Genomic DNA, 57,671 nt, shown 5'->3' with positions numbered 1-57,671 from the left:
TGTAATCAGCACCTTGAAAACGATTTATGCCGAAACCGATCACGCGGTTGCCGAAAAACCGCGACAAGCTTTTGATTTGGGCGGTGCTGTTAAAAGAGCGTTTATGGCCATTCCGACGGGCTTTAATAAGATGCTCGGTCTCGGCGCCGGCAAGCCTATGGCCGGTCAGGACAGCTTCGTTAATGCGCTACATACACATTTTCACGGTCAAATCGGTGCCTTCGCCTATTTGTTGTTCATTCTGTTGTTTCCATGCATCGCCACCTCGGCCGCCGCGTACCGCGAATCCACGCCGGCCTGGTCGGCCTTCATGATCTTATGGTCCACCGGCTTGGCCCATCTAAGCGCGGTACTGTTTTATCAGCTGGCGACCTTTAGCGAACATCCGGCCTCGTCCACGTTTTGGCTGTTTTCGATGATCGCGATTGCCGTTGCCACAGTGCTTGCGTTTCGCCACCATGACTTTCACAGTAAAGGACAAAACCATGTCTTATAAAGCTTATTTCGACAAATTCGATGCGGAACTATTAAAACTCAGCCCGCACGGCGACATCATGCTATTGCGCGTCATCGCCTCGGTGATTCCGGTGATACTGTTCGGCCTGGATGCGCTGTACGGCCTGCCGGTTTTGTACTGGTTGGGCCTGCCGTTTTATCTTTTCTGTCTGGCGATTTATCTGGAAGCCTTGTTAAAGACCATATTATTCATGCGCAAGGTGTCGGCAGAGCTAATAATAGTCCTGGTCATGACCGTGACGCTGATCGACGGCGCGCCATTGAGCGGAGCGATGGTCGCCTGGTTCATCGGTCTCGGTTTGTATATTTCGTTCACGATCATCCGCAAGAACCGGGAAAAAATTCAAAACCTGATCCAAGAAGGCAAAAAAACCGGGCAAGTGCTGCAAAATGGGAATATCGTCGAGCTGCCGATCAACCAAATCGGCAAAGACGCCGTGGTCTTAATTCCCAAAGGCGCGATGGTGCCGGTAGACGGTGTCATCATCGAGGGCAATTCCAGCATAGACGAGTCCAGCATCACCGGCGAGCCCTTTCCGGTTTACAAGAAAACCGGCGCAAACGTCACCTCAGGCACCTTGAATCTGACCGGGCCGCTACAGGTCAAGGCCGATAAAAACGGCGACGATTCCTTCCTGGCCGTGATTACCCAGCAAATAGAAGCCAGTTTGGAGAATAAGTCCGAATTGCAGCAGCGCGCCGATAGCACCGTGCAGATACTGCTGCTGTCGGTCACGGCCTATGCTTTTTTTCTGTGGTTCATGACCGGCAGCCTGCATGTCATGGCAACCGCGCTGGCGGTGGTTTGTCCTTGCGCCTGGGCGCTGGCGACGCCGACCGCCTTCGCCGCCAATATCGGCCGCCTGGCGCGTTCGAATATCCTGGCGCGCGGCGGCGAACCCTTGGAAAATCTGCAAGACATCAAGACGCTGATTCTGGATAAAACCGGCACGGTGACCATGGCCGAACCCGAGGTCAACCAAGTCATCGAACTCGGCCTACCTCAAGCCGAACTGCTGGCGCTGGCGGCATCGATAGAATCCCGTTTCGACCATCCGATCGCAAGTGCCATCGTTAATTTTGCCAAACAACAAGGCGTAGACGCACTTTTGCCGGTCGAGCAGGCCGAAGACCTGCCGGGGCGCGGCATCAAGGCCAAGATCAAAGGCCGAGACATATTGATGGGCAGTGCCGAAACCCTGAGCCTGCAAGACATAGCACTGCCCGCCATCGAATATACCGGCCGGGCCATCTGGCTGGCGGTCGACCGCCAAGTCAAGGGCGTCATCGTCATTCGCGACATCATGCAGGCGGAGATGAACGGCTTGGCCGACACGATAAGGGCCTGCGGCCTAGCAAGAGTCGTGCTGGCCACGGGAGACAACGAAGAACAGGAGGCCAAACGGGTCGCCGACTATATCCATGCCGACGAATATTATTTTCATTGCACGCCGGAGGACAAGACCGCGCTGGTCAAAAAGTTTCAGGCTGACGGCAAGGTGGCGATGGTCGGTGACGGCGTCAACGATGCGCCGGCGATGGCGGCCGCCAATGTCGGCATCGCCATCGGCGGGCATAAAAACGTCAATCTGGCCATTGTGTCATCGGATATCGTCATCCTCGGCCAGGATGCTCAGGATCTGGTCACTATCTTGCGCCTAGGGCATAAAATGACCGGCATCATTAGGCAGAATTATTTGTGGGCGGTGGGCTTCAACAGTACCGGTTTGGCCTTGGCTAGCTTTGGCTTGCTGAATCCGATTATTGCGGCATTCTTGCATCATTTCAGTTCGGTATTTGTGGTGGTCAATGCCGGACGCTTGTATTTCAGCGGCGTTGAACAATCCGTCATCGGGCCTCTGTTCAAAAAGCTGGATGAGCTGAGCGGTCGCGAACAGTGCTGCGGGTCTGAACCTATCGTAATAGGCGCCGAAACGGTAGCCGAACAAGAAAGTTGATCAGTAATCATGTACAACTGTTTTGAATATATTCATGCCACGTTGGCTATGACATTGATAGTAAGGACACGCTTGAATTTATGATTAGTGATTAAGATTAATAACAACGCTCTTCCCGGACGACACTGGATTTAGATGTGCGAATATATTTTTTTTTATCGGAAATTTTGTTACAGATAGCGGCTAGAATAATCCTATAGAAATCATAAAAAGCTCATCTTATGAATATCACTACTGAAAATAAATTGGCCAAAATCGCGGTACTTCTGCCTTGCTATAACGAAGGGCTCTCCATACGAAAAGTTGTAACCACTTTTCGTTCAATTCTTACAGAAGCCGATATATATGTTTATGACAATCGGTCTACGGATAATACAAAAGAGGAAGCATTTGCCGCAGGCGCCATAGTCCGGTCGGAGCAATGGCCGGGAAAGGGAAATGTAGTACGACGGATGTTTTCTGATATCGACGCGGATATTTATATTATGGCTGATGGAGATGGAACCTATGACGCTCACTCTGCTCCAGCAATGATTCAACGCCTTGTCGATGAGCATCTCGATATGGTTGTCGGCACCCGGCAGGATGTATATCAAAATGCGCATCGCTTGGGACATGGTATTGGTAATCGTATTTTTAATACCATGTATCGAAGTCTGTTTGGCCCTTTATTTACAGATATTTTCTCGGGATATCGCGTATTTTCCGTCCGCTTCGTAAAAAGTTTCCCGGCAATATCAAGTGGATTTGAAATTGAGACCGAAATGTCCGTTCATGCTAGCCAGCTTCGTATGCCGGTCGCTGAAATACCAACTAAATACGGCGTTAGACAGGAAGGCTCAACAAGCAAACTTCGTACCTTTCGCGACGCGTTTAGGATAATGTTTACCTTTTTAATTTTATTTAAAGAAATTCGTCCTGCACGTTTTTTTGGTGTTCTTGCAATTAGCTTGCTGTTATTAGCCATTATTTTGTTTTTTCCTTTGTTGCTGACCTATTTGGAAACTGGGTTAGTCCCCAGATTTCCAACTGCAATTCTAGTTACGGGTCTTGTTTTGATGGCCAGTATATTTACCGTTAGCGGATTGATTTTGGATAGCGTCGCGCGAGGCCGCCTCGAACAAAAACGCATGTGGTATATGAACCAAAGTAAATTGCGAGAATAAAAATAGATGGTTATGTTTGCTAGGTTTCTATTGGTCGGCGGGTTGGGTTTTATTATCGATGCCGGTATTACGCAACTGTTGGTTTACTCGAATATAGCACCTTGGTTAGCGCGATTTCCCGCAATCGGGCTTGCAATGATATTTACTTGGCTTGCCAATCGCTATTTCACTTACAAAGTAGATAAGCCACGCTCCGCGAACGAAGCTATGCGGTATGGCATAGTTGCAACGGCAATGGCCTTGCTTAACTATTTATTTTATCTTTTCTTAGTGCAGAAAGAAGTGGTGCCAATACTTGCAGTAACAATTGCGACCGCATGTCAGACTTCCCTAAGTTATTACGCCTATCAATATTTAGTATTTATGAAACCTTACTCTAATCAAAGTGTAATAATATTAATCATCAACTGGTTCCGTAGCGATATTGTTAATCATTTTTTACTTATAAGCGGAATAGCTGTTGGATGTGTTCTTCTTGTTCGGGGCATTGCAGATCCATGGGTGGGGCTAGGCGATGGTGATGGTGCATTATTTTCAGCAATCGCTCGAAACTATCTTAAGTTTGGAATATTCGAATTAAAATTTGGCCAGCTTATTAATTTTGAAGATATTGAGCCGATGCAAGGAGTATATTATCTTCATCATCCGCCGCTTGTCCCAATACTGACATCGGTTATGTTCTACTTATTTGGTGAAACTGAGGCGATAGCCCGTCTTGTATCCGTATTAGCGACCTTGGCGACCGGTTATATACTGTTTTTTTTAGTCAAAAAAAGTACTAACACCCAACTTGGAATGTTGTCTGTATTTTTTTTTATAACCTATCCGTCGACTATATTTTTTGGACGAAAACCTGGATATGAAGCTGTTACGCTGTTTTTCCTGGTGCTAATAACTTTTATTTATAAAGAATATAAAGATAACAATAAAATGTCCACGCTTATATGCTTGGGTATTTCAATAATATTTGGAACCGCTAGCGATTGGGCCGCTTATTTTTTACCGTGTGCTCTGTTAATCGATCACGTAGTAGCACAAAAACATGACAAAATCGACTGGCAACTGGTTTTCGTTATATTGGTGTCGCCATTAGTTACTTTATTTTCATTTTTATTCAGTATATATCTTGTTGATAAAGAGTCGGTAAATGACCTGCTAAACCAAGGTCTCGCGTACATGGGGGCGTTTACTCATAATGGAGAAATTGCAAAAACGATTAAAGAGGCAAAAGTTAGTTTTTCACTTGTTGAATATTTTTATAGGTTAATTAACAATGTAGATATATGTTTTGGCATTATTTCCATATTGCTTTCCTTGTTGGGGTGGTCATTTCTTAAAAAAGAACAAACTGTCACGGGAACTATATTAATTATATTTTTTTCCGCATTTTGCCCTTTGCTGATATTTTGGCGCAGTCTTTACATGCACATTTGGTGGCTACATTTAGTATCGGTTCCTCTAGCAATTTTCAGCGCTATCGCTATAGATAGTATAATTAAATTGGCAGAGGACAATATTGAATACGATGGGGTAAAAATAAAAAGATCTATAATAATTTCCATATGTTTAGTGGTATCGGTTACGACGATTCATAATTATATTTCGCTTAGTAGGTTGCAAGAGCGTTTGTTACCAGAGGGAAATCATGAGAAGCCATCTTTCATAAAGGAAACAGGGAGTTTTATATACAAAAATACCGTTGTCGGAAGTCAAATACTGACTAACCTTAATCAAAACGATAGACTGCTTCAATATTATTCTAGGCGCAAAATAAATTTCGATATTAAATTCAAAAATGAAATTGAAACATTCGTATCATTGAATAATCAAGAGCTCATTAACAGCATATATTTTATGTTTTACAGCGCGCATAATCAAAGTCCGGACGAAGCGGCATTGAACTATTACCTTGGCAATCATGAGCTGGTAAAATCATTAAGTATAGATAAAAACCTATTTTATTTGTTTAAAATTAGATAATATTTATTTTTAATAAATCGATATTTGTTTGGAAAATATAAAGTAAATGCTAAATCGTCGTCCCCGAAAAAATCGAAAAACAGACGTAACACATTGATTAAAAATAGGTGGTCTACACAAAAGAGGGGTAATAATTGCAAGAAACGGGTAAGATAGTGTTTAATTTCTTGCAATTTTTTATTCAAAATGAAACCAAAATTCCAAGAAACGAGCGGCCAAATCGATTTGTTCAATACGCCGCTGTCCGACCTGTTAAATCCGAAGCACGAACTTTATCAACTGGCCAATCTGATTGACTGGAAGGTACTGGACGACGCCTTCGGTGAGTTTTTTACCGAGAATCAAGGTGCCCCGCCTTGCCGACACGATTGATTGCCGGGTTTCATTACCTCAAACATGCGTTTGCACGTTCCGACGAAGCGGTTGTGGCGCAATGGCTGGAAAATCCCTATTGGCAATATTTTGGGACGAAGAGTGTTTCCAACACCAATGGTTAATGCATTGTCGCCATCTTCGCGGATCTCCGGAATTGCCTTTCTGACAGTTCCCCTTGTTCTTCGGTTATATTAGGTGCTTCCGCAAACCTTCCTGTAAACGCTGGATCTGAACATATGCCTCCTGTTCATGGTATGGCACAGGCTCGAACTTTCCCCAGATCGGTCCGGGCCAGGCCTTGTCGTGTTGATAGCGGGCGACGTGGTGAACATGCAGTTGCGGGACTAGGTTACCGATTGCGGCGATATTGAGTTTATCGGGTCGATATATGTCTGCTAGGCTTTCGGATAGCAGGCAGGATTCGTTCATCAATTGTTGGCGATCGTTTCGATCGAGTTGATAGATTTCGGATAGGTCGGTTCGTTGCGGGACCAGGATAAACCAGGGATATTGACTGTCGTTCATCATCAGCAGTTGCGATAACGGAAACCGTCCGACGTTGAAACAATCCTGTTGCAGGCGTGGGTGTAATTCGAATGTGTTCATGCTGGGAGCGGCGGATTAAATGGCTGAAATTGTACAGAATCTATGGTCTTTACGAATACGTTTCAGCAAGCGCTTGAATCCTAAGGTCAAATGGGCATAATAACGTCCGATAACTATAATTATAAAGGTAGCAATATGTCGGTCCCGGATATTTCTGTGCCGTATCGGGCTAGTCCTCTTAAGCTGTCGGTATCGTTTCGTTTTTTGTTGAGTTTGTACGCCATCGTGCCGTTTTGCGTGTTGATTTCGTGGCTGGACCGGTTCGGTTTCGATCATGCTTTGCGCGATATGTTACCCAGTAGCCCCAGCCATTTTTTGTTGTTCAACATTTTATTCGGTACGCCGCACATCATCGCCAGCAATCTGTTGCTGTTCGGCCATGCCGATTATGTCAGTGCCTTTAGAAATAAGCTGATCGGCATGACGCTGTTCATTATCGTTTTCTTCGGCATCGGCAGCTTGTTCATTCCGTACCGGTTTTTATACGTCATCAGTGCCAGCTGGACGGTTTATCACGTGTTGAAGCAGCAGCACGGCATCGCCAAAGCCGTTTGCCGTTTGCCGGCTTGGGCGTTTTATGCCCAGTTATGGCTCAGCGTCGGTGCCGGCATTTTCATTTACATGGGGATTTTTCTGAAAAACAGCCTGGAACCCGCACAGGCACAGTTTGTATTGCAGATCGCTTCGGTGCTAACCGCGGGACTGGTATTCAGCACGCTGTTTTGTCAAAAATATGTACCCAGCCGTTTCGGCGTGTATTTTTTGTGGGCCAATACATGCTTGGTGCTGGCCAGCTGGTACGTCTATATCGAGCAATACTATTTCCTGGCGATTTTGATGCCGCGTTTGGTACACGACATAACGGCTTATAGTTTCTATATCTGCCACGACGTCAACCGCCACGGTAAGGCGCCCGAAACCGGCTTATTTCGGCTGGCCGGGCGCTGCCATGTGCCGATTGCGGTAGTTCTGCCGCTATTGTCGTTCTTATTGACCTATCTGTTCCAAGTTTACGGCGACGATTTGGTCAATCTAATCCTGCAAACCTTATTTTCGACACAAGTCTATAAGGCCGTAACCCTGGGTTTGATCGGCTATTTGGCCTTGATGCATTACTATACCGAGGCCTTTATCTGGGCGGGAGGTTCGCCGCTGAGGCGTTATATACGCTTCAGCGGGATTTAGCTTTCCGGATCGCGAGTCTATGTAGACTAACTAGGGCAATGATTTGTCGATATCCGGGGCCTTGCTCAAGAATGCCGGATACCGCCATAAATACCAGTTGCTTACATGCAGATAATTCCGGATAGGGGTTTTTATCAACAGCAGCAGCAAGCCGATCGAATACAAGCACCAAACCGCCGCCCATTCGTTCATGTTGTTGGTGGTCATATAAGAAAGCCACGGCCCCGTGATCACATGATAAAGCACCAACTTCCATGAGCCATATAGTAGCGGTAACAAAAATGCGGCATACATATAACTGTTCGCCATTTGCATGCTACCGTTAGCCGGAATGGCCCAAGCGATATGCCATTGGCCTGAAGTCGAGCAAATTTCTTTACCGCAAAACGGCATGCTGAACTTGATGCCGGTACCCGGCAAGAACTGATAATGTTTGTCGAAGCAAAAGCCGCTCCATTGGAAAGGATAGATACGCATCATGAATATCGTGGCGGCGGCGAAGCATAAGCCATAAACGAACGGTGCGATTCGTTTACGCATAGACTGCGGAATGAAATGCATCATCACCGCATTGATGAAAAACGGTTGAAAGGCGATGTGCATATAACCCAGAAAAGTCGCGACCTGGTTTTTGGGATTCAAACACTGATCGATCACGGAATAAGTATAAGCCTGCAATAACTCCATCAAGGAAAAATAGGCCAAGGCGGCGCATAGAACTTTGGACTCGCCGCGATAATAAAAGAAAGCCGTACTAGCAAAGCCGGTTGCGGCAAGGACAGCGGAAGCTTCTCCACTCCAACACATAATCCCTCCTTGGGATCGAAAAAAAGGATAAACGCCGAGCCTTTTGGTTCGGGAATAAGGGGTTTTGCGCACAACACGGCTGAGCGCTAGGTAGCAGTAGGTGTGACGAGGGGCGTCAAACGTAAAGCGGATTTGCCTTGTTAAGACGCCTTAGGAAGATAAGAAAAAGGAATCTACGGACGAAGCCGCCAAAATTACAAAGCAAGATTTTGGCGACAGTATGTTGTTACTGAGACGAGGCGATTAAAGTCTACAAGGTATAACCGATTTTGATCGTGACTTGCCAGTGCGCGACCTTGCCGTTTTCGATGTGACCGCGGGTCTCTATGACTTCAAACCAACGCATGGTTTTAACGGTTTCGCCGGCTTTAGCGACGGCATTTTCGATGGCTTGTTGCAGGCCGTCACATGAGGAACCCGTCAATTCGATTTTTTGATAAACATGGTCTGACATCAGTAATCCAGTTGTTGCTATATAAAAAGGGCTTTATAAGCGGTTGCTGCGGTTTGCGGTTCGTAATCGAATATACCGCCTATTACCGCCAATAAGTCTGCACCGGCTGCGAGCAATTGTCTACCATTATTTGGCAGGATGCCGCCGATCGCCACCACGGGCACGGCGATTCGCCGTTTGGCTTGCGTCAGGATCTCGATATCCGCTGGCGAAGCCAGGGGTTTTGAGCCGGACGGAAAAAAGCGGCCAAAGGCAACGTAATCGGCACCGTGTTGCGCCGCAGATTGAGCTTTGGATAAGTCGTTATAGCAAGAAACGCCTATGATAGCTTCTGGTCCTAGGCGTGTTCTGGCTTCGGCGATATCGCCGTCGTCTTTGCCCAAATGTACGCCATCGGCACCGACTTCGAGCGCGAGCTCGACGCTATCGTTTATTAAAAGTGGGGCCTGATAAACATGGCACAGCGCCAAAAGCCGCCGGGCTAATAAGACGGCATCGATAGGGTTTTTGTCGCGGTATTGGACGACTACGGCGCCGCCTTTCAAAGCCGCTTCGACTTCTTGTGTGACTTGTTCCAGGGATTTGTTTTCGGCTTGAGTGACGGCATAGAGGCCGCGTTTAGGGAATTTCATGCATCCATCCAGAATAAGCGGTTTGGGTTATGCTGGCCATTGCCCGGTTTATAAGCGGCCGCCAGAGATTGCCAAGTAAATTCTTGCGCTTCGTTAACCGCGGTAAACATATCCAAGCCTTGGGCGAGTAGGGCGGCGATCGCGCTGGCTAGCGTGCAGCCCGAGCCATGGTAATGGTGTGGCAGACGCTCCCAGTTGAAGGTTTCGCTCGAGTTGTTCGGCATGAACAAGCGGTTATGAACCTGGTCGGATTGTTCGTGGGTACCGGTGATCAGCACATATTCGGCGCCCTTGTTGCGTAACCAGTCGGCGCAATTGCTTAAATCTTGTTGTTCGCTTAGGCGGCGGGCTTCTTCGCTGTTCGGCGTCAAAATCGTCGTCAGCGGCAGCAAGCGCTCGACCAAAACGTCTATCAGCGTTTGGCCGGCTAATTCGGCGCCGCCGCCGGCGGCTAATATCGGGTCCAACACCACGGGGATATCCGGATACTGCGACAGGATTTGGACGATCGCCCGTGCCACGGCAACGTCGCCGATCAGGCCGATTTTGATTGCGGAGACATTGAAATCGCTGAGTAGGGTTTCGGCTTGGCTGATAATGTTTTCCGGCTGCTGTGGAATCAGTTTTTTGACATTGCAGCTGTCCTGTTCGGTTAAACAGGTAATGACGCTGGCCGGGTGGCAGCAATGACTGAATATGGTTTCGATATCGGCTTGGATACCGGCGCCGCCGCTGGGGTCATGGCCGGAAAAACATAAGACGATGGGATGCTTCGGTTTCATGCGGCATCCCCTTTTAGCAAGTCTAAAAACGCTTGCTCGCTAATGATCTCGACGCCTTTGTCGCGCGCCGCATTGAGTTTGTTGGCGCCGACGTTTTCGCCAGCGACCAAATAATCGGTTTTGGCGGACACCGAGCTACCGACCTTGGCGCCTTTGGCCTTGGCTTGTTTGCTGAGCTCGTCGCGGGTGCCGCTATGCAAGGTGCCGGTGAAGACCAAGGATTTACCGGCCAAGGGGTGGCTAGCGTCGGTCGCTTGCCGCTGAGTGCTTTGAATGTTGAAACCCAGCGCCGTTAATTTATCGAATAGCGGTTTGATATTGGCGAAGCCTTCGGTAATGACGGCAGCCGTTTTCTCGGCAAAGCCTTCGATCGCGATGATATCGGCTTCGGTCAACTTAAAAATGTCAGGTAAGGCATGGTGAGTTAGCAATCTTTCACAGTTCCCAAGGCCCATGCGGAATACGCCGAAGGCCGCCAAGAAACGCCAGTCTTCCACCGCTTCGCTGCGGCTGCGCAGCAATTGGTCGATCAAGTTTTGCGATTGTTTCGGTCCGAAGCCCATACTTTCGAATTGTTCGGCGTTTAAAGCGTAGATTTCGTCCACGTGGCGTATGCCGTATTCGTAGAGCTTTTTGATGGTGGCCGAACCGAAGCCGTCGTTGTTTTTGAGTACTCGGAAGAAATGCTCCATGCTGTTGCTGATTTGCGCCGGGCAATTCAGATTGTTGGGGCAGATCAGATAATCGTTGTCCCAGATCAAGGCGTGATGACAGCTCGGGCAACGGTCCGGCACCAGCGGAGCGGCCGGTTGGATCACGTGCTCGATCTTGGGGATCACTTCGCCGGAGCGGGCCAGTTGGATGATCGCTCCGGGGCCTATGCCTTTTTCGACGACCATTCCGTAATGGTGGGCCGTGGCGCGGGACAGCAGGGCGCCGCTGAGCCGTACCGGCTCGAGTTCGGCGACCGGCGTGATGCGCCCGGAACGCGAGGTCTGCGGTATCACATCCAATATTCTAACTTCGGCGGTTTGCAGGTTTTCCTTGTAAGCCAATTGCCAGCGGTGATGATGGCGGGTAGCGCCTAAGTAGGTTTTTAATTCGTCGTCGCTGATTTCCAATATCACGCCGTCGACGTCGTAATCGACTTTGTGCCAAATCTCTTTGACGATAGGCTCGAAGTCGGCGATCAGCGTCGCCCAAACGCCTTCCCAACACGGCAGCAATGCGAAAGGGTAAAACACCGCCGCTTTGTCTTGGATAGCCTGCTCCGCATGTTCATCCAGTTCTTTTTCTTTGATCACGCTGGCCTGAAAGTTACGGGGGTTGTCGAAAAAATCGGCTAAATTTTCATCGAAATAGCTGCGCGATACGACGATTTCCCCGGCACCCAGTCCTCGCCGCCCCCGGTTTGCAACTTGCAATCCTCGCTCGAATACCCGGGTAATGTCTTGGCCTTTGCGGCCGTCGCCGCGTGTATATAGGTTGATACCGTCGTCGTAGGCCGCGTAGCCATCCAATTTGGGCGTGACTTTAAAGGTCAGCGAGGCGAAGTCTTTACCGACTTCCTGCGCGGCTTTTTCGATGCGGGCGGCCCAGCGTTCGACGTCTTCTAAATTATAGGCTTTATCCGTAGACAACATGATGACCGGGAGGTCTACAGTCTTGCCGGCGAAGCTAGGTTCCGGTTCCACGGCATGTAGCAGCGGATGCTCGGGATTACGGTTTTTTAATTCCGCTAAAAAAACAAAGTCGTAATCGGCATCGCTGATAATCGGTTCCCCGCCGCGATAGAGGGCATTCGCTATTTGCACAAAGGCAATCAGTTCGTCGTCGTTGCACGATTTTACGCGATCCGGATGCCGGCTAAGCAGGTAAAAGCGTTCTTCGCTCAACGTATCGAAATTCAGCTTGGCTTGCGAGATGAGTTTTTTTTGCGTGACGGTCAGCATGACGGGCCTGACAAAATTAAGTAGGTTATGAATTATAAATGAGCGGCGCAAAAAAAGGGCGGGGGAGTAAACTCGCCCGCCCGGAGGGACCTATCTTTCAAGAGGATCATGTCAACGGTAGGAAAGCGTTCGACATGGGCTTATTCTAGGAACTTTACCGCTCTTGATATTGATCTATGTCAATGATTATAAGAATTTCGTTATGGGCTGTTCTGGAGCTGACAGTTTTTACATAAGCCATGTATTTCAATGGTTTTGCGCTGCGGCGTGAAAGTCGCACTTTCGAGTTCGTTGGCTAGGGCGCTGAATACTTCCGGTGCATGGCGTTCTTCGACATTGTGACAGGCGGTGCAAATCAAAAGCAGCTGGTCGTGGCGGATGCCGGAATTACGACAGCCGACAAAAGCATTAAGACTTTCGACTCTATGAATGAAGCCTTGCTCTAGTAAAAAGTCCAAAGCCCGATACACTGTAGAAGGTTTGGCGGCATCGTTGATAGGGCGGATTTGATCGAGCAAGTCATAGGCTTTGATCGCTTTATGGCTATTCCAGATCAGTTCCAGAATTTTGTGGCGGATTGGTGTTAAATGGACGCCGCGTTTGCTGCATATACGCTCGGCAGTAGAGATCGCTTTTTCAACACATAGATTATGGTCGTGTTCATTTGCCGTCGGCGCATGAGGTGAATTGTTATTCATTTTGTCTGAGCGATGAGATTCGTTGATTATCTAAAGATATCGGGTCGTTGCGATTAAAAAAACGATTATGTTGTGCACATCTAATCAGGCGTTAATGAATCTTTGGAGATTATCTCACTAAATTCATTCTAATTATTTGATATTGATTATAATCGAATTAAATGTCACTACTCTTTAATCTGTTGTTGTCGAAGGAGCATTTTAACCATGCCGGTATTAAAACAGGCCGAAGCCAGGCAAGTAGCTCGTTTTGGATTTTAAATCAAATGAAAAGTAAGGGGTTCTTTATTTTTGTAAGCTTGTGGCTTTTGATGATCGCGGTATCGTTTTATCAGCAGGTCGAGGATGATAAGCGGTACGGGTCTAAAATTGCCTACAAACAAGCGGAAATGTTTTTTCAGCACATCGTGTTGATGCGCCAGTGGAATGCTCAGCACGGAGGCGTTTATGTGCCCATTACCGAACAAAATCCGCCTAACCCTTATCTGGAAATACCGGACCGAGATGTTACGACGCTAGACGGTAGGCGGTTAACTTTAGTCAATCCCGCTTATATGACGCGACAACTGGCTGACATGGAGCGTAAAGAAACCGGTATTTTGTATCACATTACCAGCTTGGCTCCAATCCGTCCGGAAAACAAAGCGGATGAATGGGAAGTTCAAGCGCTTACGGCTTTTGAGCAAGGCCGGACATCTTATAGCGAACTAACTGAAATTAACGGTCAGCCGTATTACCGTTATATGGGCCCTTTGAAGCTGGAACCGGAATGCATGAAATGTCATGGTGATTTGGGCAAAAAAGTTGGCGACGTGCGCGGCGGCATCAGCGTCAACATTCCGGCCGCGAGTATCGACGATTTTCTCGCGGAGCGGTTAGAACGTCTGCAGAAGTCGCATATTTTTATTGCGGCCATCGGTGTGATTGCCCTGATGGTTGCCTATTGGGCGCAATCAAAATTAAGCCGGCGCTTGAAAAGAGCGAAAAATCACTTGCAGCTGGCTTATTTGGATTCGTTGACCTTATTGCCCAATCGCCGCTATTACGATGCGTTCTTGCGCAGAGAATGGAAGCGCGCATCGCGACACCACTACCCCTTGTCGATGATTATGATCGATATCGATTATTTCAAGGCTTATAACGATAGCTTGGGGCATATGGAGGGTGACCAGTGTTTAAGGCAGGTTGCGCGTACCTTGCGGCGATATTTTAGGCGTTCGGGTGATCTGATTGCGCGTTACGGCGGTGAAGAGTTTTGTGTGGTTGCGGCTTGTGATTCGGCGCAAATCGTGCAATTGGCCGATATTTTAAGAATGGCTGTGGAAATGATGCACATGCCGCATCCGAATTCTCAAATTTCTAAATACGTGACTGTCAGCATGGGGGTCGCGACCATGATAGCCAGCGAAAAGTCGGAGTGCGGCGAATTATTGCATAGAGCCGACCAAGCACTCTATTCGGCAAAACAAGCCGGCAGAAATCGCGTAATGAAATATCAAGGATAAAGGCAGAAAACCGCCGGCCAGTTGTTTGTCTGACCGGACGGTTTCCAGACGGTTTAGCGTTTGTCTAACAGTTGTGCATGTGCCGCGGCCAGCCGCGCAACCGGGATTCTCGGTGCCGAGCAAGATACGTAGTTCAAGCCCAAGCTGTGCACGAATTGGATGGATTTCGGATGGCCGCCGTGTTCGCCGCAAATGCCCACCTTCAAATCCGGACGGGTTTTACGTCCCCATTCGACGGCCATTTTCATCAGTTTGCCCAAGCCTTGAATATCCAAGGTTTCAAATGGATTGTCCTGTAGCAAGCCGGATTCTTCGTAGAGAGGCAAAAATTTATTTTCGGCGTCTTCACGCGAGAACGAAAAGGTCGCTTGAGTGAGGTCATTCGTGCCGAATGAGAAGAAATTGGCTATTTCCGCCAGATGTTCAGCCCGGGTGCAGGCGCGCACGGTTTCGATCATGGTACCGAATTTGAAGTTAAGCTTGATTTTATATTGCGCTTCGACCTCGGTTTGGATTTCGTCGACGTATTGCTTGACTTTTTTTAGCTCCTGCAGCGTGATGACTTGAGGCACCATAATCTCCGGTTCTACCGGGATGCGTTGTTTCACGCAACGGGCGGCGGCTTCCAAAATCGAGCGGATTTGCATTTTGTAAATTTCGGGATAGCTCATGCCCAAGCGCACCCCGCGATGGCCCAGCATGGGGTTGACTTCGAACAGCTCCAATACCTTGTCGAGCATCATTTCCTTCTTGGCGATGGCTTCCAGGATAATCTCTTCATTCAGTTGGTCGAACGGAGGCGGTAGTTCGGCATGGCCGTGGATGGTTTCCAGAGTGACCCTTTGTCCTTTGACGATAGTCAGATAGTGTTTGAGCGCATCGATTTCCTCCAGCAACTGGTGTTCGTTAGGCAGGAATTCGTGCATCGGCGGGTCGAGCAGGCGGACGGTCACCGGGTGCGGCGACATGGCTTCGAACAGCTGCTCGAAATCGTCCCGTTGAATTGGGAATAGTTTGGCCAATGCCAATTCGCGCTCTTCGGTGTTATGCGCCAAAATCATGTCGATGACCAGCGGCAAACGCTCTACCGCATTGAACATACGCTCGGTGCGGCATAAACCTATGCCTTTCGCGCCGTACTCAGCCGCCAACCGGGCCATTTCGGGGGTGTCGGCATTGGCGTGTACGCGCAGGCGGGCATTATCGTCGGCCCATTTCAACAAGGTTTTTAATTCCGGCGAGAACGACGGCTTGATCGTGGGGATGCGGCCTAGATAAATGTCGCCGGTGCCGCCGTCGATGGTGATCGTATCGCCTTCTTTGATGTGAATATCGCCGACGATAGCCATATGCGCCCGCACATCGATCTTGATGTCTTCCGCGCCGGCGACGCAGGCTTTGCCCATGCCGCGCGCAACGACGGCGGCATGCGAAGTTTTACCGCCGCGGCTGGTCAAAATGCCTTGGGCGGCGAAAAAGCCGTGTATGTCTTCCGGCTTGGTTTCTTCGCGCAACAGGATGATTTCTTCCCCAAGCCGTCCCATGCGTTCCGCGGTATCCGCATCGAACACGCATTTTCCGCAGGCGGCACCCGGCGATGCGGGTAAGCCTTGCGCCAAGCGTTTTTGGCCGTGATCGGGCGCCAATTGCGGATGCAGCAATTGCTCCAATAATTCCGGATCGATGCGCAACAGTGCCCGTTCTATGTTGATTAAACCTTCGTTGAACAGATCGACCGAGGTTTTGACCATGGCCGTCGCGTTCATTTTTCCGTTGCGAGTTTGCAAACAGTACAATATGCCGCGTTCTATCGTGTATTCGTAATCTTGCACTTCCTGATAATGCGCTTCCAATTTGTTGCGCAATTCGACTAGCTGGCGGTACTGATCGGGCATTTCCTTTGCCATCTCGTGCACCGGTTTCGGCGTGCGAATCCCGGCGACCACATCTTCGCCTTGGGCATTGACCAAATATTCGCCGTACATTTCGTTCTCGCCCGTCCCCGGATTGCGGGTGAAGCCTACGCCGGTGGCGCAATCGTCCCCCATGTTGCCGAATACCATGGTGACGATATTGACCGCGGTACCGTTGGCAATTTCGGGAGTGATATGGAATTCCCGGCGGTAATCGACCGCACGTTTACCCAGCCACGAATTGAATACGGCTTTAATGGCGATTTCCAGTTGCTCGTAAACGTCTTCAGGGAAAGGGCGGCCGGTCTCGTCCAGGACGACTTGCAGGAAAAGGTCGCTGATTTCTTGCAATTGATCGGCGCTTAGCGCGACATCATGCTTGATGCCGGCGTTGCGCTTGACTGACTCGAAATGCACGTCGAATTTTTCGTCGTCTATACCTAACGCGACTTTTCCGAAAAGTTGAATGAAACGCCGATACGCGTCGTAAACGAAACGGGGATCGCCGGTCATTTCGATCATTGCGGTTAAGGTTTGCTTGTTGAGTCCTAAGTTTAGAATGGTGTCCATCATGCCCGGCATCGAAATCGCGGAACCTGAACGCACCGATACCAACAGCGGTTCGTTGGCGCCGCCGAAATGTTTGCCTGTGGCTTGCTCGATCTGAGCAATCTGCCAGCGCACCTCGTCCATTAAATCGGCCGGTAGTTGTTTATGTTCCAGATATTGCAGGCAGGTGCTGGTGGTAATTACAAATCCGGGCGGTACGTTAAGCCCCATTTGTGTCATCTCGCACAGATTAGCTCCCTTGCCTCCTAATAAAGCTTTGTTTTTGCCGTCGCCCTTGTCGAATGAGAAGCTGTATTTCGGATTCATCGTTTACCTTCCGGAGTGGTGAGAATAGTTAATGATTATAGACTCGCAGGGATGCGTTTTTGGAATTAGTTTTTGAGTTAGCGCCAAAACAAAAGGGACGGCCGGTTTTTTAGCGGAATCGACTTTGCTGTTAACGGTTCGTTGCGGATTTATTTCGGATTGCGCAGATTACCTTTGACTATAAACCATATCGAACGTACGTTCGATTCCGGTTTGTTTAATAACAAAGTAATGACGATTTCTTCCATGCCGGCTATCAGACAGAGCAGCGCCGCTAGTCGAAACGGCCAAACCGGGCCGCCGAAAAACAGGATGTATAAAGACAGGCCCATGGACGCGGCTGCCAATTTGACTGTCCATGTATGGTAACTTGTAAACGTTCCGAACTTGGCAAACCCGGCAATCGCGGACAACAACAGGCTGCCGACGATGATCAAAACATAAATCAGCTCCCGCCGCACCACATTCGGCCATAACCACCAGCAGCAAACGGTGACGGTTAGATACGTAATGACGTCGGCATAGCTGTCCAGCGTGGCGCCGAACTGCGACACTTGACCTGTCCAGCGCGCGGCCATGCCGTCCAACAGATCGCTTAAAAATACCAATGCCAATAAGACCATGAATCCTAATGCATAACCATGCCAGGCTAGCCACAAGAGTCCCGGCGCGGCGGCGAAACGGAAGCCCGTCAGCAGATTGGGGAGGGTAAGTCTGGGTTCGGGCCGGCTTGCGTTCATAGTGCAAACGATGCCGCCAGCGGGGCGTGGTCGGATAAAACATGCCAAGGCGCGTGAGTTAGACGTTCGCAAGACAACGGTGTGAGGCCGCGATAATAAATTCTGTCCATGGCTAAGAACGGCATCCACGCCGGAAAGGTGCGGGCATGCGAGCCGTGGGTCGATCGAAACACCTCTCGCAAGCGCAAATGATCGTGGAAATCGTGCTCGGCTTTCTCTTGCCAGTCGTTGAAATCGCCGGCCACGACCAGAGGAGCCTGGTCTGGGATAGTGTTGTCGATACGCTGGCAAAGACAGGAAATTTGGCGGCGGCGTTCTGAGCCTGTCAAACCGAGATGGACGCAGACGATATGTACGTCGCGATCATGCTGCGGCAGGCGGATGACACCATGCAACAAGCTGCGGCTGGCCCAGCTGAACGGCGAAACATTGATGTTATCCCAGGTCACGAACGGGTATTTACTCAAAATGGCATTGCCGTGATGGCCCGCATCGTATATCGCGTTCTTGCCGTAGGCATAATAAGGCCATACGCCTTCGGCTATAAATTCGGTTTGAGAGGTTGCCGGCCAGTTCCTGACTTTTTTCTGCCTATGGGCGTGTTCGCCTTGCGTCTCTTGCAAAAACAGCAAATCGGCGTCCGTTTCTATTAGAGCTTCTCTCATTTGATGAAGCACGAAGCGCCGGTTACCCATGTCGAAGCCTTTATGAATGTTGTAGGTGAGTACCCGAAATACTTTTCGATTCATCTGATTTTCGTTGGTTTAAGGCCGTTGGATTTCTTAATACGGGCGCTTGCGTATATGCCATTTATACAACAAAGGCGAGCCAATTTCTTCCAATAAGAAAAACAGGGCGACGCTTAAAAAGATGTCAAGCATACTCAAATGTAACGCGTCCCTCAGTAGCCATAACGGTATCAGAGATTCCGGCAGCCTATCGAATATTCTAGCCCGGCTACTCTCGGTTTTGCCCATGCGCCGCTTGCAAAAACTGGCCGACAAATCTCCGGCCATCGACCAAATGGAAAATTTAATTCCGAGTATCGGCGGCCAATCCAACAAACAGGCAAGGGCTGTCGTTGCCGTAAGCGAAGCAAATAACCCGCGCCAAGTTTTTGCTTTTCCGAACAAGGGTTGCCGGTCGGCTAGCCTCAGTCCGCCGTCGATTGGCCAGGCGAAACGATTACGTAATAATTTGCGGGCCAATATCGGCGCGCCGTTTGCGCAAATTAACAAAATTAGTGCAAGTGAAATGCAGGAAAAGCATTTCTCCATTGGAACCTCGTATGGATAAAGGCGGGATATTTTCATCCCTATGTCGTTATTTGTCAGTCTAAATGTTTTTAAAAAGGCCATTACACCGCTTCGCTAAAAAGCACCGTTCGTCGTCTTGAATCCGGCGGCGTTGTCATGCAATTTTAAAAAAGCCTTCACATTATTGTCATATGGCACTCGTAAGCTGGCCGCTATAAAGAACGAAAAAAGGGTTTTCCGAGATGGTTACATTCGGTGCGGTAAGAGGAGGGGAGTATGACAAAGTTAATGTATTCAATTCATCAATTCGACGTCCGAATTTTCCTTGGTCTCAATAGCCGCGAAATACATGCCGGCTTGATCAATTTTTGTCGATTACTTTCTCGAAGCGGCGACGGTGTCTTATATGTCATATTGGCCGCATGGCTATATAAAAATCATGGCATCGCAGCTCCGTTATTACAAGCAATGCTATTGGCTTTTGCGATGGAAAGACCCATCTATTTCCTGTTGAAAAACGGTTTCAAACGAAACCGGCCTCAGCAAGCCATTAAAGACTTCCGCAGTGTTATCACGCCTTCCGACCAATTTAGTTTTCCATCGGGCCACACTTCGGCGGCTTTCATGATGGCGACGCTGACTAGTTATTTTTACCCCGTGTTATCGGTTGTCCTTTATTTTTGGGCGGTGGCAGTCGGCTTCTCCCGTGTCCTACTCGGCGTACATTTTCCTAGCGATACTCTAATGGGTATGGTTTTGGGAATCGCTATTGCATTTTTTAGTCTCAACTGTATTTTATGATGAAAATTTTTTACGGTGTACAAGGCACCGGTAACGGCCATATCACGCGTGCCCGGGTGATGGCGCGCGAACTCTACGCGGCGGGTTTCGATGTGACTTTTCAATTTACCGGAAGACCGTTCGACAAATATTTCGATATGGAAATATTCAACGGGTACCAAACCCGGGAAGGATTGACGTTCAACACCAATAACGGCCAAGTCTCATATTTAAAAACCGTATTGCAAGCCAAACCGATTCGGTTCGTCCAGGATGTCAAAGCATTGGATTTGGCCGCATACGATCTGGTCATCAGCGATTTTGAACCGGTGACTGCTTGGGCAGCCAAAAAGCAGAAGAAAAAGGTCCTCGGCATCGGCCATCAATATGCATTCGGACATGCGATTCCGCGTAAAGGATCCGATCCCTTGGCGAATCAAGTGATGAAATATTTCGCGCCGGCCGATATAGGAGTGGGTCTGCATTGGCATCATTTCGGCCAACCGATTTTGCCGCCGATTATCGATACGCCGGATTTTCCACAGCAGGTGCGATCCGACAAAATAGTCGTTTATTTGCCGTTCGAAGATCCTAACGAAGTGATGCGGCATTTATGTCCATTTGAAAATTTCAATTTTTACCTCTATTCGCCGAATGTGGCGGTATCGAAATATCCCCATATCAAGTTCAAGGCATTATCCAGAGACGGGTTTCAGCAGGATTTGTACGATTGTGCGGGCATCATCAGTAATGCCGGCTTCGAATTGGCGAGCGAGTCCTTGCAATTAGGTAAAAAAATATTGGCCAAACCGCTGCATTCGCAGATGGAGCAAATCTCAAATGCGGCGGCTTTGGAACAGTTGGGTTACGGTCATACCATGTACGATCTGGATAGTGCCGTGATAGAAGATTGGTTGCACAACCCGCATTCCGTTCATGTAACCTATCCCAATGTCGCGAAGGTATTGGTTCAATGGCTGCAGGCCGGCATGCCGGAAATGGACAACGATTTTATCGAAAACGTCTGGGAAAAGGTTGAAGTGTTGCAGGTTAAGCATTAAGCGAAATGCCTAGCGTTGCACGCTGCTGTTGTCTGAAGGCGATATGAGCCTTTCCTGAGCCGGAAAGGCACATAATCTGCATTGGTGCGACGGTACTCTAGAAAAACTGCTAATGCTCGGCAGCCAAAGCGAGTTGGCTCGACGGATCGGCCGATATCCGCAACAGCGGCGAATCCGCCCCAAAACCTTGTAATTCGACTTCGATCCGGCGTTCGGGTGCGGCGACTAGAAAATCGGCAATGGTTTCCAGAATGTCCGGGTCGATGAACAAGGCCCGGCTGCCGTCAATGAGCAGGACACTATCGTCCTCGATAACCGCCAGATGCTTGCGTAACAAAGCTTTGTTTAAAAAAGACACATCCTTGTGCAACCTCAGCAGATAATGCGAACCGTGTTTGGTCAGCGTCATGGCCGAATGGAAATCGGACCACAACACGAAGAAAATTCCGCAAGCCATGCCGATTGCAATGCCTTCCAATAAGTCGGTAAACAAAATGGCGAATACGGTGATGGCGAACGGCGCGAACTGGCTGATGCCCTTGCGATAAAACTCGAAAAACATTATCGGCCGCGCCAATTTGTAGCCGGTTTGCAGCAGAATGGCCGCCAGACAAGCTAATGGAATCATGTTCAGGGCATGGGCAAAGAACACCACACTGACCACCAGCAAGACCCCATGAAAAAAACTCGATAGATGAGTTTGACCGCCGGCGTTGACGTTGGCCGCGCTCCGGACGATGACCGCGGTGATCGGTAATCCTCCCAACATGCCGCAGATGAAATTGCCTAGGCCTTGCGCCCTCAGTTCATGGTTGGTCGGCGTCACGCGTTTGTGGGGGTCGAGTTTATCGACGGCTTCCACGCTCAACAGGGTTTCCAGACTGGCAACGATAGCCAAGGTTATGGCGATGCTGTAGATTTTGGGGTTGCCGAGGGCGGTAAAGTCCGGCACCTGCAGTTGATGGGTAAAATTGCGGATGCTGCCTAGTTCGGGTAAGGAGACTAAATGCCTGATGCTCAAACTCCACTCGGGCGCGTATGCCAGCGCCCAGTGATTAAATGCGACTCCCCAGGCGACGGCCAATAGCGGTCCGGGGATAGTGCGCAACCAAGCATTTCGTTTGATCCAGTGGCTGTCCCAAATGACCAAAATCATCAGCGAAACCATGCTGATCAACGTGGCGCCCGGCGACACGCCGCGCAGCGATTGGGACATCTCGAAAAAACTGGAGCGGGCGGTTTCCTGCATGTAACTCTCGTCGCCGACGAAGCTGGCGTCGTAACCCGTCGCATGCGGAATTTGCTTGATGATCAAAATCATGCCGATCGCGGCCAGCATGCCTTTGATGACGGAAGCCGGGAAAAAAGCCGCAATCGAGCCGGCGCGAAAAACCCCTAGTAAAAACTGAAAAACGCCGGCAACCGTCAAACTCAATAAGAAGATATTGAAATCGCCCAGGGTTTCGATCGCGGCGAATACGATCACCGTTAAACCGGCGGCGGGGCCCGATACGCTGAGTTGCGAGCGGCTAAGCCAGGAGACGATCACGCCTCCGACGATACCGGAGATGATACCGGAAAAAAGCGGCGCGCCCGATGCCAAGGCAATCCCGAGACAAAGCGGCAATGCCACCAAAAAGACGACGATACTGGCAGAAAGATCCTGCCGTAAATGGCCAAGGTAATAACGAAGCTGTGTTTGCATGATGCCGCCCTCCGCAAGTCAGTGGAAACAAGCAACATTCCATCCGAGCCGACGGATTGCTGCTTTGGGCAAATAGTAGCGGATCGAAACTAAGTCGGCAAGCGCTAAATTCCGTTTTTCTTGATCATGGGTATCGTGAACTTGGGGGCCGGCTCTTTTGGCGCTGCAACATTTCTGTTGCCGCGACAGATCGCATTTCAACTATCGCGGCGTTTATTGGCAAAAAACCAGTCGGGCGGGCGGGTGAATGTTTTCCAATTCTGATGCCAAAACATCCTCATCCGGGCATGCGATTTTATTTCTTGCCGCCCTATAGTCCCGAACTGAATCGGATTGAATTGCTCTGGCATAAGATGAAATATGAATGGCTACCTTTCAAAACATTTACGCCGGACGAACTTGAGCAAGCCATTGACGAAATTGGTCATGGGTTTGGCTCACAATACACGTTAACTTTTTGCTAGGCGCTTATGTAAATGCGATGACGCTTGATCGGGACTGACAAACATGGTTTTTAATTGATACAACCGTTTTATCCAATTTCATTGAAGGTAGGGTTAAGTGATTTCACTAACAGAGGAGAGCAAAAACTCAGATAGCGTATGTTAAGGACGACGGGAGATTATCGCGCAAGGTTCTGCGGGTATCTGACGGGCGCAATTCGCTTTGGTTGACTCGACTCGCTTATCGTTAAATCCGGTCGTCGTGCTGAATTTCGGCTTGGTTTTTATGATACCAATAGTTCATCATCGGCAAAAACCAGAACGAACAGGCAAAGCGGTCTTCTTTGTACAAGCTTTTTAACGATGCGGATATCTGTTCGATGGATTCCTCGTCGGCGACCGCCATGATCAAGTAATTGACTTTGTGTTGAGGTTTGAACAATCCGGCGACCGAGGCAAGCATATTGGGCTCCATATCTTCGCCGGGGTGGTAGCTGGGTACGCAATCAACCTGTCGAACGGTACAGTCGAGCACCTGTGATAGGGCCAAGGCCTCCAACACCTTGTTCAAAAATTCTATTTCGTGCAGATTGACCACAAGCATTACTTTGTTCATTGCTTACCCCTCATTTTATCCATGCCACCGACTTCTCCGGCTCGCGTCAAGGCATGACGAGCCAGTATCGGGCCAAGTATTTCCGTCACCAGTGTGGTGCCGAGCAACACGTTGACAACTGTTAGGGCAAGTGCTTCGCCGGACGGCCCTAACGGGGTAAACTCCGCGGCAACCACCAATGATAGACCGATTGCTATACCGACTTGTGATAATAGCCCATACCCTACGTTACCGCGCACTTCGGCCGTAGCTCTGCCGATCCAAGCACCTAGCCACGCTCCGCCGAGCTTGCCGATGAAACGTGCCAGCAAATACACCACGCCTAACCAGCCCAGGGTGGGTAGTAAATCCGCGCGCAAATGCGCACCGGCAAGGACGAAGAACCCGATCAGAATGGGGGCGGCAAGCGAAGGAATCAGCTCTCCCACGATGTTGCTGGCGAAAGGAGCGATATTGGCCATCAGTGCGCCGAAAGTCATGGCCGCCAATAGGGAGGACAAATGAAACTGATCGCAGATTCCTTCAATTAAGATTAACGCACCCACGGTTATCGACAGGACTCTCTCCCTCGACCTGCCCCGGCGAAGAAGGATGCCGAGTGTGGCGCCCACCAGAGCACCGACGGCGAACGAACCGCCTATCTCGTTTCCCGCCGAAGTTAAAACGTGAGCCAGATTCGGTGTGCTGGCGCCTGCCAGCATTGCTTTGGCAGCGGCTGAGGCGGCGGCATACACGATTAAGGCAATGGCGTCGTCAATGCCAACCACAGCCAATAAAGTACTCGTCAACGGACCCGCCGCACGCGCCTCGCGGATAACCATCACTGTTGCGGCCGGAGCGGTTGCGGCTGCGATGGCGCCCAGAATCAGGGCCAATGCCGGGTCGTCGAACAATAGCCATACGCCAGCGGTCACGAGCGTCATGGCGCCGAGGGCCTCCAGCAAGACGATCGGAAACACCGCACGCCCGATTTGGCGTAGAGTGCGCCATTCCAACTCGATTCCTATGGTGAATGCAATGGCTCCCAAGGCGAGTTCGCCGATAACGTTTAGTTTGTTTAAGGCGGTATGCGAAATAAGGCCGGAGAACGACTCGCCGAGCAAAATGCCGATTACGACATAACCGGCTACGGATGGCACGCGTATCAAACCGAACAAACGGCCGGCGGCGACACCCAGAAGAATGACACCGCCTACAATTTCCAGGCCGTTGAATTCCACTATTATGTCCCCTCTTTCATCGATTGAATTCGGGACTACATATTACACGCTTTTAATTGCAGCTTCCCGTTGGATTGAGTCGTCGCCGATTCTTGAATTCGACCGGTAGATCGAATGCGCGATAATGGAGTCTTGCTCGCGGTTTAACCGATTGTCGGCCAATCGGTGTAACCGTTTTCGTCGCCTGAGTACCAGGTTTCCTTTGGCGCTTCCGTTAACTCGGCACCTGTTTTCAAGCGTTCTACCAAGTCCGGATTTGACAGGAAAGGGCGGCCGAAGCAAATCAAATCGGCATCGCCCCGGCCGCGTACTTCGGCGGCTAATTTCCGCGTGTAAAGATTATTCGCCATGTATGGGCCTTTGAACAGCGCGCGAAGCTGTTTTAAGTCGACATCGCTGGGAACAAAGCGGGACACCCGAGTCGATCCTTCGATGAAATGCAGGTAGGCTAGCTTAAATTGATTGAGCTGTTCGATCAGGTAGCCGTAGGTTGCCATCACCGTGCTGTCCAAAGGTGTATTGCCGGCGGCCGGCGTAACCGGGGAAAGACGTATGCCGACTCGGCTGCCGTCACCCCAGACCTCAGCGACGCTGCGGACGACTTCCAATACCAGTCGGGTGCGATTCTCGATGCTGCCGCCGTATTGGTCCGTACGATGATTGGTGCTATCGCGGATGAATTGTTCCAACAAATAGCAATTGGCCGAATGGATTTCCACGCCGTCGAATCCCGCTAGTTTGGCGCAGTGCGCGGCATGGCGGTATTGATCGATGATGCCGGGAATTTCCTCGGTTTCGAGCGCGCGTGGCGTTAACACCATCTGCATACCCAGTTCGGTGATCGTCTCACCTTCTGCGGCGATCGCCGAAGGGGCAGCCGGAATTTCCCCATCGGGTTGCAGCGACGGATGCGAATAACGGCCGGTATGCCATAGCTGGCAGATGATCTTGCCGTGTTTGGCGTGCACCGCCTTGGTCACCATTTGCCATCCATCGACTTGCGCGTCGGTGTAGATGCCCGGAGTAAAGGCATAACCGCGCGCTTGCGGCGAAATATTGGTTGCCTCGCTAATGATCAATCCGGCGCTAGCCCGCTGACCGTAATATTCCGCTTGCAACGGACCCGGAATGCCGTCGTGTTTGACGCGGCAGCGTGTCAATGGCGCCATGACAATACGGTTGGCCAGTTGCCAAGCGCCTATCGTTACCGGTTGGAACAAGTCTGTGTCGGTGATCGAGGTCATGGGTGTCGTTCCCTTATCGGAAATGTATATTTAGATCGGCAAATAGTTTAGTCCGCCAAATCCACTTTGATGAGAATTTTCAGTTGACTTTTTTGCGTCGAATAATTGAAGCCATGGTTTTCGGTTTGCGTTTGCCCGCCGACGCCTCCTATTTCGACCCACTGACCCAAATGAGTCCGCACCGTGGTCTGCATGCTTTGGGTCGAGATCCAATTATTGCTTAAAAAGCGGTCGGACCAAGGTGCGATATCGATCGTGACCTGATCGGACCCTTGCAAATGCGGGACGACGGCGAAGCCGGTGCCGGCTTCTTGAAATTGAGTGTTATACCCGACGCCGGGATACAGATAACCGTAATGGTAGTTTTGTACCGGTCTGACCTGGCCGACTTGTATATGCGCGGGTTGTCCTTCCAATGTGCGCAGTTGTTGCGCGGTGCGTTGGCTGGCGAACTCTCTAGTATCTGCGGCCATGCCATGCATTCGAATCGTGGAAGGCGAGGCGGCAATAGCCGCTTCGGCATTAAGTTGGTCGGCGGTTTGATTGCTGGTTTGCAGTACCGAAATCAATAAATTATGTGGACGAGTGTCTAGCCGGTCGATCAATTTTCGAATTTCTTCCAAACGTTCGGGACTGGCTTTGACGATTAAGTTGAAGCCGTCGCCGGTGGCGACTTCGTTCGCATCCAATAATGGAGCCAACAAAGGCTGAATTTCCGCGACGGGCCTGTTTTGCAGAGCGATTATTTCCGTGACCATGCTGTCGGCAACCGCTAGGTTCTGAAACAACATCAGACCGCAACCGGCAGTTAATCCGGCAAGCAAGCGACTAATCGCCCTGTATGTGATACGGCTAGGCCTTTTTTGCCGATGCGGTAGAGCCGACCCTTTTTCAAGCCGGCGTGTCGGATCACCCCGGCCGGATCGAGTCGAGGCATGATTTGAGGCGCGATCAGATTTCACGGTATAACGCCATATATTGTTTGGCGCTGTTTTCCCAGGAAAAGTCCTTGCTCATCGCATTGCGTTGCAGCTGCTCCCATAGCGGACGATTGGCGTGCAGCACCAGGCCGCGTTTGATCGTTTCCATTAGTGCGCCGGGACTGGCGTCCTTGAATGCAAAGCCTGTAGCCGTTCCGTTCTTGATGGTTTCCGGCAAGGCGTCCACGACCGTATCCGCCAAGCCGCCGGTTTTTCTGGCGATAGGCAAGGTTCCGTAACGTTGACTATACATTTGATTCAAGCCGCAAGGCTCAAAACGTGAAGGCATTAAGAACATGTCCGAGCCTGCTTCGATTTGATGGGCTAACTTTTCATCGTAGCCGATGTTGATCGATACTTTTTCCGGGTATAGACGGGCAAAATCCTGTAAACGGACTTGTATGCTTTTATCGCCGCTGCCCAATAAAGCGAATTGCAAGGGTAACGCAGTCATATCTTTTAAACAATTCAACACTAGGTCTATGCCTTTCTGATCAACCAGACGGCCGATCAAACCGAAAAGGGGAAGATCGGGGTCTACCGGTAAACCTAACCGCCTTTGCAAGGCTGTTTTATTTTTGGGCTTTTTGATAAGACTGTTCGCATCGTAATTTTGTGCGATTTGCTGATCCGTTTCCGGATTCCATACATTGGTATCGATCCCGTTGATGATGCCCGACAATATGCTTTGGCGGTGCGCCAACAAACCTTCAAGTCCGTAACCAAACTCAGGCGTTTGGATTTCCTGAGCATAAGTCGGACTGACCGTCGTGATCCGGTCGGAATAGCTTAAGCCGCCCTTGATGAAGGAAAGCATGCCGTGGTATTCCAGGCCATCCGGATGCCAGAGCTGGCCGGGAAGATTTAACAAGGTAAAGGCGTTGGCCGGAAAAACGCCTTGATAGGCCATATTATGAATGGTGAACACGGTCGCCGGTCTTTGCTCTTCCAAAGAGAGCAAAGCGGGCACCAGGCCTGTTTGCCAATCATTGCAATGCACCACGTCGGGTTTCCAGTCCAAATAAGCCCTGTCCATCGCAACTTCGGCAACGATGCGGCAAAACAGCGCAAACCGGTCACCGATATCAGGCCAGGGGTTGCCGTTGTCATCGGTATAAGGGTTGCCCGGATGGTCGAAGAACGGCGGATAATCGACCAGCCAAACGACGACATCGCTGTTGGGCAAATGGGTTTCCAACAGATTGACATCGCAGTTGTTGACACGCACCGTACATAGATAACGGCCGGTCTCGCAATTTTTGATGGCCTGATAATTGGGCATGATGATTCTTACGTCTTGACGCAATTTCGTCAGAGCCAGCGGTAAGCTGCCGGCGACGTCCGCTAAACCGCCGGTTTTGATCAAGGGGTGGGTCTCGCTACTGGCGAATAATATTTTTTTCATGATTCATTCTTTACATTTTTTAAGATTATCCCGGCCAATGGCGGCAGGGTTAAGGTAATGGAATGATTCAAATTCATCCAAGGCTGAGGCTCGGAATGGATCGAACTGTTGCCTACGTTGCTACCGTCGTAATAGGCTGAATCGGAATTCAAGATTTCTTGGTATTCCCCTTCCCGAGGTACGCCGATACGGTAGTTTTCGCGCACTACCGGGGTAAAATTCAATATGACTATCAGCTCTTCGTTCGCGGATTTGCGGCGATAGCTGATGATGGACTGCTGATAGTCGTGGCAGTCTATCCATTCGAAGCCGTGGTGATCGAAATCGAATTTATACAGTGCTGAATGCGTTTGGTAGAGTTTGTTCAGATCTTTCACCAGAGTTTGTACGCCGCGGTGGTGAGCGTAATCCAACACATACCAATCCAAGTCGCGGTTTACACTCCATTCGGTACCTTGACCGAATTCGCAGCCCATGAACAACAATTTTTTGCCGGGGTAGGTAAACATCATGGTGTAGAGCAGCCTTAGATTGGCGAAACGTTGCCATTCGTCGCCCGGCATCTTGTTCAGCATCGATTGCTTGCCGTGCACGACCTCGTCATGCGAGAACGGCAAAACAAAATTTTCGGTAAAAGCGTACAGCAAGCCGAACGTGAGTGAATCATGATGATAGGAACGGTGTATCGGTTGTTCCTGCATGTAATGGAGTATGTCGTGCATCCACCCCATATTCCACTTCATCGAGAAACCCAAGCCGCCGGTCCAAGTCGGACGGGTAACCTGCGGCCAGGAGGTAGACTCTTCCGCCATGATGATAGTGCCGGGATGCTGTTCGTGCGTGACGGCGTTCATGTGGCGCAGGAAGTCGATGGCTTCCAGGTTTTCGTTGCCGCCGTACATGTTCGGGATCCACTCGTTCGCGTCGCGCGAATAATCCAAGTACAGCATCGATGCGACCGCATCGACTCTGAGACCATCGAGATGGAATTCTTCCAGCCAGAAGAACGCGCTGGACAGCAGAAAGTTTTTCACTTCGTTACGGCTGTAGTTATAGATCAAAGTGCCCCAGTCCCGATGTTCGCCTTTCCGCGGGTCTTCGTGTTCGTACAGAGGGGTGCCGTCGAAGCGGCCCAGCGCGAAATTATCCTTCGGAAAGTGGGCGGGTACCCAGTCGAGTATGATGCCGATATTGTTCTGATGGCAAAGATCGACGAAGAATCGGAAATCGTCCGGCGTGCCGAATCGGCTGGTGGGGGCGAAGTAGCCTGTCGTCTGATAACCCCAAGACAAATCCAGTGGATGTTCGGTAATCGGTAAAAGCTCGATATGGGTAAAGCCCATCTCTTTCACATAATCGACTAACTGAACCGCCAGTTCGCGGTAATTCAAAAAATTGCCGCGGCTATCGCGATGCCAGGACCCAAGATGAACTTCGTATATCGACATCGGTTGATGCAACCAATCATGACGGGGGCGGCGTTCCATCCATTCCGTGTCGTTCCAGACGTAATTGTTTTCTTGGGTCACGATCGCAGCAGTTTGAGGGCGAACTTCAAATTGCTGTCCGTAAGGGTCGGTTTTTACGAAAATCTGTCCGGAGTGGGTGTTCCTTATTTCGAATTTGTATAGACAACCCTCTTTCAAGCCGGGAATAAAGATTTCCCAAATGCCGCAGCCACCCAAGTTGCGCATCGGATGGCAGCGTCCGTCCCAACGATTGAAGTCGCCGATCACGCTAACGCGCTCAGCATTCGGCGCCCAAACGGCAAAGTAAACGCCATCGATGCTGTCTATGGTTTTTAAATGAGAGCCCAGTTTTTGGTAAATATGCCAATGTCTGCCTTCGCCGAACAAATGTTGATCGAATTCGGGTAACACCGGCAAGAAAGTGTATGGGTCGCAGTCAAGATGCTCGTGCCCGTCCTTGTCGGTCCAGGCTAAGGAATAATGCTCCGTTGCGTCATCGTCTGTCGGATAAAATTCGAAAAAGTCCGTACCCGGAATACGTTGCATTAGCGGGCCTTTTTTACCGATGCGTACGGTTTCTGCGTAAGGCAAGAATGCTCTAATGACGGTTTTGCCGTCAACCGTATGGCGGCCTAATACGGAAAACGGGTCGTGATGTTTGGCTTCGATAATTCTTATCAGGTTAGAATCAAGCGTGTTTTGTTTGCTTGGCTTGTTCATTTTGCAACGCCTCAGTTATAGTTGGATTGTTTTTATTCGCTAGTAATTTTCAAGGACGATAGTTTTCCGGCATCAAAGTCATTTGAATTTTTACTTTTGCGTGAAGAGTAACGATAATGGCCTCACCCGGCAAGTAGAAGTCAAAACAAATCTGCCGACCCAGTTTGTCCTATTCAGTCTTCGGCAGTGAAAAAAGTTTAATTTGGAGATAAAAAACAATGACAGTCGCCAATTTTCAGCAGTCGCAAAGACGAATCAGCGAACTAACAAAAAACACCATTGCCTTAATATTGGCCGGCGGGCGAGGTTCCAGGCTTAAGCAGATGACCGACTGGCGCGCGAAGCCGGCGGTACCTTTTGGCGGCAAATTTCGTATTATCGATTTTCCATTGTCGAACTGCATCAACTCCGACATTCGTAAGATCGGGATTTTGACTCAATACAAAGCCGACTCCCTGATTCGGCATATTCAGCAAGGTTGGGGGTTTTTAAGAGGTGAGTTCGGAGAGTATGTGGATTTGATGCCGGCTCAGCAGCGTCATGCCGAACATGACTGGTACCAAGGGACGGCCGATGCCGTTTTTCAGAACATCGATATTTTGCGCGCGCGCAATCCGGAATTCGTGTTGGTGCTGGCGGGCGATCATATCTATAAAATGGATTATTCGGCGATGTTGGCGGATCATGTCGCCAACAAAGCCGATTTGACGATCGGTTGCATAGAAGTGCCGTTGGAAGACGCTAAAGCGTTTGGGGTGATGGATGTCGATGAAGAAAGGCGGGTTAGGGCTTTCGTCGAAAAACCGGAAAATCCGCCGCTGATGCCGGGCAGGGATAATACTGCGCTGGCTTCCATGGGTATATATGTATTCAACGCCGGATTCTTGTGGGAGCAACTGATCAAAGATGCGGATACCAAAGGCTCTCATCGCGATTTTGGTAAGGACATCATCCCCGCGGTCATCGATAAATATCGTGTTAATGCATACCCGTTCTTGGATTTGCAAAGCGGACAACAAAGTTACTGGCGCGATGTTGGGACTATCGACGCTTATTGGGCGGCCAATATGGAATTGATCGGCGTCAAGCCCGATCTGAATTTATACGATAACACCTGGCCGATCTGGACCTATCAGAGTCAAACACCGCCGGCCAAGTTTGTGTTCGACGACGACGATAGGCGCGGTCAGGCAATCGATTCCATGGTTTCGGGCGGTTGCGTAATCTCCGGATCGACTGTGCGTCACTCGTTATTATTTTCGCAGGTTAGGGTCAACTCCTATACGGAAGTGAACGACTCAGTCATTTTGCCTGAAGTGAACATTGCTCGTCATTGTCGTATTACTAAAGCCATCATCGAGAAGGCCTGCCAAATTCCCGAAGGAACCGTGATCGGGGAGGATAGAGCGGAGGACGAAAAACGCTTTTATGTCAGTGAAGGCGGGGTTGTTCTTGTGACTCCGGAAATGTTGGGTCAAAGACGGCACTATGTCAGATGAGACCTCGAAGCAGGCGTTGATGCACCAGACCGTATATAGCGCTAAGCAAGATAACTGTTTTTTAAGTATCCATGGGCTTATCTGCATGCGCTTAAAACTGCGTTAATATGGTATTGGAAGCCTTACCGAGATCGAGAGTCGTGCTGAGTTTTGCGCCGATACTTCTCTCGAATGGGTCGAAAATTATGCGAATCAAATCAAGGGAGGTGTTGAAACTTATCGCGATCTACGTTCCTTTTGGCGGCCTTAGCGGGGGCGGACATATCGGATGAACATGAGTATCGACTATCCTCGGAAGGGAGTATTAGTCAAGCTAACCACCTAACGCTGCTATCCGGCTCTGGATAAAAATGCGCCGTTGTTCGGCTTTTCGTTTACTCGAGGAGCGCCCATCGGCAATGAGCGGAGCGATGCGGCGAGCTAATTAATTTAATTTGATACAGAAATAATATGAGTGATCTCTTAAATAGTCGTCGTGCCGGGGTATTACTACACATCAGTTCGTTGCCCGGTAAGTATGAAATTGGCGATATGGGACAAGAGGCATTCAATTTTGTCAATTTTCTCAATGATGTTGGTGCAACCGTTTGGCAAACATTGCCTTTGGGCATGCCTCACGGGGATGGCTCTCCTTATCAATGCCTTTCGGCCCATGCGGGAAATCCTGCATTTATCAATATCGACTGGCTTTATCAAAAAGGTTGGGTGACGGAAGACGAGCAGTGCATCGACTGTAATCGTGGGCATGTGTTTTGGAAAAGTTGCGTCGTCAACAAGGCCTTTTATGGCTTTCAAGAGAAAGCGGATAAAGCCGACCAACAAGATTTCAAGAAATTTTGCCAGATTCACACGGCTTGGCTGGAGGATTTTGCATTATTTATTGCCTTACGTAACGTATTCGGACAAAAATGTTGGAATCAGTGGCCGGATGCGCTGAAACAACGGCAGCCGGTAGCGTTAAGAGAATCCAGGGAGCTATTGAAGGAAGTCATAACCGGAATTAAATTTGAACAATATGTCTTCTTTAAACAATGGCATGAATTAAAGGCTTACGCAGCACAGAAGGGTGTATTGTTATTCGGTGATATTCCCATCTTTGTGTCATACGACAGTGTGGACGTATGGGCTAATCGGGACGTATTCAAACTGGATAAAGCCGGGGAGATGGAAGTGGTAGCAGGCGTGCCTCCGGATTATTTTTCCGAATTCGGTCAACGGTGGGGAAATCCGCATTACGATTGGGAATACTTGCGTAAAACAAATTATCGCTGGTGGCTTGATCGCATCAAAAGCCAGTATGAAATGTTCGATATTTTACGTATCGACCATTTCCGCGGATTGGAGGCCGCCTGGGAAATTCCGGCAAATGAAGAAACGGCAATTAATGGTAGATGGGCAAAAGCGCCGGGCAATGAGTTGTTAAAAGCGATCGAAACTGAATTTCCCGGTTTAGCATTAGTCGCCGAAGACTTAGGGATTATTACTGAGGAAGTCGAAGCGTTGCGCGACGATTTCGGTTTGCCCGGAATGAAAATTCTTCAGTTTGCCTTTGACGGGAACCCCGACAATCCGTATTTGCCAATGAATTTTGACCATAATTGCATTGCCTATACGGGAACTCATGATAATGATACAACGCTAGGCTGGTTTGAAAGTTTAAGCGATCCCGAGAAGCAACGTGTTTATGATTATTTAGGATGGTCGAGTTTGCCTATGCCCGATGCGTTGGTGCATGCTGTATTGGGATCGGCGGCCAATCTGGCGGTGATTCCGATGCAAGACATCTTGCGGTTGGGGTCCGAACATAGGATGAATACCCCAGGCACGACTCAAGGGAATTGGCGCTGGCGTTTTGATTGGTCTCAGCTGACCGAAGAACATGCCGGACGGTTTGCGCATTTTGTCGGCATGTTCGGCCGGTATCTTTAATGTCGAGTGTTAATTAATCATCGTCATCCTTTTCTGCCGGCTGAGGCGGAATCGGTAATAAAGGGATACGATAGCTGCCAATGATGCTTTGAATTTCTTGCATGTTTTTATCAATCAGCTCGTTCAATTGTTTTTTGCGAGCGTCATCGCCGTGGCGAACGCCCATAGCAATGGAGAAGTCGAATTTCATGCCGGGCGAAGACTGCATCGGTATGGCGATGAAGCTGCCTGGCGGGTTTTGCGATTGCACATATGCGGCCATCGGACCCCACAAAATCACCATATCGATTACGCCGTTGCGTAAGTCTTTGTCTATTTGCATGGCGACGTTATGCTCGCTATCTCCGCTCATGCTTTGGTACGGGATGCCTTGATCCAGTAATCCGTTCTTCTGTAGCCAAGCCGTGCCGGGGCCGCGGTCGAACATAGCGATTTTTAGCGATTCTTGTCTTGTCAGCGGTAGCATGGCTAACTGAGAAGCCTCCGTAATGTCGTCCCAACCCCGGCCTTTGGCGATCAATAATACATAAGTCGAATGATAATAAGGCTTGGTTGTTTCAACCAGATCGTAACCTGCCGGAACGCCTATGACGACGTCGCATTTGTATCCTTCACCGTCGTCGTTTTCCGCTTTTAGCGTGTTGCGGATAAAGCCGATCCGAGCCGGCAACCAAGTGTACTCGACCTCTAGGCCTAATTGTTTGGCAAATAAAGCGGCAATTTTATTTTCATATCCGCTCAAGTCTTTGCTGGAATATGGCGGATTTAGAGGGTCGGCGCAGACTCTGAATTTGTCTTCGGCCTTTGTCGTAAAGCTTGAAATAGCTAGTCCGGCAATTAACAAGGCTTTGGTGGTGGTCAACAGCGTGTTCATCGCAAATTCCTCGGGCTTTGTTACATAAAAAAGCCTTGGCCGATTGCTCGACCAAGGCCTCGCGACATAAATCCAGCTATAAAACTGGATATTAGTCCGGCAGAGCGAACACGGTCAGTGTACCACCCAGTTTGGTGTAGGAGTTCAAGCTTCGGTAAGCACCTACAGCGCCCAAGCCTTCGGTGTTGGATGAGTCTTCGCCCGTATCCAGACCGGCAGCGATACCGATACCGGCCCAGCCGCCGATACCTGATAGAACGCCAACGTATTGTTTGCCGTTAAATTCCCAGGTGTTGACGTTGCCGATGATGCCGGATGGGGTTTTGAATTTGTACAATTCTTTACCGGTTTTAGCATCAACCGCTTTCAGATAGCCTTCCAATGTACCGTAGAATACGACGCCGCCGGCGGTGGCAACCGAGCCGGACCATACGGAGAATTGCTCTTTATTAGACCAGACGATTTTACCGGTTTTGGCGTCCCAAGCGGTGAATTGGCCCAGGTTGTTGGTACCGTCTTTTTTACCGGTCATGACGTCGGCGCCGGCCGGCATCATGTTCAGAGTCGCGCCCACGTAGGGTTGGCCTGCGGTGTAGCTAACTTCGAACGGTTCGTACTCCATGCACAAGTGGTTGCCTGAGATGTAGAACAGGCCGGTTTGTGGAGAGTATGAAACCGGCTGTTGGTTTTTTGCACCCAAAGCAGCGGGACAGGTACCGATGGTGTTGACGTCTTCACCATTGTGCTCGGTTGAGTACTCGGGTACGACTTGCGGACGGCCGGTTTTCATGTCGACGTGGGTCAGCCAGTTGACGGACTTGTCGAAAGTTTCTGCGACCAGTAATTCGCCGGTTTCGCGGTCCAGAGTGTAGCCTACGCCGTTACGGTCGAAATGCACGATGGTTTTGTGCATTTTGCCTTTGACTTCTTGGTCGACCAGAACGGTCTCGTTGATGCCGTCGTAGTCCCACTCGTCGTGCGGCGTCATTTGGTAAACCCATTTAACTTCGCCGGTGTCGGCATCGCGAGCCCACAAAGACATGGACCATTTGTTGTCGCCAGGACGTTGTACCGGGTTCCAGGTAGATGGGTTGCCTGAACCGTAATAGACCAGGTTCAGTTTAGGATCGTAAGAATACCAGCCCCAGGTGGTGCCGCCGCCGATTTTCCATTGGTCGCCTTGCCATGAAGCCAAGCTGGATTCCGCTTCCAAAGGTGTCACCTTACCGTCTTTCCATGTGGTGGTTTTACCCGGTTTGATTAGCGTGTCTTTGTCCGGACCCATGCTATAACCTTTCCACTCCAGATGACCGGTGCGGATGTTGTAAGCCGCCAGGAAACCGCGTACGCCGAACTCGCCGCCGGAAATACCGGTGATGACTTTGTCCTTAACAACCAGTGGCGCGTTGGTGTTAGTCATGCCCAATTTAGGGTCGCCGTTTTGCACGCTCCATACGCGTTTACCGGTTTTGGCGTCCAAAGCGGTCAATACGGTATCGGATTGTTGCAAGAAGATTTTGCCATCGCCGTAAGCCAGACCGCGGTTAACGGTGTCGCAGCACATGACGGGGATGGTGACGTCGGCGTCCATGGTTGGGGTGAATTCCCAGATCACTGATTGAGTTTTTTGATCAATCGCGTAAACGGTGTTCGGGAAAGGAGTATGGACATACAACACACCGTTGACAACCAGAGGTCCACCTTCGTGACCACGCAGAACGCCGGTCGAGAAAGTCCATGCCGGTTGCAGGTTTTTAACGTTTTGAGTGTTGATTTGAGACAGTTTGCTGTAGCGAGTACCGGCATAGTCACCACCCCAAGATGCCCAGTTTGCAGGGTCTTGAGTCAGTTTTTCCAGGTCGCTGTTCGCAGTTGATACAGTTGGTGCAGCAAGAATAGTCGCTATAGTCGAAGCAAGTAGCCAGTTTTTTACAGGCTTCATATGTTTCCTCCCGGTAATCTGCTGATAAGACAGAATACGTTTTTGTATGTTAAGACTAATATTAGTTTTAAAGCTTAATTTGGATGACTGTCTTGTGGGCTACCGGCAGGCGCCGAGCACAGTTGGATAGCCAAACCAGTTGCGTAAATTGAAGGATTTTTTCCTAAAAGTCAACCTGTAAAAGCTTTGAAAAGGTTTCTACAGTTAATAAGTTCAAGCTTGATAGGTGCTTATCAAAATTCGATGCGTCAAACCCATGAGCGTAAAAACACCTTTAGCGAACGGCGGTTTTATTTCTACAGCGATATTAGGCGTATTAATCCGTCTCTAATCGACTTGTTTTGCGGTGTATGGTGATAAATGAATTTTATGTGGCGCATAAACTGTAGTTTTACTAATAGGTTTGTTTTTTTAATCAATGCTACACTTTTGCTTGGAATTTGGGAGCAAATTTTATGCAGCTTGCGATTACAGTTTTGGGAGGCAAATCGGATGGGGTTGTTGCTGAATTGTTATCGGCGATCAACGTCTGTCGGTGTACTATTTTGGACTTTTGCGCCTCGAATCTGACCGAACTAACCTCTGTTTTCGTATTGATTGACGGCAATTGGAATCATCTGGCTAAGCTGGAAAACCTATTGGAGGCCCTGCGCAATCGTTTTGAGGTACAGATTACGTTTTTACGCCCGACCGAGTCGGAGAATGTGGCGAGTGCCGGCGAAGGCGTTCCGTACACGTTGGAAACCATTTCCACCGAAAACAAAGATTTACTATTAGCGGTGACATCTTTTTTATTGGAACGGGGCGTTTTGATTAGCGAAATCAACGCTAATTTACATCCGGCGGTACTGTTTAGTAACCAGATCTTTTCCACCCGTTTTACACTTTTAGTACCCCCCGATGTTCGTATTTTGTCGCTACGCGAGGAGTTTTTAGACTTTTGCGATAGTATGAATATCGATGCCATTTTGGAACCTATAAAACGCTGACCCTATGACAACGATAATGCTTGGAAACACCGTTCCCGAATTTCAATTACCGGCAACCGGGGAGAAAACCTTATCTCTCGCCGATTTCAAAGGTAAGAAAGTGATCTTGTATTTTTACCCCAAGGATAATACGCCGGGATGTACTCAAGAAGGTCTGGCCTTTCGCGATCAGATACAAGCATTCGATGCGTTGAATACAGCGATCGTGGGGGTGTCGCGCGATAGCGTTAAGGTGCACGAAGGTTTTAAATGTAAGCAGAATTTTCCGTTCGATCTGATTTCCGACCAAGAAGAAAAGCTTTGTCAGTTGTTCGACGTGATCAAAATGAAAAACATGTACGGTAAGCAAGTACGTGGTATTGAACGTAGTACGTTTTTAATCGACGAAAACGGCGTATTGGTTCACGAATGGCGAAAAGTCAAGGTAAAAAACCATGTCGACGAAGTATTGCAAGTTCTGAAGGAACTCTAAACCGAGACCGTTAGTTCGGTATGGTACGCTCCACGGTTTAGCGCCCGCAACAACGCTTGAATTTTTTGCCGCTTCCGCAAGAACATAAGGCGTTACGTCCTGTATGTGATGTGGTTGAGGCTTTTCCGGTGGCTTTGACGACACCGTCTAAATACAGCCATCGTTGCCCTTGTTTCACGAAGCGGCTGATTTCGTGCATGTAATAGTCTTCGCCGTCTTGCTTGAAGTAGGCTTTAAATTCAACCAGTCCTTTGCTGTCGTTCGCGCCGCCCTTTTTTACGTTTATGACTTCCAGCCTCTGCCATTCGGCGGTTTCCTTGGAGAAGTCTAGCTTGGTTGGGCGTTTTGCCGAATCCCAAGTAGACAACAAATAATCGGCATTTCTATCGGCATATGCGGTAAAACGGGAGCGCATCAGTTGTTCGGCCGTGATAGGCGTCTCGTCTGCATGATAGCGCGCACAGCAATCGGTACGGATTAGGCCGGAGCCGCAGATGCAGAAGTCTTTATTGGAATCTATGTTCGTCATAAGGTGCAATGTTACCCGTTTTCGGTTGAGCGGGTATCATGTAAATCTGCTAATCAAGTCGGTCTCAAACCGATTTAAGGGGGAGTGGTGCGTCTATCTTTAAATACACAGATTTTTCTCGGTGCCGGACTAGGTATTGGCTTTGGTTTGCTGTGCGCGCGCTTAGGAACGGAAAGCGCCGGCATCAAGCAAAGCCTTTATTTATGCAATTTGGTTGGTACTTTATTTATCGATTTGTTGAAAATGGTGCTGGTGCCTTTGGTTTTTACCTCAATTGCGGCGGGGGTGGCGAATTTGCGGCAGCACAGTCAATTGCACCGGGTATGGATATCGACGCTAGTATTTTTTGTGTTAACGATGGCCATGGCGGTTTTTGTGGCGCTGTTGGCCAGCAATTGGTTTCACCCAGGTAAGGGATTAAGCTTGAATTTGTTTCCGGATGTCGATCAAGAAATCGCGGCTAAACAGATGAGTTTTGCCGAGTTTTTCGCTAATTTCCTGCATGGCTTGTTCGTTAATCCCTTCGCCGCCTTGGCTGACGGTAATGTCTTGGCGATTGTGATGTTTGCGTTGCTGCTGGGGATTGCCCTAGTCATCGGAGGGGAGCGCTATCGCAACATTTTGCAGCTGATGCAGGAAGGTTTAGAGTTAATGTTACGCATGGTGGGTTGGATTATGCGTTTGGCGCCGTTTGGAATCCTGGCGTTGTTGGCGCAATTGCTCGCGACGCAAAACCTGGAAGTGTTGGGTACTTTAGCGCAGTTTGTCGTTGTCGTATTAGGCGCCATTTTGTTTCATGGTTTGGTCACCTTGCCGCTGTTATTGGCGCTAGTCGCAAAAACCTCACCGTTTAAGTTTTTTCTAGGCGGCCGCGAGGCTTTATTGACGGCCTTCGCGACCAGTTCCAGCTCGGCAACTTTACCGGTCACTTTGCGTTGTGTTGAGCAGCACTTACACGTGAGGCCCAGTATTGCCGGTTTCGTGATCCCACTGGGAGCCACGGCCAATATGGACGGCACGGCCTTGTACGAAGCTTCTGCCGCGCTGTTTGTGGCTAATCTGGCGGGTATCGATCTGACTTTAGCCCAGCAATTAATCGTATTTTTTACCACGATGCTGGCGGCGATCGGTGCTCCCGGCATTCCGAGTGCCGGTATGGTGACCATGGTGATGGTGTTGCAGTCGGTGGGCTTGCCGGCTGAAGCAATAGCGATACTATTGCCTATCGACCGGCTACTCGATACGTTCCGCACCATGGTCAATGTCGAAGGGGATATGGTCGGGAGTCTAGTCGTTCAGCGGCTGGTGAGAGAAAGTTAATGGCTTAGAAGGCGGGCTGAAGCGGCAAAATCAGATACCGCCCAGCCCGTTATGCGTCAGCTGTTCATGGCTTTGACCATGTCCAACACGGCTTGGGCATGACCTTCGTGATTAACGCCGTACATGGCCTCGATCAACTTGCCGTCCTTGCCGATAATGAAGGTCGAACGGACTATTTTCCATTTTTTGACGCCTTCTTTTTCAACTTCCTGCCAGACGCCGTACCGGTCGCACAAATCGCCGGAAGTGTCGGCTAACAACTGAACATTTAGGCCGTATTTGCTGATGAAGTCACGGTGGCTGGCACAATCGTCTTTGCTGACACCAATAACAGCAGTATCTAATTCGGCAAATTGATCGGCGAGCGAAGTGAAATCGTTAGCTTCGATCGTGCAGCCTGGGGTGTCGTCCTTAGGGTAAAAATACAGCACAATATTTTTCTCGCCCTTGTAATCGGACAAATAAATCATTTGATTATTTTGATTAACCGAACGGAAAAACGGTGCTTCCTGGTTTTTTTCTAATAATTGTGACATTGGGTTTTCCTCTTGAGTAAGCCGTAAAACGACGACGTTGAGGAGTCGTCTTTTGATAGCAACTTTTGCGTTGCCGAGTAGCAGGATAATCCCGCTGAGCGAACAATGCCAGCTAATGATTCTGTCTTGAACACCAATGTCCGTATATTGGCAGTTAGACCATGTCCTAGTCCGTACCCGAAAATACAAATAACGCTTGGTAAAAGGCACGGACGATTGTTGTAGACAAGCATTAGGTTACAATGCCGGGTTTTGAATAGATAGGGACGACGTTTGGAAATGCGTAATCAACGCTTGGGTGTAAATAGCCAATGGTCATTGCCGATATTATCCGGCATATGCATAGGCACCAGTTATATACCATTTCCGCCATGGGCATCGCTGTTCTGTTTTGTGCCGTTATGGCTGTTCTGGCAGCAACAAAATAAGCTGAGTCATATTGTGTTAAGCGGCCTGTTGACCAGTTTTATTTATACCTTGATCGGGTTCAATTGGGTTACTTACACCCTCCACGAATTCGCGATGGTCAATTGGCTGCTAGCGGGCATAGGGATGGTATTGTTTGCTCTGTTTGGGCACTTATTCGTACCGGTGGCCGGCATATTGTGGTTCTGGAGTCGTAAATTCCTTAACTGCTCGCCAGCTATTTCATTTGGGCTGATGGCCGTTTTTACCGCCTTAGCCGAGCGCTATGTGCCGATGTTATTCAAATGGAATTTCGGCTACAGCTGGTATGGAGCAAATATACCGATTTATCAATGGGCAGAAATCGTCGGATTCACCGGGCTCAGCATGTTGACCATATTGGCGAATCTAGTTGTGTTATGGGCTTGGCGAGAGAGATCATACAAGTCAGGTAAATTAGGTTTTGTTGCGATTATATTGGCGTTTTTGGGGCTGAACGCCGGCGGTATTTGGCTAAAAAATCGATTGCCGGAACCCGATGCGTCTTTGAAAACATTGCTGGTTCAAGCCAACGTTGGAAATTTCGAAAAGCAGGCAATGGAACACGGCAAAGGTTTCAGAGCCGAGATATTAAAAAAATATCTACACGTCACCGACGAAGGTTTGGCGCACGATTCAAACATCGATTTTGTCCTGTGGTCGGAGACGGCGTTTCCGTCGTTGCTAGGAGGGATCTACAATCAATCGGTTTATGCCGAATTGGTGGAGGAGTTTTTACAGACTCGGCAAGTGGCGCTTATTACCGGCGCCTACGGTAAGGATCAACAATCCGGACTGATTACGAATTCGGTGTTTGCAATCGATAAACACGGAAACGTTACCGAGCCGCATTACAGCAAAACCATTCTGTTAGCGTTGGGCGAATACATACCCGGAGAACAGACTTTTCCTTGGCTGAGGACTTGGCTGCCTATGGTCGGAAACTTTGGTCGCGGACCGGGACCGACGGTATTATTGCGCTTCAACGGTTATGCGGTGGGCCCCCAGGTTTGTTATGAAAGCTTGTTTCCGGAGTTTTCCAAAGGATTGGCCGACCTGGGCGCGCAATTTTTCGTCAATGTGACCAACGACTCCTGGTACGGAACTTGGCAAGAGCCTTATCAGCACATGTATATGACCTTGGCTAGAGGCATAGAATTCAGACGCCCGGTCCTCCGGGTTACTAATACCGGCATTTCAACTGTGTCATTGGCGAACGGCGATGTTTTGGGTTTGTCGCCTATGGATGCCAGTTGGGCCGGGATATATGAAGTCGACTACCAAGCTAATCCGCAAGCGACATTTTATCAACGTCATTTCAGCTTGATGCCCGGATTGTTGTGGGCAGCCTTATTGGCTTTGCTAATTACAGGTTCAGCACAAAAAGTTAGGAATAAGTCATTGTAATTAATCATATTTGGTGAAATATCGATGCCGCCGGTCTGTCAGAACTGTCACGTCGAGTGTCAGATTTGACTAATTTCAAGGCGAAATTTTTGGTGTTTCCCCTTATATGATTTATCGCTTTATTTATGTGATTGATTTCAAAATTTAATAAAAACATGGCGCGCCTTATGCTGTTTAGCTAATGAGTTTAATCAACAGAAGGGTGAGCGTCATGGAAACCTTCAATGAAATCAATGAAATGTATGTAGAACGGTTTGCATTTATCGAAACATTGAGCCGCGAATTCATTGCGATGACTGGATGCGGGGTTTATGTTTATCTTAATCCGCTGGACGTGGATCAATTATTCAACAATTATATAAACCTCGGCATGCCAATTAGAGCGTTTGCTCGGCAATGTGTTAGAAATGTGCTGGGATAGCATCTCAAAATGGCAAGGTATCAATTCAAATTGTAAGAGGCTCTGAAATAAGGTTGTTAGATAGGCGCCGGGACATTCTTTATAATCGTAAGAACTTAGTTTTGTTTCCCCGGCCCACGAGCAAATATGAAAAACAACCGCCATGCCGCAGAGCCTTTTCGACTCAAAGCTCAACGGACCGGTAGCGAAAACTGGTATTTATGGGGACCGTATCTCTCTGAAAGAGCCTGGGGTACAGTCCGCGAGGATTACAGCGCTGACGGAAACGCCTGGGCGCATTTCACGCATGAGCACGCACGTTCGAGAGCGTATCGCTGGAGCGAAGACGGCCTAGCCGGCATATGCGACTCAAATCAGAATTTATGTTTCGCGCTGGCGTTTTGGAATGGTCGTGACCCAATTCTGAAGGAACGCGCCTTCGGATTAACGGGTCATGAAGGCAATCATGGCGAAGATGTCAAGGAAGCCTACTTTTACTTGGACGCCACGCCTACCCACAGCTACTTACATTACCGCTATAAATACCCGCAGTCGCCGTTTCCGTACGATCAGCTGGTGCTGGAAAATGGCCGACGTAGTCGCGATGAGCCGCCGTACCAACTGACCGACACCGGTATTTTTGAGCAAAATCGCTACTTCGACATCGATGTCGTTTATGCCAAACATTCTCCCGAGACCATTGTATGCCGCATTTGTATCGCAAACCGTGGGCCCGAAAGCGCGAGCTTGGATGTGCTGCCGACACTATGGTATCGGAATAGCTGGGATTGGGGTTATGGTTCGCAGCGACCGCAACTGATAGTCGGCGACCCGGCTGAGGGTATCGCTTGGTCTATCGAGGGCTATTGTTCCGAATTGGGCTCATACCGCTTATACGGATACAAAGCCGCCGAACTATTGTTTACCGAGAATGACAGCAATACCGAAAAGTTATGGAGGCATCCGAATAAGTCTCCCTACGTCAAAGATGCTTTTCACCGGTATGTCGTTGATGGCGAGCATGCGGCCGTTAATCCCCAAAAGCGGGGCAGTAAAAGCGCTGCGTGGCATAGAATGGTCCTACAACGGGGTGCCGAAGAAGTCGTCGACCTGGTATTGACCAACGACGAAACAATCTTGACGCAGGCCGGAATCGAGGCCGTTGTGCAAAAAAGACGGCGGGAGGCCGACGGGTTTTATCGAAGTCTTTTGCCTGGCACGGTACCCGAACAGGATAGGCGGATTTTACGTCAAGCCTTAGCCGGTCTAATTTGGAACAAACAATATTATCAACTCGACCTGGCGCGTTGGCAGGATGGCGACAAAATTCAGCCGCCGCCGGAAAGGTTGGGCATACGCAACCGGCATTGGCGCCATCTGAAAGCACACGACATCGTTTCCATGCCGGATAGTTGGGAGTATCCCTGGTTTGCCAGCTGGGATTTGGCTTATCAGGCCATTGCCTTGTCGGCGGTCGACATGGATTTTGCTAAACAGCAACTGGAATTGTTGCTGAACGAACGCTATTTGCATCCGAATGGTCATCTGCCGGCCTATGAATGGGATTTTTCCGATACCAACCCGCCGGTACACGCGGCAGCCGCGTTGTCGCTATTTCGTATAGAACGAGAGCGAACCGGGAAAGCCGATTTTGACTTTTTGCAGCGGGTGCTGAATAAGCTGTTACTGAATTACGCCTGGTGGTTAAACCGCAAAGATAGCGAGCATCACGACCTATTCGAAGGCGGATTCATGGGCTTGGATAATATTTCGGTATACGATCGGTCCAGGCCGCTGCCGCCCGGTTACCGCTTAAAACAAGCCGACGCCACCGGCTGGATGGCGATGTTCGCGCTGAATATGACCATGATGGCCTTGGAATTGGCAAGCGCCGGGCGCGCCTACGAAGATATCGCTATCCAATGCTATACCCAGTTTCTGGCTATTGGCAGAGCGATTGCCGGTTTCGGCGATCATGGCATGTCGTTATGGGACGAAGACGACCAATTCTTTAAAGATCTGATTTTGACAGCGGACGGCGCATGTCGCCGACTCGATGTGTTTTCCTGGGTAGGTATCATTCCGTTATTTGCCTGCGAAGTGGTCGATGCCAAGATGCTTGAGCGCGTCCCCAGATTTCGCGAAATGATTTACGAGCACCGCGGCGGCATGTTCGACGGCCATACTATTTGCGCCTGTCCCGAGCACACGAATGAAAAAGGCGAGCATCTTCTATCGTTGGTGGACCATACCATGCTACCCGGTATCTTGAAGCACGTGTTCAGTGAACAGGAGTTTCTATCGGTTTACGGTATTCGCAGTCTGAGCCGGGTTCATGCCGAACGGCGCGATTTGGGCTTGTTGCCGGGCATAGGCCAGGCCTTGATCGAGTATGTTCCCGGCGAATCGAATTCCGTTTTGTTCGGCGGAAATTCAAACTGGCGCGGACCGGTATGGTTTCCGACAAATTACTCGTTGATCGAAGCATTGGAAAAATTCCATCGTTATCTGGGCGATAATTTTAAAGTGTCGGTGCCAAATCTGGCGCCGTATGATTTGACCTTAGACGAAATCAACTTTCATCTTGGTGAACGCTTAATCGATTTATTTCGCCGTAACGGCAATGGTCTGATTCCGGCATACCCTATCGACAGCCCTTTACAACACGATCCGCACTGGCAGGGGTTGCCGCTATTCCACGAATATTTCCACGCCGAGACGGGGCAGGGCTTAGGCGCTTCTCATCAAACCGGTTGGACGGCGTTGGTTGCGTTGCTGTTAATCAAAAATGCCCGGAAAAAGCAAGCATCTAGCTAAACGGCGCTAAATCGCTTTAATGCAGCGCTCATCATCATGCAGTGGGTTGTTCACCCAGCTGCTGACCGGCGTCGCCCGCATTTCGGAATAAGCCTGATTGTCGAGCAGGTCATAGGCCCGGCCGGTGTCTGTCTGCTTATCCAGCCACTGGTGATAATGTTGTTCCGCGATGATTACCGGCATTCTGTCGTGTATGGCTTGCATCAAATCGGTCGCTGCCTTGGTTATGATCGTGCAGGAGTACAAGGTTTCGGTTTCGTGCTGCCATTGTTCCCACAGTCCCGCGAAAGCAAACAGCCGATGATCGGGGAGATGAACGTTAAAGGCCTGCTTGCCTTTTTCGTACTTGGCCCATTCGAAGAAACCTGTCGCGGGTATCAGGCATCGCCGCTGTTTGAAGGCCGAGCGAAAAGACGGTTTTTCCCGAATCGTTTCCATGCGCGCATTGATTAAATGCGAACTGTTTTTGCTGTCTTTCGCCCAGGACGGCACCAATCCCCAAACCAGGTTGATTGCCTTGCGGGATCGATCCTCCAGTTCGACGATATTCAGGATTTTTTGAGCCGGAGCGATGTTAAAGGAGGGCTGAAAAACAAACTGCCGCTGTAATTTAAAATGTTCGGCGATCTGTTCCGCAGTTGCCGTCAGGCTATAACGTCCGCACATGATGAGTCGTTCGGTCGAGGGAGCGGGTTGTTGTTTTTTTTGCCATGATGAAAAAGCCCAAGTCCTTATTCATCCTCCTCTTTAAGCTTAAATCCTGCCGTCAATTGTTGCTGAACATGAGGCGGTACGGCCGCATAATGGCTTAGCGCCATCGTGTAATGGCCGCGGCCGCTGGTCAGTGAGTTTAAGCGAGACTGATAGTCGTTTAGCTCCGCCAAAGGCACTTTGCCGTTGACGATGACCTTGCTTTGTCCGTTAGCGTCGGTGCCTGTGATATGGCCGCGTTTAGCGGAAAGGTCGCCGGCGATGTCGCCCATAGCCGCTTCAGGCGCGGTGATCTCGATATCGACGATGGGTTCCAACACTAAGGGCTTTGCAGCTTGGATGGCTGCGATGACCGCTTTGCGCCCGGCGATAACGAAAGCAATCTCCTTGCTGTCAACCGAATGTGTCTTGCCGTCATACACAGTCACGCGCAAATCGACCACCGGAAAACCGGCGGCAACTCCATCTTGCAAGGCTTGGCGTACGCCTTTTTCGACTGCGGGAATGAACGCGCCGGGTATCGTGCCGCCTTTGACCGCGTCGACGAATTCCATGCCTTGGCCGCGTTCCAACGGTTCGACCCGTAAGAATACTTCGCCGAACTGGCCGGCGCCGCCGGTTTGTTTCTTGTGGCGATGATGGCCCTCCGCCGCCTGGCTGACCGTTTCCCGATACGGAATCAAAGGCGGCTTGGTTTCCACCTCCAATCTATATTGGTTCGCCATCTTTTCCAGCTTGGCGTTCAGATGGGCGTCGCCCAGGCCCAGGATGACCGTTTCGTTGGTGGCCGGGCGGCGCTCGACGATGAAAGTCGGGTCTTCCATTGCCAGTTTGTCGAGGACATCGAACAAACGCTGTTCGTCGCCCTTGCGCTTGGTTTCTAAGGACAAACCTGCCATGGCTTGCGGAAATTTCATCGGTTTTAAATGAATGAAATCTTCGTCGTGCGAATCGTGCAGCACGCTATCGAACTCGATTTCGTCGATCTTAGCCACAGCACCGATATCGCCCGGAATCAACGCATCCACTTCTTGAAAATCCTTGCCTTGCAACCGGTACAAATGAGTGGTTTTGAAAGGACGTTTGCCGTCTCCGACAAACAATTGCGCGTCCGGTTTGATCGTGCCTTGGTGCACGCGAAATATGCCGACTTTACCCATATAAGGGTCGCTGACGATCTTGAACACATGCGCGAGTACGTGTTTGTCAGGATCGGGAACCGCTTGAAAGGTTTCTGTGGAGCCGTCCGGCAGCGCTCTATAGAACGGCGGCGGATTGCCTTCGGCGGGATTAGGCGCTAAGTTCGCGATGATATGAAGCAGTTCGGTGACGCCGGCTCCGGTTTTAGCCGAAGTGAATAAAATGGGGGTAAAACCGGCCCGTAATGCACTTTCGAACGGCGTATGCATTTCGGACGGCTTAGGTTCTTCGCCTTCTTCCAAATATTTTTCCAGAAGCGCCATGTCTTCTTCGACGATGCGCTCTATCAGTTCGCGATGGGCGGTAGCGACCGAACCGAAATCCACGCTACCGCTATCGTGTTCCATCACTTCGACCACTTCCCTGGAACCCTCGGCCGGCAGATCCAATACCAAACCGTTGAAGCCGGATCGTATGTGTTCGACCAAACCCGGCAAGTCCAAATTATCGGCATCGATTTTGTTGATGACGATCATCGTGCACAGCTTGCGCTCCTTTGCCCAACGCAGCATGCGTTCGGTCATCAGTTCGACACCGGTTTGGGCATTCACGACGACGATAGCGGTATCGACGGCTTCCAAAGCGGCAATTGCCTGTCCGGCGAAATCCGGATAGCCGGGCGTGTCAATCAAATGAATCAAGGTGTTTTCGTGTTCGAGGTGCGCGACGGCGCTTTGCAGCGAATGGCCTATGGTTTTTTCCTGCGGATCGAAGTCGCACAGCGTATTGCCTTTTTCGACCGTACCTTTGTTATTGACGATGCCGGCGGAAAATAACAAGGATTCGGTTAAACTGGTCTTGCCGGCCGCGCCGTGGCCGACCAGGGCGACCGTTCGGATCGCATTCGTGGTGTAGTTAGGCATAACCTCTCCTGACTGAGTGGCGGTAAACCTATTGTAGTCCGTTGGCCGCCAGCCGGGGCTGTTAATTGAGCAAATGCGCGGGGCAGGGCGAAAAGCAGTCAGAGCAAGTAATGCGAGCTGAGTTTAGGCCGGGGCCGCACGCCGGCCGGTCGCCACGATCAAAAAAACAGCCCCATGGTGACCTAAGCAGCATGTTTAGACGGATGCGGACACCGATTCGGGCTTAAATGAAAAACACTTGTTTGGTGACCGCGATGCGTAAGATGTAAACAAAACAAAACAGCGCCATGCCAAATGCGATCCAACGGCGTTGGCCTTGTTGGCGTAGGCTAAAGATGCCGAAAATGATGAAGGCGAACATCAGAAAGACTTTAGTGACTATCCAGCCGTAATTTTCCGACCAATTACCTTGAAAGACCAGGGTGATGCCCGACAACAGCAAGCCGGCCGCCAATCCGTGAGGCAATAGCTTGATCCATTTTTCCGCCAGCATGGCGGGCTTTTTTTCGGCCAAGTATACGCGCCACAGGTAGCTGGTGATGACTAAGACAACAAATAATAAATGTAAATGTTTCATGGTAAGGTCCGGTTCGGAAGTTAGGAATTCAAAGCGCGATCATCTGTTATCGAAGTCTATTCAGCAAGCGTTTTTCGTTGTCAAGGCGGTGCAAGCGTTGTTCGCTTCCTCTATGAGACTGTCGTGTGAAAGGCGAATTGCGGGTACGTTCAGCGTTTTTTATATAAATCCAATGAGTCAATCCGATCGTCGATTTCGGCAATCATGTTTCGGTAAAGCGGGCTGGCTGGGTCGCCGAAGCGATGCTTGAATGTCGGTTCGTCCATTTGCTCCGGCAGGCCTTTAATGTTCGGGAGGATGACGGTGTAGTCTTTGGCTTCCGACATCGCGCGTTGTAACTCCCGCGCTTGTTTCGGCGAGGCGATGGCCAGCTGGCCGAAGCGGGTGCCGGCGCGGTCGGCCGCCAAATCGATGAAGCTGAAGCCGCTGCCTTTTTCGGCGTCGCCTAATTCTTTGTCGATACCCACGCGTTCTCCCAATAAGGAAGCATCGATGGCTGCAAGCAGCGCGGATGCAATGAAGTGTTGGGGGATGTCGATACGTTTGTAGGCGTAAACCGGATATTCCTTGCTGTAGACCAAACCGAGCGGCAGGTAGCGGCGCAACTCCTGTTTATAGATATAGCTGCCCACGGCTATGATCACGGCGCGATTTTCCCGAATGGCGGTGTCTTCGTCGGAACGCTGATAGGCCGACGCGAACAAGGGCTGCAACAAATCGGTTAGCGATAAAAGCCAGCCCGGATCGTGTTGACTGACAATGTCGTTGATTTGCTGCTGATACAGATGCAGATTGGGGTATTCGCGGTGCTTCCGTATGGCCAGCTGTTTAGCGGCTTCGACGATAGCGCCCAGGTAACTCACTTGCAGGCCTTCCTCGGTAAACCGTACGTCTTTAATATAATTCTCGCCCACTTGCCAATACGTTTTTAACGGCGTGGAGCGGGCAATGGCGGGGATTAAGAAATTGGCGGCGGAGTCAGGTACCGATATTTCGCCGATTTTGAATGATTTGATGTGTACATTGCCGCCGTCTTGAATCAACTTGAAACTGAAATCCAAATAGCGTCCCCAAATCGTTTGCGGAACGAAGATCGCAACTTGGGCAAACACCAAATTCTTGCCGACATGTATCTGCACCGTGTTTTCTACGAAGTGATTCAGCAGATAGCTGGCCGCGATATTGACGTCCTTTTGATTCAGCGTGACCGTTTTTATTTGCTCGCGTTCTTCCGGTTTGACCTGCAGCAATTGTTTGGCTCTCTCGATATCATCGCGGTTCAGGCCATGGTGAATTTTCGACAAAGGCGAATTGTCCAATGCGAATAACAATAATAAGTTGAACAATATGAAAACGATCAGGCCGGCAAAGATCAGTCGTTTGATCGGCCGGGGAACGGTAAACGACTTCAGCATAGACTAAAACGAGAGCGAGAACTTTGCGTCCTTAAGATATTGAATTTCTTGATTCAAATCGGCTTGGGTCAGCGGCGCTTGCTCCAGCCACTGTTCCGGGAATGTCAGGTCGACGTGTTTGCCGTCGATACCGATTTTAAACTCCGGACACTCGGCGTGCCGGTTTCTATGCAACAGGTAAGCCAAGCGGAAGACGACGCTCATAATGGGCGCATGCCTGTTCCAGGGCGCGGGTAAATCTTCAAAGCGGGATAGATTGAATTTCTTGCGATGATTCCGCACCAGGCGCGACAACAATATTTGGTCTTGTTTGGAGAAGCCGGCAAAGTCGCCGTTTTCGATAATATAGGCGCTATGTTTGTGGTATTGATTGTGCGCTATTTCGATGCCGATTTCATGCAATTCCGCCGCCCACTCCAAGAATTGCAAAGCGGCCGGATTATTCTCGTTGAAACACGGATGGTCTTGGAGCTGCGAGACTATGTAGCGTATCGTCTGCTTTAGCCGTTCGGCATGGCGCTTGTCGGTGTGGTAGCGTTCGGCGATGATTTGGCTGGTTTGGGAACGGGTATCGTGATCGTAGATACGCCCGAGCAAGTCGTAAATCAAGCCCTCGCGCAAAGCGCCGTCGGATACCGTCATCTGTTGGATGTTCAAAGTCTTGAAGGTGGCATAGACGATCGCCACGGCGCCTATGAATACCGGCCGGCGTTCGATGCTCAGGGCCGGGAGGGCGATTTGGTCGCAATGATGCAAGCTCAACAAATGCAATACGAGTTTTTCGATGCCGTCCAAGGTGATGCCATTGTTGCTGAAGCCGGCCGTTTCCAGCACATTGTTGATCGCTTTCAGACTGCCGGATGCCCCGATGGCTTCATCGTAGTGTCGGCTATTGAACGTATTTTGAAAGGGTTCCAGCTGCTGCTCGGCGAATAGCGTCGCTTTTCTAAAGGCCTTTTTTGATATCTCGCCGTTCTTGAAAAAGTTCTGGCTTACCGTCACGCACCCCATGTTTAGGCTTTCCTTGGTGTGGGCCGTGTCTTGTCTGCCGATGATATATTCGGTACTGCTGCCGCCGATATCCATCACAAAGCGGTTGTTGGCGTTGCTAGACAGGCTGTGAGCGACGCCCTGATAGATCAAACGCGCTTCTTCGATGCCGGAAATGATGTGTATGGGGTGGCCCAGGGCTTTTTCGCCCTTGCGTATGAATTCTTCCGCGTTTTTAGCCAGGCGTAGAGTATTGGTGCCGACGACGCGAACGCTGTTGGGCGGAAAATCTCTGATGCGTTGGCCGAAGCGTTCCAAACAGGCCAATGCCTTTTCCTGGGTTGCTTGATCCAGCACTTTATGCTGATCCAGCCCGGCCGCCAGCCGCACCATTTCTTTTAAACGGTCCAGGGTTTGCAATTTACCGTCTTGCAGACTGCAAATAATCATATGGAAACTGTTGGACCCCAGATCAACAGCGGCAACATTCGTTGGGATTGCGTTTGGCAAGATTTTCTTCCTGTTTGTGCTTAGGCTGGTAACGAATTCTGTTAAAATCCATCGCTTTTCGGCGGTCCCTTTGCTTGAGAGCGCCCATTCTAGCAGGTCCGCATTATAAACTACCCCATGAAGGCTTTATCCATTCAAAACCTAAAAAAGACCTATAAGAACGGGTTTCAGGCTTTAAAAGGCGTAGATCTTGAGGTGGAAAGCGGCGATTTTTTTGCGTTGCTCGGCCCCAATGGCGCCGGGAAATCGACCTTGATAGGCATCATTAGTTCGTTGGTGACCAAGAGCAGCGGTTCGGTCAGCGTATTCGGGCATGATTTGGATAGCGATAACGAAGGCGCGAAAAGCTGTATCGGCTTGGTGCCGCAAGAAGTCAATTTCAATCAATTCGAAACCGTCCGGAATGTCGTAATGAACCAAGCCGGTTATTACGGCATTCCGCGCAAGCAGGCAGCGGCCCAGACCGAACAATGTCTGAAACAAATGGATTTATGGGATAAACGCGATACGGTATCCCGCCAGTTGTCGGGCGGCATGAAGCGGCGTTTGATGATAGCCAGGGCCATGGTGCACGCACCGCGCCTGTTGATTCTGGACGAACCCACGGCAGGCGTGGACATTGAAATCCGCCGGGCCATGTGGCAAATGATGCAGGACGTGAACCGCCAAGGCACCACTATCATACTGACCACTCACTATCTGGAAGAGGCCGAGAGCCTGTGTCGCAACATCGCCATTATCAATAACGGCGAGATTATCGAAAAGTCGGCCATGAATGAATTGTTGAATCGCATCCATATCGATCATTTCGTATTGGATGTCGCGCAAGAATTAGCCGCTGCGCCCGTCATCGACGGCTACGAACTCGAATTGGTCGGCGGCAGGGCGCTGAATGTCGCGGTGCCGAAGAGCCTCGGCTTGAACAAGCTGTTCCAGCAGTTGTCGGCAGCGCGGATCGACGTGTTGAGCCTGAAAAACAAATCCAACCGCCTCGAACAATTATTTATCGATTTGGTGCAATGAAATATTCCGTCGCCTTTTCCACCATATTGACCAAGGAAATCCGCCGTTTCACGCGTATTTGGCCGCAAACCCTGCTGCCGCCGGCCGTGACGACGGCCTTGTATTTTCTGATTTTCGGAACATTGATAGGCGACCGTATCGGAACCGTGCATGGCGTCAGCTACATGGACTACATCGTGCCGGGCGTGATCTTGATGTCGGTCATCAGTCATTCCTACTCGAATGTCGTGTCGTCTTTCTATTCCACCAAGTTTCAACACCATATCGAAGAACTACTGGTGTCGCCGGTGCCCAATTGGGTGATATTAACCGGTTACGTTTGCGGCGGTATCGCCAGAGGCGTCATGGTGGGCGGCGTGGTTACGGCGATTTCGACGCTATTTACTCATGTAAAAGTCCTGCATTGGGAAATTGCGCTGGCGGTATTGTTATTGACCGCGACTTTGTTTGCGCTGGCCGGCTTTATCAACGCGATATTTGCCGATAGCTTCGACGATATTTCCATCATCCCGAACTTCGTGTTGACGCCGTTGAGTTACTTGGGCGGCGTGTTTTATTCGTTGGCGATGCTGCCGCCGATTTGGCAACTGATCGCCCAAGGCAATCCGATTCTTTACATCATCAATGCCTTTCGTTTCGGCCTGATCGGCGTGACCGACGTCGATATTGTTTTGGCCTTTGCGATGACGGTCGGCTTCATTCTGTTTTTAGGCCTGCTGAGTCTGTGGTTGCTGCATAAAGGCGTCGGGATTAAGAGCTGAGATCATGGGCCGGCCCTACCGAACTTTTAGTATGCCCCGACCTTTAATTACCGGCAGCAAACGACGATGCAGCGAGCGGCCGTGACCCTTCGGGGCCTCGTAGCCGCAACGTAAACCATAGGCGTTGCCCGACTGAGTCCCGCAGCGCAGCAAACAAGGCGTAAAATTTGTTTTGAAAGCCCGCGTATACTTGAGAGAACTTGCAACGGCTGCGACCACATTATTTTCTTCTGAATTCGTAGCGTTTTTTAAAGATAAATTCATGGTTTAAGATATTGGGCATGGAAGTTAATTTGATCGGATGCCTTCATCTGCATAGAAGCCGAAATAAAAACTAGGATATTTGTTCGAATATGGCGCAGATGCTTACGCCTTACCAAACCCAGTACTACGCTTATCTTCTGACCCGTCGTTCGGCCGGCGATACCGTGGAATCGTTGGCATCGACCTTGGTTGATGCCCAAGTCGACCTTAACCCGCATCAGGTCGAGGCGGCATTGTTTGCTTGCAAGAACCCGCTTTCTCGCGGCGTAATTCTGGCCGATGAAGTAGGGCTTGGTAAAACCATAGAAGCCGGCCTAGTGATTTCACAACACTGGGCGGAACGCCGTCGGCGGATTCTGATTACCGTTCCCGCAAACCTGCGTAAGCAATGGCATCAAGAATTACAGGACAAATTCGGCTTGCAAGGCATCATCTTGGAGACCAAGAGTTACAACGCATTACGCAAACAAGGCATCCGCAACCCATTCGAATACGACCAGGGACCGGTACTTTGTTCGTACCAATTTGCCAAAGCCAAAGTGGATGATGTGCGCCGGGTTAATTGGGATTTGGTGGTACTCGACGAAGCACACCGTTTACGCAATGTTTACAAGCCCAGCAACGTTATCGGCAAGACGCTGAAAGAAGCGTTCGAGCGCGTGCATTCCAAAGTGTTATTGACCGCAACACCGCTACAAAACTCATTACTGGAACTCTACGGCTTGGTCAGCATCATCGATGACCGGGTGTTTGGTGATCTGGATAGCTTTAGAGCGCAATTCAGCAGCCAAGCCCGTGACACTGCGTTTGCCGGCCTGCGTGCTCGCTTGACGCCTATTTGTAAGCGCACACTACGGCGGCAAGTCCAGCCTTATGTGTCGTACACCGCTCGACGCGCCATCGTTCAAGAATTCACACCCTCCATTGAAGAACGCGAATTATCGGCACTGGTGGCGGATTATTTGCGCCGTCCCAATTTAAAAGCACTGCCCGACAGCCAGCGTCAACTGATTTCGTTGGTCCTGTGGAAGCTGCTTGCGTCGTCTACATATGCTATTGCCGGCGCGCTGGATACCATGGCAAATCGCCTGCAACGCATACTGGAGCCCACTCAAGATGTGCCTGACTTGGCTGACGAATTAGATGCCGATTACGAGTCTCTGGAAGAAACTGCCGACGAATGGGACGAATCTGGACCATTCAATGAACGTTCACATACGGACGAACAGACTGCGATTGTTAGAGAAATCCAAGAACTCCTCCACTTCAAAAAGTTGGCGACCAACATTCGCGACAACGCCAAAGGCAAGGCCCTGCTAATCGCATTGGAACGTGCTTTTGCTGAATTGGACAGACTCGATGCGCCGAAAAAAGCCATCATCTTTACCGAATCCAGACGCACCCAGGATTATCTGCTCTCGTTATTGGCAGAGACCGATTACGGTAACGGCATCGTGCTGTTCAACGGTACCAACAGCGATGCGCGCGCACAAATCACTTACAAAGAATGGCTCCAGCATCACCAAGGCACCGACCGCATCACTGGTTCCAAAACCGCCGATACGCGCGCCGCTTTGGTTGAACAGTTCAAAGAACGCGGCACCATCATGATCGCCACCGAAGCCGGAGCCGAAGGCATTAACCTGCAATTCTGTTCCTTGGTGATCAACTACGATCTGCCCTGGAATCCGCAACGCATCGAACAGCGTATTGGCCGTTGCCATCGTTACGGCCAAAAATTCGATGTCGTGGTGGTCAACTTCGTGGATCGCAGTAACGAAGCCGATGCCCGCGTTTACGAACTGTTGGCGCAGAAGTTTCAGCTCTTCGAAGGTGTCTTTGGCGCTAGCGACGAAGTGCTCGGCGCGATTGGTTCCGGGGTGGACTTTGAAAGACGCATCGCCGAGATTTACCAAAACTGCCGCGAACCGGAAGCCATTCAGGCCAGTTTTCAGCAACTGCAAAACGATCTTTCCTGCGAGATCAGCGAAGCGATGGTCAAGACGCGGCAATTGCTGTTGGAAAACTTCGACGAGGAAGTGCAGGAAAAATTGCGTATGCGCGCTGAAGACAGCGTCGCCACACGCAATCGCTACGAGAAAATGCTGCTCGATATAAGCCGGGCTGAGCTGAATGATTGTGCCGAATTCGATGACGGCGGCTTTAAATTGCTCCACCTCCCGGACCCGCAGTTGTCACATATCGAATTGGGGCGCTACGAATTGCCAAGACGTAGTGGCGATGCTCATCTGTATCGAGTCGGCCACCCATTAGCCGAATGGGTTACAACGCTGGCCAAAAGCCGGAAATTGCCAGTTGCCCGCTTGAGTTTCGATTACGACGCCTATGGCACTCAAGTCAGCACACTCAAAGCCTATCGCGGACAAAGCGGCATTTTAGTGGTCAAGCTGCTGAGTGTCGAAGCCTTGGGTAACCTGGAGCAGTACCTGATTGTGGCGGCCAGCACTACTGACGGTGGAATATTGGTCGAAGACGATCCCGAAAAATTGTTACGTTTTCCAGCGGTTGTCACTCCAAACACCTCCAATATTGAAGGCCAGTTGCCAGCACTACTGAGCGAAGACCTTGAAAATCGCAAGCAGGCTCTACTCCGCGAAATCAACCAACGCAATCTCGGCTACTTCCAACAAGAAGTCGAAAAGCTGGATGCTTGGGCGGACGATCTAAAGCTCGGTCTGGAACAGGAAATCAAGGAAATCGATCGCGAAGTTAAAGAGATTCGCCGTACCGCCGCCACTGCGCCGACATTGGATGAAAAACTGCATTGGCAAAAACGCCAACGGGAACTGGAAACCAAACGCAATAAGCTGCGAAGAGAATTGTTTGATCGGCAGGATGAAATCGAATCGCAACGAAATGGCTTGATTGAGCAATTGGAGCAACAGCTTCAGCAGAAGACTCAAGATCAACTACTGTTTTCCATAGAATGGGAGTTGAAATAATCGTAAAAAATTATCAAATCGCAATTGTCCGACAAATCTCTGAAGAGTTTAAGCCGATTAATGAATATGGCATCTGAAGATAATTAATAATTTTTTTTCGTAAAAGGAAAGAAACCCGGAGAGTGTCGGCTTCCGGCGGGAAAGATTGCTAGCCATCCCTGGCTAGCAATCGCGCCTACACCGCCACGTGAT

At 49.9% G+C, this 57,671-nt stretch carries 49 protein-coding genes (1 of these 49 running past the window's edge); 23 read left to right on the top strand and 26 right to left on the bottom strand.

What is annotated here, in order from left to right; translation table 11 throughout:
* The 6 genes from ACW73I_RS12730 to ACW73I_RS12705 form a co-directional block, all read left to right on the top strand.
* On the top strand, positions 1–496 hold the 3' portion of the coding sequence (locus ACW73I_RS12730) for a hypothetical protein (RefSeq protein ID WP_458029757.1). 68 nt of this gene lie to the left of the window's left edge; 496 of the gene's 564 nt are visible here — the last part of the coding sequence; its start codon lies off the left edge, out of view; its stop codon occupies positions 494–496.
* Complete coding sequence (locus ACW73I_RS12725) at positions 486–2,474, top strand: heavy metal translocating P-type ATPase (RefSeq protein WP_458029756.1); 1,989 nt, start codon at positions 486–488, stop codon at positions 2,472–2,474. The genes ACW73I_RS12730 and ACW73I_RS12725 overlap by 11 nt, the downstream gene beginning before the upstream one ends.
* 221 nt (positions 2,475–2,695) lie before the next feature.
* Entirely contained in the window at positions 2,696–3,640 is a 945-nt protein-coding gene (locus tag ACW73I_RS12720; protein WP_458029755.1) for a glycosyltransferase, read from the top strand.
* 6 nt (positions 3,641–3,646) lie between these two features.
* Complete coding sequence (locus ACW73I_RS12715; protein WP_458029754.1) at positions 3,647–5,620, top strand: GtrA family protein; 1,974 nt, start codon at positions 3,647–3,649, stop codon at positions 5,618–5,620.
* Positions 5,621–5,806: 186 nt separating this feature from the next.
* Complete coding sequence (locus ACW73I_RS12710) at positions 5,807–5,992, top strand: hypothetical protein (RefSeq protein WP_458029753.1); 186 nt, start codon at positions 5,807–5,809, stop codon at positions 5,990–5,992.
* The gene (locus tag ACW73I_RS12705) at positions 5,977–6,117 is read left to right on the top strand and encodes a transposase (protein WP_458029752.1); all 141 of its coding nucleotides are present in this window, start codon (positions 5,977–5,979) and stop codon (positions 6,115–6,117) included. Before ACW73I_RS12710 ends, ACW73I_RS12705 begins: the two co-directional genes overlap by 16 nt.
* Positions 6,118–6,181: 64 nt before the next feature.
* Here the strand turns inward: ACW73I_RS12705 and ACW73I_RS12700 are convergent, their stop codons facing one another.
* Positions 6,182–6,601: an HIT domain-containing protein gene (locus ACW73I_RS12700; protein WP_458029751.1), complete on the bottom strand. Its 420-nt coding sequence runs from the start codon at positions 6,599–6,601 to the stop codon at positions 6,182–6,184.
* A 135-nt stretch (positions 6,602–6,736) separates the two neighbouring features.
* On the opposite strand from ACW73I_RS12700, the gene ACW73I_RS12695 reads away from it, so the two are divergent.
* Positions 6,737–7,786, top strand: coding sequence for a hypothetical protein (locus tag ACW73I_RS12695; RefSeq protein ID WP_458029750.1), 1,050 nt, complete (start codon positions 6,737–6,739; stop codon positions 7,784–7,786).
* A gap of 30 nt (positions 7,787–7,816) precedes the next feature.
* On the opposite strand, the gene ACW73I_RS12690 is transcribed toward ACW73I_RS12695, so the two are convergent.
* The 6 genes from ACW73I_RS12690 to ACW73I_RS12665 all read right to left on the bottom strand — a co-directional run bounded on the left by ACW73I_RS12690 (position 7,817) and on the right by ACW73I_RS12665 (position 13,111).
* On the bottom strand, positions 7,817–8,593 hold the full coding sequence (locus ACW73I_RS12690; protein WP_458029749.1) for a DUF5765 domain-containing protein: 777 nt from the start codon (positions 8,591–8,593) through the stop codon (positions 7,817–7,819).
* 250 nt (positions 8,594–8,843) lie between these two features.
* Positions 8,844–9,047, bottom strand: a complete 204-nt coding sequence (locus tag ACW73I_RS12685) for a dodecin (protein ID WP_458029748.1) — start codon at positions 9,045–9,047, stop codon at positions 8,844–8,846.
* A 17-nt stretch (positions 9,048–9,064) separates the two neighbouring features.
* Complete coding sequence (gene thiE / locus ACW73I_RS12680; RefSeq protein WP_458029747.1) at positions 9,065–9,679, bottom strand: thiamine phosphate synthase; 615 nt, start codon at positions 9,677–9,679, stop codon at positions 9,065–9,067.
* Positions 9,676–10,461 carry a bifunctional hydroxymethylpyrimidine kinase/phosphomethylpyrimidine kinase gene (gene thiD, locus ACW73I_RS12675; RefSeq protein ID WP_458029746.1) on the bottom strand — a complete coding sequence of 262 codons (786 nt, stop codon included), beginning with the start codon at positions 10,459–10,461 and terminating at the stop codon, positions 9,676–9,678. The genes thiE and thiD overlap by 4 nt, the downstream gene beginning before the upstream one ends.
* A complete protein-coding gene (locus ACW73I_RS12670) occupies positions 10,458–12,413 on the bottom strand; it encodes a BRCT domain-containing protein (protein WP_458029745.1) in 1,956 nt (651 codons plus the stop codon). Before ACW73I_RS12670 ends, thiD begins: the two co-directional genes overlap by 4 nt.
* A gap of 200 nt (positions 12,414–12,613) precedes the next feature.
* Positions 12,614–13,111, bottom strand: a complete 498-nt coding sequence (locus tag ACW73I_RS12665; RefSeq protein WP_458029744.1) for a transcriptional repressor — start codon at positions 13,109–13,111, stop codon at positions 12,614–12,616.
* Between the two features lie 266 nt (positions 13,112–13,377).
* On the opposite strand from ACW73I_RS12665, the gene ACW73I_RS12660 reads away from it, so the two are divergent.
* Positions 13,378–14,616, top strand: coding sequence for a diguanylate cyclase (locus tag ACW73I_RS12660; RefSeq protein WP_458029743.1), 1,239 nt, complete (start codon positions 13,378–13,380; stop codon positions 14,614–14,616).
* A 53-nt stretch (positions 14,617–14,669) separates the two neighbouring features.
* Here ACW73I_RS12660 and ppdK read toward each other — a convergent pair whose 3' ends face one another.
* The 3 genes from ppdK to ACW73I_RS12645 all read right to left on the bottom strand — a co-directional run bounded on the left by ppdK (position 14,670) and on the right by ACW73I_RS12645 (position 18,894).
* Complete coding sequence (gene ppdK / locus ACW73I_RS12655; protein ID WP_458029742.1) at positions 14,670–17,405, bottom strand: pyruvate, phosphate dikinase; 2,736 nt, start codon at positions 17,403–17,405, stop codon at positions 14,670–14,672.
* A gap of 149 nt (positions 17,406–17,554) precedes the next feature.
* Positions 17,555–18,145, bottom strand: coding sequence for a CDP-alcohol phosphatidyltransferase family protein (locus tag ACW73I_RS12650; RefSeq protein ID WP_458029741.1), 591 nt, complete (start codon positions 18,143–18,145; stop codon positions 17,555–17,557).
* Positions 18,142–18,894 (bottom strand): endonuclease/exonuclease/phosphatase family protein, encoded by a 753-nt coding sequence (locus ACW73I_RS12645; RefSeq protein WP_458029740.1) that lies wholly within the window; start codon positions 18,892–18,894, stop codon positions 18,142–18,144. The genes ACW73I_RS12650 and ACW73I_RS12645 overlap by 4 nt, the downstream gene beginning before the upstream one ends.
* Positions 18,895–19,015: 121 nt before the next feature.
* Here ACW73I_RS12645 and ACW73I_RS12640 point away from each other — a divergent pair, with 121 nt between their 5' ends.
* From ACW73I_RS12640 to ACW73I_RS12630, 3 genes are all read left to right on the top strand, one after another.
* Positions 19,016–19,441, top strand: a complete 426-nt coding sequence (locus ACW73I_RS12640) for a hypothetical protein (RefSeq protein ID WP_458029739.1) — start codon at positions 19,016–19,018, stop codon at positions 19,439–19,441.
* Positions 19,442–19,677: 236 nt separating this feature from the next.
* Positions 19,678–20,202, top strand: a complete 525-nt coding sequence (locus ACW73I_RS12635; protein WP_458029738.1) for a phosphatase PAP2 family protein — start codon at positions 19,678–19,680, stop codon at positions 20,200–20,202.
* On the top strand, positions 20,202–21,242 hold the full coding sequence (locus ACW73I_RS12630) for an MJ1255/VC2487 family glycosyltransferase (RefSeq protein ID WP_458029804.1): 1,041 nt from the start codon (positions 20,202–20,204) through the stop codon (positions 21,240–21,242). The genes ACW73I_RS12635 and ACW73I_RS12630 overlap by 1 nt, the downstream gene beginning before the upstream one ends.
* Before the next feature lie 109 nt (positions 21,243–21,351).
* Here ACW73I_RS12630 and ACW73I_RS12625 read toward each other — a convergent pair whose 3' ends face one another.
* Positions 21,352–22,947 carry a SulP family inorganic anion transporter gene (locus tag ACW73I_RS12625; RefSeq protein WP_458029737.1) on the bottom strand — a complete coding sequence of 532 codons (1,596 nt, stop codon included), beginning with the start codon at positions 22,945–22,947 and terminating at the stop codon, positions 21,352–21,354.
* Between the two features lie 56 nt (positions 22,948–23,003).
* Between ACW73I_RS12625 and ACW73I_RS12620 the strand changes: the two genes are divergently transcribed.
* Complete coding sequence (locus tag ACW73I_RS12620; protein ID WP_458029736.1) at positions 23,004–23,411, top strand: transposase; 408 nt, start codon at positions 23,004–23,006, stop codon at positions 23,409–23,411.
* A 226-nt stretch (positions 23,412–23,637) separates the two neighbouring features.
* Here ACW73I_RS12620 and ACW73I_RS12615 read toward each other — a convergent pair whose 3' ends face one another.
* The 6 genes from ACW73I_RS12615 to glgB form a co-directional block, all read right to left on the bottom strand.
* Complete coding sequence (locus tag ACW73I_RS12615) at positions 23,638–24,006, bottom strand: hypothetical protein (protein WP_458029735.1); 369 nt, start codon at positions 24,004–24,006, stop codon at positions 23,638–23,640.
* Positions 24,003–25,226, bottom strand: a complete 1,224-nt coding sequence (locus ACW73I_RS12610) for a cation:proton antiporter (protein WP_458029734.1) — start codon at positions 25,224–25,226, stop codon at positions 24,003–24,005. Before ACW73I_RS12610 ends, ACW73I_RS12615 begins: the two co-directional genes overlap by 4 nt.
* 143 nt (positions 25,227–25,369) lie before the next feature.
* Entirely contained in the window at positions 25,370–26,470 is a 1,101-nt protein-coding gene (locus ACW73I_RS12605) for an alkene reductase (RefSeq protein ID WP_458029733.1), read from the bottom strand.
* A gap of 47 nt (positions 26,471–26,517) precedes the next feature.
* On the bottom strand, positions 26,518–27,261 hold the full coding sequence (locus ACW73I_RS12600) for a type II and III secretion system protein (protein ID WP_458029732.1): 744 nt from the start codon (positions 27,259–27,261) through the stop codon (positions 26,518–26,520).
* A 160-nt stretch (positions 27,262–27,421) separates the two neighbouring features.
* Positions 27,422–28,855 (bottom strand): glycogen synthase GlgA, encoded by a 1,434-nt coding sequence (gene glgA / locus ACW73I_RS12595; protein ID WP_458029731.1) that lies wholly within the window; start codon positions 28,853–28,855, stop codon positions 27,422–27,424.
* A complete protein-coding gene (gene glgB / locus ACW73I_RS12590) occupies positions 28,852–31,044 on the bottom strand; it encodes a 1,4-alpha-glucan branching protein GlgB (protein WP_458029730.1) in 2,193 nt (730 codons plus the stop codon). Before glgB ends, glgA begins: the two co-directional genes overlap by 4 nt.
* Positions 31,045–31,262: 218 nt before the next feature.
* Here glgB and glgC point away from each other — a divergent pair, with 218 nt between their 5' ends.
* The gene (glgC, locus tag ACW73I_RS12585) at positions 31,263–32,543 is read left to right on the top strand and encodes a glucose-1-phosphate adenylyltransferase (RefSeq protein WP_458029729.1); all 1,281 of its coding nucleotides are present in this window, start codon (positions 31,263–31,265) and stop codon (positions 32,541–32,543) included.
* 450 nt (positions 32,544–32,993) lie between these two features.
* The gene (malQ, locus tag ACW73I_RS12580) at positions 32,994–34,472 is read left to right on the top strand and encodes a 4-alpha-glucanotransferase (protein ID WP_458029728.1); all 1,479 of its coding nucleotides are present in this window, start codon (positions 32,994–32,996) and stop codon (positions 34,470–34,472) included.
* A 13-nt stretch (positions 34,473–34,485) separates the two neighbouring features.
* Here malQ and ACW73I_RS12575 read toward each other — a convergent pair whose 3' ends face one another.
* Entirely contained in the window at positions 34,486–35,346 is an 861-nt protein-coding gene (locus ACW73I_RS12575) for a quinoprotein dehydrogenase-associated putative ABC transporter substrate-binding protein (RefSeq protein ID WP_458029727.1), read from the bottom strand.
* Positions 35,347–35,437: 91 nt separating this feature from the next.
* Complete coding sequence (locus ACW73I_RS12570) at positions 35,438–37,288, bottom strand: methanol/ethanol family PQQ-dependent dehydrogenase (RefSeq protein ID WP_458029726.1); 1,851 nt, start codon at positions 37,286–37,288, stop codon at positions 35,438–35,440.
* A 455-nt stretch (positions 37,289–37,743) separates the two neighbouring features.
* On the opposite strand from ACW73I_RS12570, the gene ACW73I_RS12565 reads away from it, so the two are divergent.
* Together ACW73I_RS12565 and ACW73I_RS12560 are read left to right on the top strand one after the other, a co-directional pair.
* Positions 37,744–38,277, top strand: a complete 534-nt coding sequence (locus ACW73I_RS12565) for a glycine cleavage system protein R (protein ID WP_458029725.1) — start codon at positions 37,744–37,746, stop codon at positions 38,275–38,277.
* A 4-nt stretch (positions 38,278–38,281) separates the two neighbouring features.
* The gene (locus tag ACW73I_RS12560; protein WP_458029724.1) at positions 38,282–38,749 is read left to right on the top strand and encodes a peroxiredoxin; all 468 of its coding nucleotides are present in this window, start codon (positions 38,282–38,284) and stop codon (positions 38,747–38,749) included.
* Positions 38,750–38,786: 37 nt separating this feature from the next.
* Here ACW73I_RS12560 and ACW73I_RS12555 read toward each other — a convergent pair whose 3' ends face one another.
* On the bottom strand, positions 38,787–39,278 hold the full coding sequence (locus tag ACW73I_RS12555) for a YchJ family protein (protein ID WP_458029723.1): 492 nt from the start codon (positions 39,276–39,278) through the stop codon (positions 38,787–38,789).
* Between the two features lie 87 nt (positions 39,279–39,365).
* Between ACW73I_RS12555 and ACW73I_RS12550 the strand changes: the two genes are divergently transcribed.
* Positions 39,366–40,598 (top strand): dicarboxylate/amino acid:cation symporter, encoded by a 1,233-nt coding sequence (locus tag ACW73I_RS12550; protein ID WP_458029722.1) that lies wholly within the window; start codon positions 39,366–39,368, stop codon positions 40,596–40,598.
* Positions 40,599–40,654: 56 nt separating this feature from the next.
* Here ACW73I_RS12550 and ACW73I_RS12545 read toward each other — a convergent pair whose 3' ends face one another.
* Positions 40,655–41,134 (bottom strand): peroxiredoxin, encoded by a 480-nt coding sequence (locus tag ACW73I_RS12545; RefSeq protein ID WP_458029721.1) that lies wholly within the window; start codon positions 41,132–41,134, stop codon positions 40,655–40,657.
* 279 nt (positions 41,135–41,413) lie between these two features.
* Here ACW73I_RS12545 and lnt point away from each other — a divergent pair, with 279 nt between their 5' ends.
* From lnt to ACW73I_RS12530, 3 genes are all read left to right on the top strand, one after another.
* On the top strand, positions 41,414–42,985 hold the full coding sequence (lnt, locus tag ACW73I_RS12540; RefSeq protein WP_458029720.1) for an apolipoprotein N-acyltransferase: 1,572 nt from the start codon (positions 41,414–41,416) through the stop codon (positions 42,983–42,985).
* Positions 42,986–43,196: 211 nt separating this feature from the next.
* Positions 43,197–43,406, top strand: coding sequence for a hypothetical protein (locus tag ACW73I_RS12535; RefSeq protein WP_458029719.1), 210 nt, complete (start codon positions 43,197–43,199; stop codon positions 43,404–43,406).
* 126 nt (positions 43,407–43,532) lie between these two features.
* Positions 43,533–46,202 carry an MGH1-like glycoside hydrolase domain-containing protein gene (locus ACW73I_RS12530; protein WP_458029718.1) on the top strand — a complete coding sequence of 890 codons (2,670 nt, stop codon included), beginning with the start codon at positions 43,533–43,535 and terminating at the stop codon, positions 46,200–46,202.
* Between the two features lie 6 nt (positions 46,203–46,208).
* Here ACW73I_RS12530 and ACW73I_RS12525 read toward each other — a convergent pair whose 3' ends face one another.
* The 5 genes from ACW73I_RS12525 to ppx form a co-directional block, all read right to left on the bottom strand.
* Positions 46,209–46,868 (bottom strand): SOS response-associated peptidase, encoded by a 660-nt coding sequence (locus ACW73I_RS12525; RefSeq protein WP_458029717.1) that lies wholly within the window; start codon positions 46,866–46,868, stop codon positions 46,209–46,211.
* A gap of 65 nt (positions 46,869–46,933) precedes the next feature.
* A complete protein-coding gene (fusA, locus tag ACW73I_RS12520) occupies positions 46,934–48,976 on the bottom strand; it encodes an elongation factor G (protein WP_458029716.1) in 2,043 nt (680 codons plus the stop codon).
* Between the two features lie 223 nt (positions 48,977–49,199).
* On the bottom strand, positions 49,200–49,553 hold the full coding sequence (locus ACW73I_RS12515) for a SirB2 family protein (protein ID WP_458029715.1): 354 nt from the start codon (positions 49,551–49,553) through the stop codon (positions 49,200–49,202).
* Between the two features lie 149 nt (positions 49,554–49,702).
* The gene (locus ACW73I_RS12510; protein WP_458029714.1) at positions 49,703–50,968 is read right to left on the bottom strand and encodes a hypothetical protein; all 1,266 of its coding nucleotides are present in this window, start codon (positions 50,966–50,968) and stop codon (positions 49,703–49,705) included.
* 3 nt (positions 50,969–50,971) lie between these two features.
* Positions 50,972–52,468 carry an exopolyphosphatase gene (gene ppx / locus ACW73I_RS12505; RefSeq protein WP_458029713.1) on the bottom strand — a complete coding sequence of 499 codons (1,497 nt, stop codon included), beginning with the start codon at positions 52,466–52,468 and terminating at the stop codon, positions 50,972–50,974.
* A gap of 117 nt (positions 52,469–52,585) precedes the next feature.
* On the opposite strand from ppx, the gene ACW73I_RS12500 reads away from it, so the two are divergent.
* The 3 genes from ACW73I_RS12500 (at position 52,586) to ACW73I_RS12490 (ending at position 57,479) form a co-directional block, all read left to right on the top strand.
* Positions 52,586–53,491, top strand: coding sequence for an ABC transporter ATP-binding protein (locus tag ACW73I_RS12500; protein WP_458029712.1), 906 nt, complete (start codon positions 52,586–52,588; stop codon positions 53,489–53,491).
* The gene (locus ACW73I_RS12495; RefSeq protein WP_458029711.1) at positions 53,488–54,252 is read left to right on the top strand and encodes an ABC transporter permease; all 765 of its coding nucleotides are present in this window, start codon (positions 53,488–53,490) and stop codon (positions 54,250–54,252) included. Before ACW73I_RS12500 ends, ACW73I_RS12495 begins: the two co-directional genes overlap by 4 nt.
* Positions 54,253–54,605: 353 nt before the next feature.
* Positions 54,606–57,479 carry an SNF2-related protein gene (locus ACW73I_RS12490; protein WP_458029710.1) on the top strand — a complete coding sequence of 958 codons (2,874 nt, stop codon included), beginning with the start codon at positions 54,606–54,608 and terminating at the stop codon, positions 57,477–57,479.
* The last annotated feature ends 192 nt before the right edge of the window (positions 57,480–57,671 follow it).

This window comes from Methylomonas sp. MgM2 (assembly GCF_054172045.1).
This window is presented reverse-complemented; position numbering and strand designations above follow the sequence as displayed.

Bases quoted from the DNA above. Each gene is read 5' to 3' on its own strand.
- ACW73I_RS12525 (WP_458029717.1), bottom strand. From the start codon at position 46,868: ATGTGCGGACGTTATAGCCTGACGGCAACTGCGGAACAGATCGCCGAA.
- ACW73I_RS12625 (WP_458029737.1), bottom strand. From the start codon at position 22,947: ATGCAAACACAGCTTCGTTATTACCTTGGCCATTTACGGCAGGATCTT.
- glgA (WP_458029731.1), bottom strand. From the start codon at position 28,855: ATGAAAAAAATATTATTCGCCAGTAGCGAGACCCACCCCTTGATCAAA.
- ACW73I_RS12500 (WP_458029712.1), top strand. From the start codon at position 52,586: ATGAAGGCTTTATCCATTCAAAACCTAAAAAAGACCTATAAGAACGGG.
- ACW73I_RS12685 (WP_458029748.1), bottom strand. From the start codon at position 9,047: ATGTCAGACCATGTTTATCAAAAAATCGAATTGACGGGTTCCTCATGT.
- ACW73I_RS12555 (WP_458029723.1), bottom strand. From the start codon at position 39,278: ATGACGAACATAGATTCCAATAAAGACTTCTGCATCTGCGGCTCCGGC.
- ppdK (WP_458029742.1), bottom strand. From the start codon at position 17,405: ATGAATCCGAAATACAGCTTCTCATTCGACAAGGGCGACGGCAAAAAC.
- malQ (WP_458029728.1), top strand. From the start codon at position 32,994: ATGAGTGATCTCTTAAATAGTCGTCGTGCCGGGGTATTACTACACATC.
- ACW73I_RS12645 (WP_458029740.1), bottom strand. From the start codon at position 18,894: ATGAATCGAAAAGTATTTCGGGTACTCACCTACAACATTCATAAAGGC.
- ACW73I_RS12510 (WP_458029714.1), bottom strand. From the start codon at position 50,968: ATGCTGAAGTCGTTTACCGTTCCCCGGCCGATCAAACGACTGATCTTT.
- ACW73I_RS12695 (WP_458029750.1), top strand. From the start codon at position 6,737: ATGTCGGTCCCGGATATTTCTGTGCCGTATCGGGCTAGTCCTCTTAAG.
- glgC (WP_458029729.1), top strand. From the start codon at position 31,263: ATGACAGTCGCCAATTTTCAGCAGTCGCAAAGACGAATCAGCGAACTA.
- ACW73I_RS12650 (WP_458029741.1), bottom strand. From the start codon at position 18,145: ATGAACGCAAGCCGGCCCGAACCCAGACTTACCCTCCCCAATCTGCTG.
- ACW73I_RS12560 (WP_458029724.1), top strand. From the start codon at position 38,282: ATGACAACGATAATGCTTGGAAACACCGTTCCCGAATTTCAATTACCG.
- ACW73I_RS12615 (WP_458029735.1), bottom strand. From the start codon at position 24,006: ATGAACAAAGTAATGCTTGTGGTCAATCTGCACGAAATAGAATTTTTG.
- ACW73I_RS12635 (WP_458029738.1), top strand. From the start codon at position 19,678: ATGACAAAGTTAATGTATTCAATTCATCAATTCGACGTCCGAATTTTC.
- ACW73I_RS12670 (WP_458029745.1), bottom strand. From the start codon at position 12,413: ATGCTGACCGTCACGCAAAAAAAACTCATCTCGCAAGCCAAGCTGAAT.
- ACW73I_RS12535 (WP_458029719.1), top strand. From the start codon at position 43,197: ATGGAAACCTTCAATGAAATCAATGAAATGTATGTAGAACGGTTTGCA.
- ACW73I_RS12490 (WP_458029710.1), top strand. From the start codon at position 54,606: ATGGCGCAGATGCTTACGCCTTACCAAACCCAGTACTACGCTTATCTT.
- ACW73I_RS12575 (WP_458029727.1), bottom strand. From the start codon at position 35,346: ATGAACACGCTGTTGACCACCACCAAAGCCTTGTTAATTGCCGGACTA.
- ACW73I_RS12660 (WP_458029743.1), top strand. From the start codon at position 13,378: ATGAAAAGTAAGGGGTTCTTTATTTTTGTAAGCTTGTGGCTTTTGATG.
- glgB (WP_458029730.1), bottom strand. From the start codon at position 31,044: ATGAACAAGCCAAGCAAACAAAACACGCTTGATTCTAACCTGATAAGA.
- ACW73I_RS12495 (WP_458029711.1), top strand. From the start codon at position 53,488: ATGAAATATTCCGTCGCCTTTTCCACCATATTGACCAAGGAAATCCGC.
- fusA (WP_458029716.1), bottom strand. From the start codon at position 48,976: ATGCCTAACTACACCACGAATGCGATCCGAACGGTCGCCCTGGTCGGC.
- ACW73I_RS12570 (WP_458029726.1), bottom strand. From the start codon at position 37,288: ATGAAGCCTGTAAAAAACTGGCTACTTGCTTCGACTATAGCGACTATT.
- ACW73I_RS12690 (WP_458029749.1), bottom strand. From the start codon at position 8,593: ATGTGTTGGAGTGGAGAAGCTTCCGCTGTCCTTGCCGCAACCGGCTTT.
- ACW73I_RS12565 (WP_458029725.1), top strand. From the start codon at position 37,744: ATGCAGCTTGCGATTACAGTTTTGGGAGGCAAATCGGATGGGGTTGTT.
- ACW73I_RS12545 (WP_458029721.1), bottom strand. From the start codon at position 41,134: ATGTCACAATTATTAGAAAAAAACCAGGAAGCACCGTTTTTCCGTTCG.
- thiD (WP_458029746.1), bottom strand. From the start codon at position 10,461: ATGAAACCGAAGCATCCCATCGTCTTATGTTTTTCCGGCCATGACCCC.
- thiE (WP_458029747.1), bottom strand. From the start codon at position 9,679: ATGAAATTCCCTAAACGCGGCCTCTATGCCGTCACTCAAGCCGAAAAC.
- ACW73I_RS12665 (WP_458029744.1), bottom strand. From the start codon at position 13,111: ATGAATAACAATTCACCTCATGCGCCGACGGCAAATGAACACGACCAT.
- ACW73I_RS12710 (WP_458029753.1), top strand. From the start codon at position 5,807: ATGAAACCAAAATTCCAAGAAACGAGCGGCCAAATCGATTTGTTCAAT.
- ACW73I_RS12630 (WP_458029804.1), top strand. From the start codon at position 20,202: ATGAAAATTTTTTACGGTGTACAAGGCACCGGTAACGGCCATATCACG.
- ACW73I_RS12600 (WP_458029732.1), bottom strand. From the start codon at position 27,261: ATGTTGTTTCAGAACCTAGCGGTTGCCGACAGCATGGTCACGGAAATA.
- ACW73I_RS12515 (WP_458029715.1), bottom strand. From the start codon at position 49,553: ATGAAACATTTACATTTATTATTTGTTGTCTTAGTCATCACCAGCTAC.
- lnt (WP_458029720.1), top strand. From the start codon at position 41,414: ATGCGTAATCAACGCTTGGGTGTAAATAGCCAATGGTCATTGCCGATA.
- ACW73I_RS12720 (WP_458029755.1), top strand. From the start codon at position 2,696: ATGAATATCACTACTGAAAATAAATTGGCCAAAATCGCGGTACTTCTG.
- ACW73I_RS12715 (WP_458029754.1), top strand. From the start codon at position 3,647: ATGGTTATGTTTGCTAGGTTTCTATTGGTCGGCGGGTTGGGTTTTATT.
- ACW73I_RS12640 (WP_458029739.1), top strand. From the start codon at position 19,016: ATGTCAAGCATACTCAAATGTAACGCGTCCCTCAGTAGCCATAACGGT.
- ACW73I_RS12725 (WP_458029756.1), top strand. From the start codon at position 486: ATGTCTTATAAAGCTTATTTCGACAAATTCGATGCGGAACTATTAAAA.
- ACW73I_RS12605 (WP_458029733.1), bottom strand. From the start codon at position 26,470: ATGACCTCGATCACCGACACAGACTTGTTCCAACCGGTAACGATAGGC.
- ACW73I_RS12700 (WP_458029751.1), bottom strand. From the start codon at position 6,601: ATGAACACATTCGAATTACACCCACGCCTGCAACAGGATTGTTTCAAC.
- ACW73I_RS12530 (WP_458029718.1), top strand. From the start codon at position 43,533: ATGAAAAACAACCGCCATGCCGCAGAGCCTTTTCGACTCAAAGCTCAA.